At 64.1% G+C, this 54,606-nt stretch carries 61 protein-coding genes (2 of these 61 running past the window's edge); 26 read left to right on the forward strand and 35 right to left on the reverse strand.

What is annotated here, in order from left to right; all coding sequences use genetic code 11:
- The 3 genes in view from VPH41_RS09925 to VPH41_RS09935 are tightly spaced (at most 44 nt apart) and all read left to right on the forward strand, a layout consistent with a single transcriptional unit that may run on beyond the window.
- Positions 1–372 carry the 3' portion of a HoxN/HupN/NixA family nickel/cobalt transporter gene (locus VPH41_RS09925; protein WP_328569855.1) on the forward strand. Its footprint begins 108 nt before the window's first position, so only the last 372 of its 480 coding nucleotides appear in the window; its start codon lies off the left edge, out of view; it ends in the stop codon at positions 370–372.
- Entirely contained in the window at positions 366–665 is a 300-nt protein-coding gene (locus VPH41_RS09930; protein WP_328569856.1) for a hypothetical protein, read from the forward strand. The genes VPH41_RS09925 and VPH41_RS09930 overlap by 7 nt, the downstream gene beginning before the upstream one ends.
- A gap of 44 nt (positions 666–709) precedes the next feature.
- Entirely contained in the window at positions 710–1,228 is a 519-nt protein-coding gene (locus VPH41_RS09935; protein WP_328569857.1) for a GNAT family N-acetyltransferase, read from the forward strand.
- Between the two features lie 24 nt (positions 1,229–1,252).
- Here the strand turns inward: VPH41_RS09935 and VPH41_RS09940 are convergent, their stop codons facing one another.
- The 9 genes from VPH41_RS09940 to VPH41_RS09980 form a co-directional block, all read right to left on the reverse strand.
- Entirely contained in the window at positions 1,253–1,678 is a 426-nt protein-coding gene (locus VPH41_RS09940) for a Fur family transcriptional regulator (protein ID WP_034787417.1), read from the reverse strand.
- A gap of 103 nt (positions 1,679–1,781) precedes the next feature.
- A complete protein-coding gene (locus VPH41_RS09945; RefSeq protein ID WP_328569858.1) occupies positions 1,782–3,134 on the reverse strand; it encodes an alpha/beta hydrolase in 1,353 nt (450 codons plus the stop codon).
- Between the two features lie 108 nt (positions 3,135–3,242).
- Complete coding sequence (locus tag VPH41_RS09950) at positions 3,243–4,121, reverse strand: peptidase (RefSeq protein WP_092604876.1); 879 nt, start codon at positions 4,119–4,121, stop codon at positions 3,243–3,245.
- Between the two features lie 91 nt (positions 4,122–4,212).
- Positions 4,213–5,022, reverse strand: coding sequence for a transglutaminase family protein (locus VPH41_RS09955; RefSeq protein WP_328569859.1), 810 nt, complete (start codon positions 5,020–5,022; stop codon positions 4,213–4,215).
- On the reverse strand, positions 5,022–5,966 hold the full coding sequence (locus tag VPH41_RS09960) for an alpha-E domain-containing protein (RefSeq protein WP_152281014.1): 945 nt from the start codon (positions 5,964–5,966) through the stop codon (positions 5,022–5,024). The genes VPH41_RS09955 and VPH41_RS09960 overlap by 1 nt, the downstream gene beginning before the upstream one ends.
- Positions 5,960–7,414 carry a circularly permuted type 2 ATP-grasp protein gene (locus tag VPH41_RS09965; protein WP_328569860.1) on the reverse strand — a complete coding sequence of 485 codons (1,455 nt, stop codon included), beginning with the start codon at positions 7,412–7,414 and terminating at the stop codon, positions 5,960–5,962. Before VPH41_RS09965 ends, VPH41_RS09960 begins: the two co-directional genes overlap by 7 nt.
- 128 nt (positions 7,415–7,542) lie before the next feature.
- A complete protein-coding gene (locus tag VPH41_RS09970; protein WP_328569861.1) occupies positions 7,543–8,700 on the reverse strand; it encodes a sensor histidine kinase in 1,158 nt (385 codons plus the stop codon).
- 68 nt (positions 8,701–8,768) lie between these two features.
- The gene (locus VPH41_RS09975) at positions 8,769–9,650 is read right to left on the reverse strand and encodes a hypothetical protein (RefSeq protein ID WP_328569862.1); all 882 of its coding nucleotides are present in this window, start codon (positions 9,648–9,650) and stop codon (positions 8,769–8,771) included.
- Between the two features lie 80 nt (positions 9,651–9,730).
- A complete protein-coding gene (locus VPH41_RS09980; protein WP_328569863.1) occupies positions 9,731–11,920 on the reverse strand; it encodes a TonB-dependent receptor in 2,190 nt (729 codons plus the stop codon).
- A 232-nt stretch (positions 11,921–12,152) separates the two neighbouring features.
- Here VPH41_RS09980 and VPH41_RS09985 point away from each other — a divergent pair, with 232 nt between their 5' ends.
- The 4 genes from VPH41_RS09985 to VPH41_RS10000 all read left to right on the forward strand — a co-directional run bounded on the left by VPH41_RS09985 (position 12,153) and on the right by VPH41_RS10000 (position 15,532).
- Positions 12,153–12,821, forward strand: coding sequence for a hypothetical protein (locus VPH41_RS09985; protein ID WP_328569864.1), 669 nt, complete (start codon positions 12,153–12,155; stop codon positions 12,819–12,821).
- A gap of 125 nt (positions 12,822–12,946) precedes the next feature.
- Complete coding sequence (locus VPH41_RS09990) at positions 12,947–13,897, forward strand: 2-hydroxyacid dehydrogenase (protein WP_328569865.1); 951 nt, start codon at positions 12,947–12,949, stop codon at positions 13,895–13,897.
- A gap of 127 nt (positions 13,898–14,024) precedes the next feature.
- Complete coding sequence (locus VPH41_RS09995) at positions 14,025–14,282, forward strand: hypothetical protein (protein WP_328569866.1); 258 nt, start codon at positions 14,025–14,027, stop codon at positions 14,280–14,282.
- Positions 14,283–14,347: 65 nt separating this feature from the next.
- Positions 14,348–15,532, forward strand: a complete 1,185-nt coding sequence (locus VPH41_RS10000; protein ID WP_442906265.1) for a low temperature requirement protein A — start codon at positions 14,348–14,350, stop codon at positions 15,530–15,532.
- 13 nt (positions 15,533–15,545) lie between these two features.
- Here VPH41_RS10000 and VPH41_RS10005 read toward each other — a convergent pair whose 3' ends face one another.
- A complete protein-coding gene (locus VPH41_RS10005) occupies positions 15,546–16,076 on the reverse strand; it encodes a GNAT family N-acetyltransferase (RefSeq protein WP_328569868.1) in 531 nt (176 codons plus the stop codon).
- A 103-nt stretch (positions 16,077–16,179) separates the two neighbouring features.
- On the opposite strand from VPH41_RS10005, the gene VPH41_RS10010 reads away from it, so the two are divergent.
- Complete coding sequence (locus VPH41_RS10010) at positions 16,180–16,749, forward strand: helix-turn-helix domain-containing protein (protein WP_328569869.1); 570 nt, start codon at positions 16,180–16,182, stop codon at positions 16,747–16,749.
- 2 nt (positions 16,750–16,751) lie between these two features.
- Here the strand turns inward: VPH41_RS10010 and VPH41_RS10015 are convergent, their stop codons facing one another.
- On the reverse strand, positions 16,752–17,648 hold the full coding sequence (locus VPH41_RS10015; RefSeq protein WP_328569870.1) for a LysR family transcriptional regulator: 897 nt from the start codon (positions 17,646–17,648) through the stop codon (positions 16,752–16,754).
- Between the two features lie 63 nt (positions 17,649–17,711).
- On the opposite strand from VPH41_RS10015, the gene VPH41_RS10020 reads away from it, so the two are divergent.
- From VPH41_RS10020 to VPH41_RS10030, 3 genes are all read left to right on the forward strand, one after another.
- Positions 17,712–19,229, forward strand: a complete 1,518-nt coding sequence (locus tag VPH41_RS10020) for an MFS transporter (RefSeq protein ID WP_328569871.1) — start codon at positions 17,712–17,714, stop codon at positions 19,227–19,229.
- 219 nt (positions 19,230–19,448) lie between these two features.
- The gene (locus VPH41_RS10025) at positions 19,449–21,017 is read left to right on the forward strand and encodes an EAL domain-containing protein (protein ID WP_328569872.1); all 1,569 of its coding nucleotides are present in this window, start codon (positions 19,449–19,451) and stop codon (positions 21,015–21,017) included.
- Between the two features lie 4 nt (positions 21,018–21,021).
- A complete protein-coding gene (locus VPH41_RS10030) occupies positions 21,022–21,375 on the forward strand; it encodes a hypothetical protein (RefSeq protein ID WP_328569873.1) in 354 nt (117 codons plus the stop codon).
- A 3-nt stretch (positions 21,376–21,378) separates the two neighbouring features.
- On the opposite strand, the gene VPH41_RS10035 is transcribed toward VPH41_RS10030, so the two are convergent.
- Together VPH41_RS10035 and VPH41_RS10040 are read right to left on the reverse strand one after the other, a co-directional pair.
- Positions 21,379–22,731, reverse strand: a complete 1,353-nt coding sequence (locus tag VPH41_RS10035; RefSeq protein ID WP_328569874.1) for a serine hydrolase — start codon at positions 22,729–22,731, stop codon at positions 21,379–21,381.
- A 137-nt stretch (positions 22,732–22,868) separates the two neighbouring features.
- Positions 22,869–23,777, reverse strand: coding sequence for a VirK/YbjX family protein (locus VPH41_RS10040; protein ID WP_328569875.1), 909 nt, complete (start codon positions 23,775–23,777; stop codon positions 22,869–22,871).
- Between the two features lie 189 nt (positions 23,778–23,966).
- On the opposite strand from VPH41_RS10040, the gene VPH41_RS10045 reads away from it, so the two are divergent.
- The 5 genes from VPH41_RS10045 to VPH41_RS10065 all read left to right on the forward strand — a co-directional run bounded on the left by VPH41_RS10045 (position 23,967) and on the right by VPH41_RS10065 (position 26,663).
- Positions 23,967–24,563 (forward strand): hypothetical protein, encoded by a 597-nt coding sequence (locus VPH41_RS10045; RefSeq protein WP_328569876.1) that lies wholly within the window; start codon positions 23,967–23,969, stop codon positions 24,561–24,563.
- 39 nt (positions 24,564–24,602) lie between these two features.
- Positions 24,603–25,037: a DUF1801 domain-containing protein gene (locus VPH41_RS10050; protein ID WP_328569877.1), complete on the forward strand. Its 435-nt coding sequence runs from the start codon at positions 24,603–24,605 to the stop codon at positions 25,035–25,037.
- Positions 25,034–25,594, forward strand: coding sequence for a hypothetical protein (locus tag VPH41_RS10055; protein WP_328569878.1), 561 nt, complete (start codon positions 25,034–25,036; stop codon positions 25,592–25,594). Before VPH41_RS10050 ends, VPH41_RS10055 begins: the two co-directional genes overlap by 4 nt.
- A gap of 89 nt (positions 25,595–25,683) precedes the next feature.
- Positions 25,684–26,133 (forward strand): GNAT family N-acetyltransferase, encoded by a 450-nt coding sequence (locus VPH41_RS10060; protein WP_328569879.1) that lies wholly within the window; start codon positions 25,684–25,686, stop codon positions 26,131–26,133.
- On the forward strand, positions 26,130–26,663 hold the full coding sequence (locus VPH41_RS10065; protein WP_328569880.1) for a DUF3592 domain-containing protein: 534 nt from the start codon (positions 26,130–26,132) through the stop codon (positions 26,661–26,663). Before VPH41_RS10060 ends, VPH41_RS10065 begins: the two co-directional genes overlap by 4 nt.
- A 158-nt stretch (positions 26,664–26,821) precedes the next feature.
- Here VPH41_RS10065 and VPH41_RS10070 read toward each other — a convergent pair whose 3' ends face one another.
- Positions 26,822–27,844, reverse strand: coding sequence for a DNA-binding protein (locus VPH41_RS10070; RefSeq protein ID WP_328569881.1), 1,023 nt, complete (start codon positions 27,842–27,844; stop codon positions 26,822–26,824).
- A 221-nt stretch (positions 27,845–28,065) separates the two neighbouring features.
- On the opposite strand from VPH41_RS10070, the gene VPH41_RS10075 reads away from it, so the two are divergent.
- Positions 28,066–29,085: a site-specific integrase gene (locus VPH41_RS10075; RefSeq protein ID WP_328569882.1), complete on the forward strand. Its 1,020-nt coding sequence runs from the start codon at positions 28,066–28,068 to the stop codon at positions 29,083–29,085.
- 170 nt (positions 29,086–29,255) lie between these two features.
- Here the strand turns inward: VPH41_RS10075 and VPH41_RS10080 are convergent, their stop codons facing one another.
- The 6 genes from VPH41_RS10080 to VPH41_RS10105 form a co-directional block, all read right to left on the reverse strand.
- Positions 29,256–29,732 (reverse strand): hypothetical protein, encoded by a 477-nt coding sequence (locus VPH41_RS10080; RefSeq protein WP_328569883.1) that lies wholly within the window; start codon positions 29,730–29,732, stop codon positions 29,256–29,258.
- A gap of 496 nt (positions 29,733–30,228) precedes the next feature.
- Positions 30,229–30,654: a GNAT family N-acetyltransferase gene (locus VPH41_RS10085; protein ID WP_328569884.1), complete on the reverse strand. Its 426-nt coding sequence runs from the start codon at positions 30,652–30,654 to the stop codon at positions 30,229–30,231.
- Positions 30,651–31,109: a PaaI family thioesterase gene (locus VPH41_RS10090; protein WP_099668007.1), complete on the reverse strand. Its 459-nt coding sequence runs from the start codon at positions 31,107–31,109 to the stop codon at positions 30,651–30,653. The genes VPH41_RS10085 and VPH41_RS10090 overlap by 4 nt, the downstream gene beginning before the upstream one ends.
- Positions 31,110–31,136: 27 nt before the next feature.
- Positions 31,137–31,628, reverse strand: coding sequence for a MarR family winged helix-turn-helix transcriptional regulator (locus tag VPH41_RS10095; RefSeq protein ID WP_328569885.1), 492 nt, complete (start codon positions 31,626–31,628; stop codon positions 31,137–31,139).
- A gap of 150 nt (positions 31,629–31,778) precedes the next feature.
- Positions 31,779–32,219 (reverse strand): Imm50 family immunity protein, encoded by a 441-nt coding sequence (locus VPH41_RS10100; RefSeq protein WP_328569886.1) that lies wholly within the window; start codon positions 32,217–32,219, stop codon positions 31,779–31,781.
- A 137-nt stretch (positions 32,220–32,356) separates the two neighbouring features.
- Complete coding sequence (locus VPH41_RS10105; protein WP_328569887.1) at positions 32,357–33,553, reverse strand: citrate synthase family protein; 1,197 nt, start codon at positions 33,551–33,553, stop codon at positions 32,357–32,359.
- Positions 33,554–33,629: 76 nt separating this feature from the next.
- Here VPH41_RS10105 and VPH41_RS10110 point away from each other — a divergent pair, with 76 nt between their 5' ends.
- Positions 33,630–34,172, forward strand: coding sequence for a GNAT family N-acetyltransferase (locus tag VPH41_RS10110; protein WP_328569888.1), 543 nt, complete (start codon positions 33,630–33,632; stop codon positions 34,170–34,172).
- 22 nt (positions 34,173–34,194) lie between these two features.
- Positions 34,195–35,247 (forward strand): NAD(P)/FAD-dependent oxidoreductase, encoded by a 1,053-nt coding sequence (locus tag VPH41_RS10115; protein WP_328569889.1) that lies wholly within the window; start codon positions 34,195–34,197, stop codon positions 35,245–35,247.
- 31 nt (positions 35,248–35,278) lie between these two features.
- Here VPH41_RS10115 and VPH41_RS10120 read toward each other — a convergent pair whose 3' ends face one another.
- From VPH41_RS10120 to VPH41_RS10130, 5 genes are all read right to left on the reverse strand, one after another.
- Positions 35,279–35,701, reverse strand: coding sequence for a hypothetical protein (locus tag VPH41_RS10120; protein ID WP_328569890.1), 423 nt, complete (start codon positions 35,699–35,701; stop codon positions 35,279–35,281).
- 40 nt (positions 35,702–35,741) lie between these two features.
- A complete protein-coding gene (locus tag VPH41_RS10125; RefSeq protein WP_328569891.1) occupies positions 35,742–36,359 on the reverse strand; it encodes a hypothetical protein in 618 nt (205 codons plus the stop codon).
- 37 nt (positions 36,360–36,396) lie between these two features.
- Complete coding sequence (locus tag VPH41_RS28455; RefSeq protein ID WP_442906249.1) at positions 36,397–36,507, reverse strand: hypothetical protein; 111 nt, start codon at positions 36,505–36,507, stop codon at positions 36,397–36,399.
- On the reverse strand, positions 36,459–36,692 hold the full coding sequence (locus VPH41_RS28460) for an NTF2 fold immunity protein (protein ID WP_442906250.1): 234 nt from the start codon (positions 36,690–36,692) through the stop codon (positions 36,459–36,461). Before VPH41_RS28460 ends, VPH41_RS28455 begins: the two co-directional genes overlap by 49 nt.
- A 216-nt stretch (positions 36,693–36,908) precedes the next feature.
- Positions 36,909–37,790, reverse strand: coding sequence for a LysR family transcriptional regulator (locus VPH41_RS10130; RefSeq protein WP_251348762.1), 882 nt, complete (start codon positions 37,788–37,790; stop codon positions 36,909–36,911).
- Between the two features lie 97 nt (positions 37,791–37,887).
- Here VPH41_RS10130 and VPH41_RS10135 point away from each other — a divergent pair, with 97 nt between their 5' ends.
- Both VPH41_RS10135 and VPH41_RS10140 read left to right on the forward strand, forming a co-directional pair.
- A complete protein-coding gene (locus VPH41_RS10135; RefSeq protein WP_328569892.1) occupies positions 37,888–38,472 on the forward strand; it encodes a GNAT family N-acetyltransferase in 585 nt (194 codons plus the stop codon).
- A 128-nt stretch (positions 38,473–38,600) separates the two neighbouring features.
- Entirely contained in the window at positions 38,601–40,079 is a 1,479-nt protein-coding gene (locus VPH41_RS10140; RefSeq protein ID WP_328570509.1) for an MFS transporter, read from the forward strand.
- Positions 40,080–40,164: 85 nt separating this feature from the next.
- Here VPH41_RS10140 and VPH41_RS10145 read toward each other — a convergent pair whose 3' ends face one another.
- The 3 genes from VPH41_RS10145 to VPH41_RS10155 form a co-directional block, all read right to left on the reverse strand.
- On the reverse strand, positions 40,165–40,968 hold the full coding sequence (locus VPH41_RS10145) for an alpha/beta fold hydrolase (RefSeq protein ID WP_328569893.1): 804 nt from the start codon (positions 40,966–40,968) through the stop codon (positions 40,165–40,167).
- A gap of 103 nt (positions 40,969–41,071) precedes the next feature.
- Entirely contained in the window at positions 41,072–41,824 is a 753-nt protein-coding gene (locus VPH41_RS10150) for a LytR/AlgR family response regulator transcription factor (RefSeq protein ID WP_328569894.1), read from the reverse strand.
- Entirely contained in the window at positions 41,821–42,981 is a 1,161-nt protein-coding gene (locus VPH41_RS10155; RefSeq protein ID WP_328569895.1) for a sensor histidine kinase, read from the reverse strand. Before VPH41_RS10155 ends, VPH41_RS10150 begins: the two co-directional genes overlap by 4 nt.
- Before the next feature lie 148 nt (positions 42,982–43,129).
- Between VPH41_RS10155 and VPH41_RS10160 the strand changes: the two genes are divergently transcribed.
- Positions 43,130–44,146, forward strand: coding sequence for a formylglycine-generating enzyme family protein (locus VPH41_RS10160; RefSeq protein ID WP_328569896.1), 1,017 nt, complete (start codon positions 43,130–43,132; stop codon positions 44,144–44,146).
- Between the two features lie 31 nt (positions 44,147–44,177).
- Here VPH41_RS10160 and VPH41_RS10165 read toward each other — a convergent pair whose 3' ends face one another.
- The 3 genes from VPH41_RS10165 to VPH41_RS10175 all read right to left on the reverse strand — a co-directional run bounded on the left by VPH41_RS10165 (position 44,178) and on the right by VPH41_RS10175 (position 45,929).
- Entirely contained in the window at positions 44,178–44,561 is a 384-nt protein-coding gene (locus VPH41_RS10165) for a cupredoxin domain-containing protein (RefSeq protein ID WP_328569897.1), read from the reverse strand.
- A 3-nt stretch (positions 44,562–44,564) separates the two neighbouring features.
- Positions 44,565–45,458: a metallophosphoesterase family protein gene (locus VPH41_RS10170; RefSeq protein ID WP_328570510.1), complete on the reverse strand. Its 894-nt coding sequence runs from the start codon at positions 45,456–45,458 to the stop codon at positions 44,565–44,567.
- Between the two features lie 63 nt (positions 45,459–45,521).
- The gene (locus VPH41_RS10175; RefSeq protein WP_328569898.1) at positions 45,522–45,929 is read right to left on the reverse strand and encodes a c-type cytochrome; all 408 of its coding nucleotides are present in this window, start codon (positions 45,927–45,929) and stop codon (positions 45,522–45,524) included.
- A gap of 201 nt (positions 45,930–46,130) precedes the next feature.
- Here VPH41_RS10175 and VPH41_RS10180 point away from each other — a divergent pair, with 201 nt between their 5' ends.
- Both VPH41_RS10180 and VPH41_RS10185 read left to right on the forward strand, forming a co-directional pair.
- A complete protein-coding gene (locus VPH41_RS10180; RefSeq protein ID WP_328569899.1) occupies positions 46,131–46,658 on the forward strand; it encodes a sigma-70 family RNA polymerase sigma factor in 528 nt (175 codons plus the stop codon).
- A complete protein-coding gene (locus tag VPH41_RS10185) occupies positions 46,648–47,463 on the forward strand; it encodes an anti-sigma factor family protein (protein WP_328569900.1) in 816 nt (271 codons plus the stop codon). Before VPH41_RS10180 ends, VPH41_RS10185 begins: the two co-directional genes overlap by 11 nt.
- Positions 47,464–47,482: 19 nt before the next feature.
- Here the strand turns inward: VPH41_RS10185 and VPH41_RS10190 are convergent, their stop codons facing one another.
- The 3 genes from VPH41_RS10190 to VPH41_RS10200 all read right to left on the reverse strand — a co-directional run bounded on the left by VPH41_RS10190 (position 47,483) and on the right by VPH41_RS10200 (position 52,389).
- Positions 47,483–48,532: an alpha/beta fold hydrolase gene (locus VPH41_RS10190; RefSeq protein WP_328569901.1), complete on the reverse strand. Its 1,050-nt coding sequence runs from the start codon at positions 48,530–48,532 to the stop codon at positions 47,483–47,485.
- A 10-nt stretch (positions 48,533–48,542) separates the two neighbouring features.
- A complete protein-coding gene (locus VPH41_RS10195) occupies positions 48,543–50,012 on the reverse strand; it encodes an alpha/beta fold hydrolase (protein ID WP_328569902.1) in 1,470 nt (489 codons plus the stop codon).
- 85 nt (positions 50,013–50,097) lie between these two features.
- Positions 50,098–52,389 carry a heavy metal translocating P-type ATPase gene (locus tag VPH41_RS10200; protein WP_328569903.1) on the reverse strand — a complete coding sequence of 764 codons (2,292 nt, stop codon included), beginning with the start codon at positions 52,387–52,389 and terminating at the stop codon, positions 50,098–50,100.
- Positions 52,390–52,488: 99 nt separating this feature from the next.
- On the opposite strand from VPH41_RS10200, the gene cadR reads away from it, so the two are divergent.
- Both cadR and VPH41_RS10210 read left to right on the forward strand, forming a co-directional pair.
- Positions 52,489–52,920 carry a Cd(II)/Pb(II)-responsive transcriptional regulator gene (cadR, locus tag VPH41_RS10205; protein WP_152255756.1) on the forward strand — a complete coding sequence of 144 codons (432 nt, stop codon included), beginning with the start codon at positions 52,489–52,491 and terminating at the stop codon, positions 52,918–52,920.
- A gap of 10 nt (positions 52,921–52,930) precedes the next feature.
- Entirely contained in the window at positions 52,931–54,022 is a 1,092-nt protein-coding gene (locus VPH41_RS10210; protein WP_328569904.1) for a hypothetical protein, read from the forward strand.
- Here the strand turns inward: VPH41_RS10210 and VPH41_RS10215 are convergent.
- Positions 54,019–54,606 carry the final stretch of a methyl-accepting chemotaxis protein gene (locus VPH41_RS10215; protein ID WP_328569905.1) on the reverse strand. It continues 963 nt past the right edge of the window, so the window shows 588 of its 1,551 coding nt (coding positions 964–1,551); its start codon lies beyond the right edge, outside the window — the gene reads right to left on this strand; it ends in the stop codon at positions 54,019–54,021. The genes VPH41_RS10210 and VPH41_RS10215 overlap by 4 nt on opposite strands.

Here is a 54,606-nt window from a genome sequence, read left to right on the forward strand (position 1 = left end):
AGCCAGGCCGCCCATCCGCGCTGGACGCCGTGGATGGGCGCGTTGTTTGCGCTGGGACATGGCATCTGCGTGCTGGCCATCGTGGCCGTAGCCGCCCTGGCGTCGGCGCAATTCACACCGTCCGAAGCCGTGTTCGGCTGGCTGGAATGGCTGCCCATCGCCTTGCTGCTGCTGATTGCGGCCCTGAATGCGCGCAGCTTGCTGGCCGGCGCGCAGCTGGCCGAAGTGCGCGGCCGGCTGCTGCCGCGCTGGCTGCGGGGCGCTTCCGGGCCGCTGGGCGCCATCCTCGTCGGCATGCTGTTCGCGCTGGTGTTCGACACGGCCCTGCAGGCGGCCGCCTGGCGCTGGGCGGCATGGGGCCGGCCATGCTGACGGGGCTGGTGTTTGCCGTGGGCATGGGCGTGACCGATACCTTCGATGGCTGGGTCACGGCGAAAGTCATGCGCACCGGCAAAATCGAGATCGTGCGCGCATTCCGCCGCCGCCTGGGCTGGCCCATCGTCGCCATCTGCGTGGCCATGGCCGCCTGCATGGCTGCGGGCAAGCTGGACCCCGCGTGGTCGCTGCCGGAAAGCTGGATGGCGGCGCTCGGTGCGGCCATGGTGCTGCTGATGGCGGCCCTGTACGGCTGGACCTTGCTGGGCTTGCGCCGCGTGCGTGCCTGAGACGGGGGCGTGGGTATAATGGAAAAAAACTGCCGGATTCCACCATGCCCCCAGCCGATATCGTCATCCGCCTGCTGACGCCAGCAGATACTGCCGCCTTTTGCGCGCTGCGCCTGCGCGCCATTCTTGATTCGCCCAGTTCGTTTTCCTCATCGCGCGAGGATGAACTGGCGCGCACCCCGGAAGAACACGCGCAGCGCATCGCCGGCGGCGTCCTGCAGCGGGCGTTTGGCGCTTTCGACGGCGAACGTCTCGTGGGGTTTGCGGGGCTGCGGCGCGAACCGCTGCGCCAGCTGTGGCACAAGGCCTTGCTGTGGGGCGTGTTCGTCGATGTGGCGCAGCGGGGCAAGGGCGTGGCGCGGCGCCTCGTCAACGCCTGCATCGAACAGGCCGAGGCGGACCCTGCCGTCATGCAGGTGCACTTGAGCGTGAATGCGGAAAACAATGCTGCCTTGCGCCTGTATGAATCGCTGGGATTTATCGCGTATGGCACGGAACCGCGTTCGATGCGCGTCGGCGAGCTGTTCTATGACGAGCATCACCTGGCCTTGCTGCTCAAGTGACGTCGTCAGGCGATGTCTATTAAATTACTTGCAGCGCGGGCACAGGCCCTTGATCAGGTAATCGACTTCGCCGCCGCTGAAGCCTTCCGGCAAGAGCACGGGCGGCGGCAGCTTGACTTCATTGAAACAGGTGACGTTTGCGCATTTGGTGCACTGGAAGTGCGCGTGCTCGTGCGCCTGGTGGCCCGCGCCCGCGCTGAAGCGCCACACCTGGTCGGCACCCGCGATGCGGTGCACCAGTTCATTTTCCGTCAGCCATTCCAGCACCCGGTACAGGGTGACGGAATCGATATCGCTGTCCTGCGACAGCGCCTGCTGGATTTCATGGTGGGTCAGCGAACGGCTTTGCGCCATTAAAAAGTCGAGCACCTTCACGCGCGTCTTGGTGACGCGGGCGTTGGTGTTGCGGATCAGCGATTCGGCTTGCGGTGTAGAAGATGATGTCAACATGATAGGCCTGCTTGCGGGGGATCGGCTGGCGGCGTCATCGCCGTGCCCGTTGCCACCCTATGGGCCGTATCTTAGCATGCGGGCCGCACCGCATGAAATGGCGTCATGGTTTGAACGTCCAATAGCGGCCGGCCACCGTATCGACGAGGTCGAGAAAGCGCTGGTCGGCGCGCGCCTGGTTGCGTATCAGGTAGAACATGTCGGACAGGGCGGAGCGCTGGTCCGCGAAGTACGAATGCTTCATGAAGCTCGTGTCCACGCCCGTGGCGTCGATGGTTTCCACGCCTGCCACGATCAGCATGCCGGCGCCGCTGTCGCCCGCGCGCGGGTAGCCGTGCACGGCTTTCGACGCGGCCAGGGCCAGGTCTTGCGACGAGGCATACAGGGTCACGGGATTGCGCGCGCCGGCCAGTTTCGGCGCGATATCGTGCCGGAAGACGGCGGCGTCGATGTCGGGCGCGGACAGGATGAGCTCCGTGATCTTTTGCGCCAGCTGCGGCTGCGCGGCCAGCAAGTCGGCCACGGCCCGCGTCAGCCCGCGGCTGCCCATGCTGTGGCCCACCAGGTACACTTGCGCCGCGTCCGTGCTGGCGAGAAAGTCGGCCAGGAAGGCCGTGATGTGGGGCGTGCTCCACTCGATATTGTTTTCATCGATGGTGTAGGCGGCGATGTCGCCGCGCGACGGCCAGCTGTAGAACGCGGGCGCGCCGTCGAAGCCCAGGTCGTAGGCCATCTGTCCCGTGCGCCGCGCCGCATCCTCGAAACTCACGTTGTAGCCGTGCACGAAGACAAATGCGCTCTTGCCGGCCGAGGCGCGGACCTGGGTTCTTAATGCTGCAAAGAAATTATCGTGATCCTGCACCTCGGCGTCGAGCAGCACCACGTGCTTGGCCGGGTCGTCGCGAAATTCCAGGCGCCACAGCGATGGCGATTCCAGCTGGCCCATGCGGTGGTCGCGGGGGATGCTGATGTCGCAGCTGCCATAGCTGAGCGGCCCGTCGCCGTTGCCATTGCCGCCCGTGATGCTGCGTTCGCCGCTGAAGCGCTGGGCCGCCGGCTTGCCCACGTTGCGCTGGCGGTCGGTGGCGAAATACACTTTCACCACGGCATAATTCGACACGACGGTGCCTTTATCGGCTGGCGCGGGCACGGCTTCCACATCGGGTAGCGGGGCGACTGGCCGCTGCAGCGCGTCGAGCAAGCCTTGCGCGGCAAACAGGGTTTCCATGTCGTCCGGCACGTTTGCCGCGGCCAGGGCGGCCGACAGGGCCAGCTGCCGCTGGGGATCGGCGGGCGCCGCTTCCAGCGCGGCGATGGCGGCCAGGATGGCGGCGGCGCCGTCGAACTTCGCGATGGCCAGCTTGAGCCGTTGAAAATGGCTGGCGACGGCTTGCGGCGCATGGCCGGGCGCGCCGTGTTCGATGGCTGCCACGACGGCGGAAGTGATCAAGTCCATGCGCCACCTGCCTTTCAGGTCAATCTGGATTGAATGTCAACCCATATTGCCATAAAAGCACGCGGAAAGCGACTTGTCCAGCATCCCGTGCTGCGGGCCTGTCAACGGTCAATGCTGCTTGTCGTCGCTGAACTGCTGTGCCAAGGATTGCAGGGGCGCCACTGTCAGGCCGCCGCGGCTCACGTGTTCGGGGATGGCCACGCGCACGGGCTTGCTGTGCATGTTGGCGGACGACAACACGTTCGTGGTCGTTTCCGGCGCCGCATTCCACACGGGATCGACGATGCCTTCGAACACATGTTTCAATTGCTCGCCCCACGTGTCGCGGATCATGCGGAAATACTGGTTTTTTTCATCGATGGTGACGAAGCGCGTGACGGCCAGGCTGCCCGTCTCGTAGACGAGCAAATCGAGCGGCAAGCCGACGGAAATATTCGAGCGCAGGGTGGAATCCATGGAGATCAGTGCGCACTTGGCCGCTTCGTCCAGGCGCGTGAACGGGTTGATGACCCTATCGATGATGGGCTTGCCGTATTTGGCTTCGCCGATCTGGAAATACGTGTTTTCATCGTGCGATTCGATGAAATTGCCGGCCGAATACACCTGGAACAAACGGCAGCGCTCGGCGCCTATCTGGCCCCCTAAGATGATGCTGACGTTGAAATCGATGCCGCAGTCGGCCAGCGCCTTCGCTTCGCGCAAGTGCACGGTGCGCACGGCTTCGCCCACGATGCGGGCCGCGTCGTACATGCTGGCCACGTTCCAGATGCTGCGGCCGTCCGCGTCCACGTGTTCGGACACGATCTGGCGGATCGCCTGCGAGATCGACAAATTGCCTGCCGTCATCAGGACCAGCATGCGGTCGCCCGGGTTTTCGAACACGCTCATCTTGCGGAAGGTGCCCACCTGGTCCACGCCGGCGTTGGTGCGGGAGTCGGACAGGAAGACCAGGCCTTCGTTCAGGCGCATGCCTATGCAATAAGTCATCGTCGTAAATCAAGTCAAAAGGGGTAGCATTCTACACCAGCCGGACCGCGCCACCTGCTGTCAAGGCCCGGCCAGCCTCATTCCTGCCCGTTTACACGGGCACGATCTGCACGTCGACACGTAAGGTTTCCGTGCCGCCGCCCTGGCGCACGCCGCGCACGGGAGCGGCCGAGTCGTAGTCGCGCCCGATGGCCAGGCGGCAATACGCATCCGTCATCAGCCGCGCGTGCGTGACGTCGATGCTGACCCAGCCCGCGAAATCCGCGTCTTCCGCCCACGCGTCGACCCAGGCGTGGCTGGCCGCGTGGCCCGTCGTGCCCGGATCGATATAGCCGGACACGTAGCGGGCGGGGATGCCCCAGGCGTGGCAGCAGGCCAGGAACAGATGCGCGTGGTCCTGGCACACGCCACGCCCCAGAGCCAGGGCGTCGCCGGCCGTGGTGGTGACCATGGTGGCGCCGCTTTCATACGCCACCTGGCCCACGATGTGCTCGGCCAGGCGCAGCAAATGGCCCGTGCCCGCCGTCACCCGGCGGTCCGGCAGGCTGGCGGCCGTCAGCGCGAGAATGGCGGGATTGGCCTGGGTCAGCGGTGTCGGCATGGTAAACAACAGCGGCGACAGGGTATCGACCAGGTTCAGCCGTCCCTTGTGCGGGTAGATGGTTTCCACCACGCCGTGCGCCACCAGGCTCAGCGATTGATGGCTGCCATTGATCGTCAGCATGTGCGACAGGTTGCCGTAGGCATCCGTGTAGACGTGGCACTGGCCTGGCGTGGCGATGTGCCAGGACAGGGCCCGCTGCTGCGGCTCGATACGCGGCGTCAGGTGCAGCTGCTGGATGGTGTAGGCCAGCGGCGCACTATAGGCGTAATGGGTTTCGTGGCGGATGGTGAGCTGCATCAGGCCGCCAGGGGAACGAGGAAGTCGCGGCTGACCCGGTTGCCCAGGTCGTAGATATTTTCCAGAAATTCCGTCAAGGTATGGTGCAAGCCCGCCTTCATGATGTCGTCGATATGGCCGAATTTCAGCTCCGCATGCAGTTTGCCGGCAAACCGCTCCGTATCGGCCGACACGTCGTTGCGGATATGTTTTAAATTTTCCACCACGTCATCCATGCAGGCGAGCAGGGACCGTGGCATGTCGCCGCGCAGCATCAGCAATTCCGCCACCCGTGCCGGCGTGATCACGTCGCGGTAGACCTTGCGGTAGATTTCGAAGCCGGAAACGGAGCGCAGCAGGGCCGCCCAGTAGTAAAAGTCGCGCTGGGCCACGTCTTTCGACGTGTCGCGCGCGCCGTGGAACTTCACGTCGAGGATGCGCGCCGTATTGTCGGCCCGTTCCAGGAAGGTTCCCAGGCGGATGAAGTGGATGGCTTCATCCTTGAGCATGGTGCCCAGCGTGACCCCGCGCGACAGGTGCGAGCGGTACTTGACCCATTCGAAGAACTGGCTGGGGTCCGTTTCCAGCAGATTGCTTTTCAGGCGTTTCTGCATGTCGAGCCAGGTGGCGTTCTGGATTTCCCACACTTCCGTCGTCAGGGTGCCCCGCACGGCGCGGGCGTTTTCGCGCGCGCCCGTCAGGCAGGCGAGGATGGAAGACGGGTTGTTGGGGTCGCGCACCATGAAGTCGAGCACGTCGCGCGTGTGGAAGCGGCCGTATTTGTGGTCGTACGCGCTTTGCAGCTCGGAAATGCCCAGGGTGGCGCGCCAGCCCTGTTCCGCGTCCTGCTCGGACTGGGGCAGCATGGACGTTTGCATGTTGACGTCCAGCATGCGCGCCGTGTTTTCCGCCCGCTCCGTGTAGCGGGCCATCCAGAATAAATGATCGGCAGTGCGGCTCAGCATGTTTTCTCTCCTGCAAAAGCGGATGTGGCTTCCAGTACCCAGGTATCCTTGGTGCCGCCCCCTTGCGAGGAATTGACCACCAGCGAGCCTTCCCCGAGGGCCACGCGGGTCAGGCCACCGGGCACCATGGAAATCGTCTTGCCGGACAGCACAAACGGACGCAGGTCGATGTGGCGCGGCGCAATGCCGGCTTCCACATACGTGGGGCAGGCGGACAGGGCGAGTGTCGGCTGGGCGATGTAGCCGCCCGGATTGGCCAGCAGGCGCTGGCGGAAGTCCTCGATCTGCGCCAGGCTGGACGCGGGCCCCACCAGCATGCCATAGCCGCCCGCGCCATGCACTTCCTTGACGACCAGTTTGGGCAGATTTGCCAGCACGTAGGACAGGTCGGCCGGTTTGCGGCACTGGTACGTGGGCACGTTGTTCAATATCGGTTCCTGCGACAAATAAAACTTGATCATGTCGGGCACGAACGGGTAGATGGACTTGTCGTCGGCCACGCCCGTGCCGATGGCGTTCGCCAGCGTCACCCGGCCCGCGCGGTAGACGGACAGCAGGCCCGGCACGCCCAGGGACGAATCGGAGCGGAAGGCCAGCGGGTCGAGGAAATCGTCGTCGACCCTGCGGTAGATCACGTCCACGCGCTTGGGTCCCCGCGTGGTGCGCATGTACACGGAGTTGTCGTTGACGAACAGATCCTTGCCTTCCACCAGTTCCACGCCCATCTGCTGGGCCAGGAACGCATGTTCGAAGTAGGCGGAGTTGTACATGCCGGGCGTCATGACAACGACGGTCGGATCATCCACGCCCATGGGGGCGACGGAGCGCAGGTTGTCGAGTAGCATGTCCGGGTAGTGATCGACGGGGGCGATGCGGTTGCGGGCGAACAGTTCCGGGAACAGGCGCATCATCATCTTGCGGTCTTCCAGCATGTAGGACACGCCGGACGGTACCCGTAAATTATCTTCCAGCACATAGAATTCGCCCTGGCCCGCGCGCACGATGTCGACGCCCGCGATGTGGGCGTAAATGTCGGAAGCGACGGCAATGCCCTGCATTTCCGGGCGGTACTGGGCATTCTTGTAGATTTGCTCGGCGGGAATGATGCCCGCCTTGATGATGTTTTGCTCATGATAAATATCATGGATGAACATGTTCAAGGCTTGCACCCTTTGCACCAGGCCCGTCTGCATCTGCGCCCATTCGGCGGCGGGGATGATGCGAGGGATGGTGTCGAACGGTATCAGGCGTTCCGTGCCGGCATCGTCGCCATACACGGCAAACGTGATGCCGACCCGGCGGAACGTCAGGTCGGCTTCGGCCCGCTTGCGGGCGATGGTCTCGGGCGATTGCTGTTCCAGCCAGTTGCTGAATTCACGATAGTGTTCACGTATCTTGCTGTCCGTACCCACGTCATTTGCAGTCATTTCATTGAAAAAATTTGCCATGTTGTGATTTCCCTTGAGCCGTGTCTGGGTATAGCTCAGCAGGAAACGTGCCAACAGGGCGGGCGCGAACTGGTATAAATATGACCACTTTTGTGGCGTCGCGCCATCCTTCGCACCGATTTGGTGCGCTAGCAGTCATTGTTGGGGACGCCAGCGGGCTCGACGAAGGGCCGGCAATCGACGGGCACGTCGAAGATGAAGCTGGTGCCCGTTTCGGGCGCGCTGTCGACGGCGATGCTGCCGCCATGGCTTTCCGCCACGTTCTGCACGAAGGGCAGGCCGATGCCCCAGCCGGGCGCGGGGTTGTCGTTTTCGCGGCGCAGGTAGTCGAAGATGCGTTCGGCCTGTTCCGGCGCGATGGCGTGGCCGCTATTGTGGACGGTGATGATCAGGCGTTCGTGGGTCGCTTCCACGTGCACGCCGATGGGGGCGTCGTCGCCGTACTTGAGGGCATTGCCCAGCAGGTTTTCCAGCGCGCGCCGCAGCGAGTTCTCGCACCACCAGCCGGTGACGGATTGCCCTTGGACATGGCATTTGCCGGGACGCTGCAGGTTGACCTGGCCAGCCACGGCCTGCACCAGGGGCAGCACGTCGAACCGGCTCAGCGCCAATGGCAACCGCTGGCCCTGGTGGTAGCTGAGGCTATCGAGCAATTCCTCGATCATGCTGTCGAGCCGTTTGCTGTGCTCGGCAATCTTGTGCGCGAGCGCCACCACCCGTTCCGGCTCCGCCGGCCGCAGCAGCAGCTGAGCGCTGGTGCTGATGACGGCCAGCGGGTTGCGCATGTCGTGCGACAGGCCGGCCGCGATGCGGCGCCGGAAGCCTTCGTGCATGCTGGTAAATTCGCGTATCGATTCGCGGATGCCCGAATCGATCGATTCGTTGATCACCTGCCAATCCTTGCTGCGCAGGCTAATGCCGGATTCATGCGCGACGGCGGCAAAGCAGTCGCGGAAGATCTGGTATTCCTGGATCACCTGTTCCGGCCCGTAATTGGTCATGCGCGCCCGTTCATTGCCATGCACGGCAGGCACGTTGCTGTTGCTGGCCGCGTTTTCGCGCGGGTGGCCCGGCGTGAGGGCTTCGGCCAGGTTGTCGAAAAAGGCCGGCAAGGTATTGATGAGTATGGGCGTGAGCAGCTGGTCCGCGCCCCGCACGCTGGCGCGCACGCGCTGTTCCCATTCAGTGAGGACGGCGTCGCGCATGGCAAAGATGCGCTGTGCGCGCTGCAGCGGATGGCGTCTGCTTGCCTGGCGGCCCGTGTGCTGATCAGTGGCAATATTCACCGGAACTCCCTGACAGGAATGGCTATGCGCTTAATAGTATGCGCCAAATCAGCGGCCAGGGAAACGCCTTATTGCCCAGTATCGGCCTGCCGCAAGGCCGCATGCAGGCGGAAAAGCGCCGCTGACCACTCGCTCAGGGAAAAGTTCTGTGGGTCATCATGACCATTCGCAAAGCCCGTATCGAGCACGGCGTGGAAGGCGGGGATCAGCCACGTGCCCCTGCGCACGCTGGCGGCGATATACAGCAGGGCCAGGCGCTCGTATTGCGCGGGCGTGAAGCCGGGATCGGGCGCCAGCCCGTCGTTGCCCTTGCCGCCGCCGGGCACGGAGTTGCGCGGCTGCACCAGTTCCACGTGCAGGAACAGCCCCGTCAGCGACGGCTTGTCCTTTTCCAGCTTGCTGGCGTAGCCTGGCGTGCCGAAGTCGCGCACTTGCAGGGAGCCGCCCAGTCGGTTCACGTAGACATGGCCTTTCGGCCCGCTACCGAGCGCAGGGTTACGTATATTGAAATCGTTGAAATCCCAGCCGGCATCGTTGATGTGGGCTGGAATGGCGTCGAGCAGGAAATTCGGATAGCTGGTGTCGTGGATGACGAAATACCGGGCCATGGGCGCCGCCAGCCGGCCCACGGCCCGCGACAGGGGTGCATCGACGGCGCCGCCCACGTCCGCTTCGCTGACCGATTGCTGCGCCAGCCAGGCGCGCAGGCGGGCCGGGGCGATATCCGTGCGCTGGCCGATGTGGGCGGCAAGGAATTCGGGCAGCGGCGCGGTCTCGCCCAGGCGCGCATACAGCTTCACGGGGCGCAGCAGGCACGTGGCTTGCGCCCGCGCATCTCCCTTGAAGCCGCTTTTCCAGGCCACGTAGGGGCAGGCGGTTTGCTGTTGGGCAAAGGCGGTGCCGGCGGTGGCGAAGAGAAGCAGGGAGAGGAGGGCGGGGCGCAGTGTCATGCGCGCATTGTCGCCGATGCCGCGCCCGATGGACAGGGGCGCACGCAGCGGTGCGCCCCTGCCGGGGTGGGGAAGGTTGCCTAGAAGTCGACCGAGGCGGAAACGACAACCGTGCGCGGGGCGCCCAGCACCAGGTAGCCGGAGTTGGAAGCGCCGCCGGCCGAAGCCCAGTAATTCTTGTCCGTCACGTTGTCGAGGCGGGCGCGCAAGGTCACGGCGCGGTCGGCGATACTGGTCGTGTAGCGGGCGCCCAGGTCCAGGCGGGTCCATGACGGCAGTTTCTGCTGGTTGTCCGCGTCGAGGTACTGGGTCGAGGTGTACAGCGCGCGGCCCGTCAGCGCCAGGCCACGCACGCCCGGCACATCCCATTCCACGCCGGCATTGAGCTGGCTGCGCGGCACGCCGATGGCGTCCTTGCCGTTATTTTCCTTCTTGAGCACGTTGACCTGTTCCGCATCGAGGAAGGTCAGGCCGCCCAGCAGGCGCAAGCCGCGCACGGGGCTGCCGAAGACGGACAGTTCCAGGCCTCGGTTGCGCTGTTCGCCAAACACGCCGAAGGTACCGTTGTCCACGTAGGCCAGCGGCTGCTTGGTGGTGAACAGGGCGGCGCTCATGCCGATGCGGCCACCGTCATACTTGACGCCGATTTCCTTCTGCTTGGATTTGTACGGGGCGAAGACCTGGCCGATGTTGTTCGTCACGCCAAAGCCGCCTGCCACGGCGCCTTTTTGCAAGCCCTCGATGTAGTTCGCATACACGGACACTTCCTTGCTGGGGCGGTACACGAGGCCCGCCAGCGGCGTGGTGGTGCTTTCACTGTAGCCGGGATCGGTCTGCTTGCCCGTGTCGTAGTTGTAGCTGTCATCCTTGATGGTCTGGCGGCGCAGGCCCACGGTCAGCAGCACGCTGTCGTTGGCGAAGCCCATGGTGTCGGCCACGGCAAAGCTGGACAGGATGCTGCGCGACGTGACCAGTGGATTGTCCAGCTTGCCGCCCACGTACAGGTTGGCGGCTGGCGGCACGGCGTTGAACGGCGCATAGATGCTGGCGTTGAAATTGCCGCTGATGCCATAGGCATTGCGCGATTGCGCCCAGAAGGTCGACGCCGTGGCGCTCAGGCTGTGGCTGACGCTGCCCGTGACGGCCTTGCCGCGCACGCCGATTTCGCCCGTGCGCACCGTATCGCGGCGTTCGTTGTCGAAACGGTAAGCCGTGCCGGAACCGTCCGCGCGCGCCACCGTGGGTACGGCCAGCACGTTCGATTCATTGCCGCTGCGCGCGCCCAGCGCGGCCCAGGCCACGACATCCTTGGCGATATCGTATTCGCCGCGCAGGGTGCCGAAGGTGTCGCGCTCGTTCGAACGGGTCCAGTCCTGAGCGAAATTGCGGCTGGCGTCGGGTGCGGCCGGAATCGCCACGCCGGCCGCCACATTCACGCTGGGACGAGGGGCCGTCAGTTTGTGGTCCTGGTAGCCGGCGTCGGCCGACAGGCGGAAGTCGCGGCCGCGGTAGTCGGCGCCGATGGAAAATACGCTCAGTTCGCGCTTTTCATGCTTGACGGCCGTATCGCCGTCGCGGCGGGCCGCATTGATGCGGATGCCCGTGTTGTTGTCGGGGCCGAAACGGCGCGCGATATCGGTGGCTACATACGCCTGGCCGCCGCTTTCCACGCCCACGGTCACTTGCGTCAGCGGCGCATTCGGCGCCCGCTTGGGCAGCAGGTTGATGGCGCCGCCGATGCCGCCGCCGCCCGGCGCCGCGCCGTTGATGAAGGTATTGGCGCCACGGAATACTTCCACGCGTTCCAGCAATTCCGATGCGACGAACTGGCGCGGCAGCAAGCCGTACAGGCCGTTATACGCGAGGTCGTCCGAATTCACGGGAAAACCGCGGATCATGTACATTTCCTGGAAATTGCCGAAACCGCGCGTGACGCGCACGCCCGGGTCGTTCTGCAGCACGTCGCCCACGCCTTGCGCCTGCTGGTCCTGGATCAGCGCCTGCGTGTAGTTGAGGCTATTGAAAGGCGTGGCCATGATGTCCACATTGCCCAGCAAACCCAGACGCCCGCCGCGCGCCACCTGGCCGCCCGCATAGGCTTTCGACAAGCCTTCCGCCGACGCATCGGCCGATGCATTCACGACCACCGTGGGCATGGTTTGCGCATCGCCGGCCGGCGCCGTGAAGGTGGCCTGGGCGTGGACGGTGCTGCTGGCCAGCAGGAAGGCGGCCAGGGCAAAAGGGGTAGGGGCGAGGCGGAAGGTACGCATGGTGTTGTTTGGATAGTAATGAGAATGATTATCATTATATTCCAGTGGCGCGCAGCGCGTGGAAAAGCGTGAGAATGTGGCAAAAAAGTCGCCATTTGTACAACACCTGGCCCGGCAGGCACTGGATTCTGGCGGAAAAAGGCGCGTCACACGATACCTTGTGGATTTATTAATGCCTATGACCAAGTTTCGTTAAAATGGGCCATCGCGCCCGGCGCCCCCAGGAAACCGCATGTCATTGCACCGCCACTTACAGTCCGCCTTCCAGCGCATGCAGCGCGGCTTGAGCCTGAAAAGCGCGGCCGTCGCGCTGATCCTGGCCATGCATGCACTGGGCCTGTATTTCCTGCTGCTGCCGGCGCGGCAGCTCAAGCAATACACGGAAGTGGCGTTCCTCACGCTGATGCCGGCCCGGCCGCTGCCGCAGACGCCGCCGATGCCCTTGCCGATGCCCATGCCTGTCCCCATGCCGCGCGCGCGCACCAGTGCGCCGCCCGCCGTTCCCGAGCTGCCTGCCGTGGCGGCGCAAGCGATCGCCGTTCCCGAGGAAGCAGCCCCCGCGCCATCGGCAGCGCCGTCCGCGACGGACTTGCGCACGCGCGCGCGGCTGGCGGCGGGCGCCGCCGACAAGGCCCTGCGTGGCGAACTGAAGCAGGAGCAGCCGTGGCTGGCCGCAGCCGAGCTCAAAAGCGAAACCGCGTTCCAGAAGCTGGTCGCGTCCGCCTACCGTGGCGGGCCCGTCATCCGCGTGGAAGAATACCTGTCGGCCGACGGCCGGCCGGTGACGCGCATCGTCAGCGCCGGCGGCGCCACCTGCTATGGCATGGATGCCAACCCGGGCGCGGGCGCCGACCCGTCCAGGACGGGCGGCAAGGTAAAACGCGTGCCTTGCCCGGGATAACGTTTCCGCGCAGCACACAGCGCAGTACACAGTTTTCACGGCAATTACGGGGCGCTCAGCCCCGGCGGGGTCCCAAATATGCTAAGTTGCGTCTGCAAATCTTGTCGACACGACCCAGGACGCCCATGCTACCCGAACTCCTCATCCTCGCTCCCAGCCCCTCGGCTGCCGTCAACGCGCAGCTGGAACAGCACTACACCTGCCATCACGCGTGGCAGGTGCCGGCCGACGAGCGCCATGCCTGGCTGGCGGAACGGGCGCCGGCCATCCGCGCCGTCGTCACGACGGGCGCGCTGGGCCTGAACGCGGCCGACATGGCCTTGCTGCCCGCGCTGGAAATCATCGCCGTCAATGGCGTGGGCCTCGACGGCCTGGCGCTCGACGAGGCGCGTGCGCGCGGCATCGCCGTCACCACCACGCCGAACGTGCTCACCGACGACGTGGCCGACGTGGCGCTGGGCCTGCTGCTGGCCAGCGCCCGCCACATCGTGGCGCTCGACCGTTTCGTGCGCGACGGCGGCTGGGAACGCCGCGAAGCCATCGCTCCCGCGTCCAGCCTGCGCGGCAAGACGGCCGGCTTCTTCGGTTTCGGCCAGATCGGGCAAGCCATCGCCCTGCGCCTGGCCGCGTTTGGCGTCAAGGTGCGCTACTTCCAGCCCCGCGCCATTGCCGGCACCGACGTGCCGCGCGCGGAATCGCTGCTGGCCCTGGCGCAGGACAGCGATTACCTGTTCGTCTGCGCGCCGGGCACGCCCGCCACGCGCAAGATCGTCGACCGCACGGTGCTCGACGCGCTGGGTCCCCAGGGCACCTTGATCAATATCGCCCGCGGCGCCCTGATCGATGAAGACGCGCTGATCGCCGCCTTGCAGGACGGCCACCTGGGCGCGGCCGGCCTCGACGTGTTTGCGGACGAACCCCGCGTACCAAACGCCTTGCGCGCCTTGCCGAACGTGGTGCTGACGCCGCACGTGGGCAGCCTGACCGTGGAAACGCGTCATGCGATGGGGCAGTTGGTCGTGGACAATCTGCGCGCCCACTTTGCCGGCCTGCCTTTGCCCACGCCCGTGGTTTAAGCCCGGTTTATCGCCAATGTGCGGCCAGGCGCATGCCACCTTCAGCGAATCGTCTCTGGCGCCAGCAAAATGCGTTAGCATCCTATAAATAGCATTTTTATACGATAGTCTGGCGAAAGGAATGGCGATGCATACGATACTGGTGATGGGCGCGGGCTTCGCGCTGCTGGCACTGTGCCTGCTGGTGGGGTGGGGCAGGGGCGCGATGGCGCATGCGGCACTGGCTTTCATTCCCTTGTGGCTGCTGGGCGCCGGCGTCAACATGGCGGTGGGCGTGCTGACGGCCGGCTATTCCGTCGCCGAGGAACTACCGATTTTTGCAGTAATTTTTGCCGTGCCAGCCTTGCTGGCCGGTTTTTTGTGGTGGCGTTTACAACGCGCCTGAGCCGCCAGCCCATGGGCAGCACCGCCAGCACGGCCAGGATTGATGATGAAAGAGTAGCTATGGAATTGACAAAATCGCTGTTGCGCAAGCGCGGCGGACAGGACAGCGGCAAGGTGGGCATGATCGAGCTGTTCTTCGACCTTGTATTCGTGTTTGCCGTGACGCAACTATCGCACGGCTTGCTGGCGCACTTGAGCGCCCTGGGCTGGCTGCAGACGGGCTTGTTGCTGATGGCCGTCTGGTGGGTATGGATCTTTACTTCGTGGATCACCAACTGGCTCGATCCCGAACGCATCCCCGTGCGCATCAGCCTGTTTGCCCTGATGCTGGGCGGCCTGATCATGTCCGCCTCGATACCGGAAGCGTTCGGCACGCGGGGCCTGGGCTTTGCGGGCGCCTACGTGGCCATGCAGGTGGGCCGCCCCCTGTTCGCCTGGTGGGCCGTGCGCCACGAAGAACTGGCGCGCCGCCGCAATTTCCAGCGCATCACTGTGTGGGCCGTGTTGTCCGGCATCTTCTGGATTGCCGGCGGCATCGCGTCGCCCGAACAGCGCCTCTTCTGGTGGGGCGGGGCCCTGGCGATCGACCTGGCCGGCCCGTGGATGCGCTTTGGCGTGCCGGGCATGGGCAGTTCGTCGACGGCCGACTGGGATGTCGACGGCGGCCACATGGCCGAACGCTGCGCGCTGTTCGTCATCATCGCCCTGGGCGAATCGTTGCTGGTGACGGGCGCCACGTTCGCGGGGCTGGAATGGACACCCGGAAACTGGCTGGGCTTTTTGTCGGCGCTGGTGGGCAGCATCGCCATGTGGTGGATCTATTTCGACACGGGCGCCGAGGCGGGCCACCACCGCATCGCCCACTCGAAAGACCCGGGCAGCATCGCCCGCAAGGCGTACACGTATATCCACGTGCTGATCGTGGGCGGGGTGATCGTCAGCGCCGTGGCCGACGAACTGGCCCTCGTGCATCCGGATGAGGCGAGCTTCGCCGGCATCAGCGCCTTGCTGGGCGGCCCGATCCTGTATCTGCTGGGTAATGCGCTGTTCAAATGGGTCAGCAACGACCGCGCCACGCCGCCGCTGTCGCACCTGCTGGGCATTCTGATCATCCTGGCGCTGATCCCGATGGCGTATGGCCGCCTGTATGCACCGCTGACCCTGGCCTGCATCACCAGCTGCGTGCTGGTCCTCGTGGCCGTGTGGGAACACATGGCGCTGCGCCGCCCGCCGGCCGACATCGACCCTTGATGCCCGCGTAAGCTTATCTGGACGGCGCAATGCCGTCCGGATCGCTGCGCGCGTCCAGCGTCAGCTGCAGAAACGCCAGGTCCAGCCAGGCGCCGAACTTCGTGCCCACCTGGGGCAGCAATCCCACCTCCACGAATCCCAGTTTTTTATGCAGGGCGATCGAGCCGCCATTTTTTGCCTCGATGCCGGCCACCATCACGTGCTTGCCGATGCCGCGCGCGCGCGCGATCAATTCCACCATCAGGGCCAGCCCGATGCCTGCGCCGCGGCAATCCGGGTGCACATACACGGAATGCTCGACTGTATGGCGGAAGCCCTCGAAGGCGCGCCAGTCGCCGAACGAGGCGTAGCCGGCCACGCTGCCCGCCTCATCGATGGCGACGAGCACGGGATAGCCGGCCTTTTCGCGGTCAGCCAGCCAGGCGGCGCGGTTGGCCACGTCGACCGTCCGTTCATTCCAGATGGCCAAGGTGTTGCTGACGGCATCGTTGTAGATGGCCGTGATTCCTTCGAGGTCGCCCGTCCGGGCATCGCGTATCTGCATGTTGATCTCCTTGCTGGGCGTCTACTATAATGGACAAATCATAGATTGCCGCCCACGCCTTGTCCAATAAAATCCGAATGGAAGCCGGAATGAAATCCAATATATGTCCACTAAACCAGACGAACTGAACCAGCGCATCGGCGCCAGGGTGCGCCTCGAGCGCGAGGGGCTGGGCTGGTCGCTGACGGAGCTGGCGGCCCGTTCGGGCGTGTCGCGCGCGATGGTGCACAAGGTGGAGCGCGGCGATTGCAGCCCCACGGCCACCTTGCTGGCGCGGCTGTCGGGCGCCTTCGGCCTGAGCATGTCCGAACTGATCGCCCGCGCCGAAATGCGCGAAGGGCGTTTGCTGCGCAAGGCGGACCAGCCCGTGTGGACAGACCCGCAGAGCGGCTATGTGCGGCGGCACGTGTCGCCCGCTTCCGACATGCTGCTCGACCTCGTGCATATCAGCTTGCCGCCGGGCGCCGTGGTGGCGATGCCGGCCGCCGCCTATGTGGCGCGGCGCCAGCTGATCTGGTCGCTCAGCGGCAGCCTCGTCTTCATCGAAGGCGATACCCGCCACGTGCTGGACGAGGGCGACTGCCTGGAGCTGGGGCCGCCGGCCGACTGCGTGTTCAGGAATGAAACCTCGACCGATTGCACCTACGCCGTGGCGGTACTGAAGAGCGCTTGAGCTTAGGCCAGCGCCGCCGCGCGCAGCTGGGCAATGAAGGCGCGCGCGGCGGGTGCCTGTTCGTGGCGGCGGAAGGCCACGGCGATTTCCGAGCTGATCTGCGGGCCTTCCAGCTCGCGGAAGCAAACACCGGGCAATTGCACGCTGGCCATCACGGAGTGGGGCACGATGGCGCAACCCACGCCCAGCGACACTTCCGTCAGCACGGCCAGCAGGCTGCCCGGACGCGACACCACCTGCGCCGCAAAGCCGCCGCGCCGGCTCGCTTCCAGGGTTCCCAATTCCTGTTCCGGCACGATGAACGCCTGCTGCGCCAGCGCGGCGGGCCCGATCACGTGCAGGCGCACGAGCGGGCTGTCCGCCTGCACGGCCAGCACGAAGCGGTCGCGCAGCAGGATGACACTGTCCAGTCCGTCCGGCAGGTGCAGGGGCGGGCGCACGAACGCCAGGTCCACGCGGCCCTGGTCCAGCAAGCCGGGCAGGGTATCCATCGCATATTCGCGCGCGCCGATATGGATGCCGGGGTGGCTGGCGCGAAAGCGGGCAAACTGGTCCTGCAGCACGCCTGAGTATGCGGCCGAAGCCACGTAGCCGATTTCCAGCCGTCCCAGTTCGCCCCGGCCCGCCCGCCGCGCCACTTCCTGCGCCTGCGCCAGCTGGGCCAGCGCGCGCGTGGCCTCGATGACGAACAGCTCGCCGGCCGCCGTCAGGGCCACGGCGCGCTTGCTGCGCTGGAACAGCCGCGTGCCGAGCAAGCTTTCCGTTTCCTGCACCTGCTTGGTCAGCGCGGGCGGCGAAATGCCCAGTTCCGCGGCCGCCCGGGCAAAGTGCAGGCTGTGCGCGACGGCCAGCACGCAGCGGAAATGCCGCAATTCCATCGCTTTGTCTGTATTCACCATGGGTAAATTATAAGGCGATCATCTTATAACAGGAAATAATACAAGCCTGCTTAAAATACAGGCATGAAAAATACCAACTGGACCTTATATACGTGCTCGGGCGTGTGCGCGCTGATCATGCTCGACACCAACGTGGTGGCCGTCTCGCTGCCGTCGATCGCCCGCTCGCTCAACGCCAGCTTTGTCGACGTGGAATGGGTGGTCAGCGCCTACATGCTGGCGTTCGCCTCATTCCTGCTGCCGGCCGGCAGCATCGCCGACCGTCTGGGAAGGCGCAGGGTCATGCTGTGCGGCCTGGCCGTGTTCGCGCTGGCGTCCTTGCTGTGCGGCCTGGCGTGGACGCCGTTCGTGCTCAACGTGGCGCGCGCCGTCAAGGGCCTGGGCGCGGCGCTGCTGCTGACTTCCGCGCTGGCCGTCATCGGCCACACGTTTCATGCGGAAAAGGAGAGGGCGCGCGCCTGGTCCGTGTGGGGCGCGGCCATGGGGGTGGCCATGACGGTGGCGCCCCTCTTGGGCGGCCTGATCACGAGCGTCATCAACTGGCGCTGGATTTTCTACCTGAACCTGCCCGTCGTGGCCATCTTGATGTGGCTGGTGCACAAACACGTGGATGAATCAAAAGATGCGTCGAACGCCAGTTTCGATCCGCTGGGCGCGCTGCTGTTTTCGGCCGGCCTGTTCTGCATCATCTGGGGCCTGATCGACGCCAGCGTGGCGGGCTGGTCCAGCCGCGCCACCACGCTGCGCTTTCTGGCCGGCGCCGCGCTGCTGGCCGTGTTCGTGCTGGCGGAACGGCGCCAGCGGGCGCCCATGGTCGATTTGTCCCTGTTCGGTCGCCGCGTGTTTGTCGGGGCCGTGCTGGGCATGTTCGGCTACGCCATCGCCGCGCAAGTGATGATGACGTTTTTACCCCTGTACCTGCAGAACGCCTTCGGCTTTTCCGCCGTGCTGGCCGGCTGCGCCATGTTGCCGTTTGCCGTCGCCATGGTCGTGCTGTCGCGTCTGGCGCCGCGCGCCATGCGCCATCTGGACGACCGCGGCATCCTCGTGACGGGCTTGCTGATCGTTGCCGTGGGCAATGTGGCCACGGCCCTGGCCGTCGCCAGTTTGCAGTACGGTTTGGTGGCGGCCGGCATGGTCGTCACGGGCGCGGGGGCGGGATTGCTCAATGGCACCACGCAAAAGGCCATTCTCGCCTGCATCCCCCGCGAACGCACGGGCATGGGGTCCGGCATCAGCACCACCACGCGCTTTGTCGGCATCGTGCTGGCCGTGGGCGCGCTGGGCGCCGTGCTGGCCATGCGCACGGCCGCCTCGTTCGAAAAACTGGCGTGGCTGCACGGCTTGAAGGCTTCGCCCGAAATGATAGGGCGCATCGTGGCCGGCAACGCGGCCGACGCGTTCGGCCAGCTGCCGCCCGCCATGCAGGCCGTGGCGCAGGAAGCGGCGCGCCATGCCTTCATCGACGGCTTTGCCAGCGTGCTGTACCTGGCTGGCGGCCTGGCGGCCGTTGTGGCGGCGCTGGTGTTCGTGCTGGCCAGGCCAGTATTGTCCGCTGCGCCGGCAGCAGGAAAAGTGTAACTGTTCAGCAAGATTCACGTGCGCCGCTTGCACTTGTAATATGATGCCATCAGGAAATACATGGCATTCATATAACACGACCAATCAAGAGCGCCGAACAGAAGCGTAGCGAGCGGCAGCGAGTTGTGGCTGAGAAGCGGAGCTGTGCTTGAGCACAGTGAGCATCGGAGGCCGCAAATCGCGACGCGCAGTAGCTTATGTTCGGTGCGGGAGGAGCGCATGCGCAGAAAACGCATCATCATCACCAGCGTGCTGGTGGCCGTCATCGGCGTGGCCGCTCCCCTGAGCCTGGCCTTTTACCTGTCGTCCGTGCGGGCCGAGCAGGGCGAACAGGAACGCCTGCGCCTGCTGGCCGGCTACGCGCTCGAGCGCGCCCACCGTTCGATCGCCTCGGCCGGGGCCGCCCTGCGCAGCGCCGATGCGCTGGACCTGGCGCCGTGTTCGGAAGCGCATATCCAGCAGCTGCGCCGCATCACCATCACCACGCGCAGCATCGACGATATCGGCTATGTGGAAAACGGCTTTCTCAAATGCACGTCCACGGGCATCGAGGAGGCGCGCATCGCCATCACGCCGCCCGATTTCAACCTGGACAATGGCCTGGGTCTCGATTTCGACCTGCGCCCCGTCGCCAGCGGCGGCAAGCGCATGGTGGGATTGTCCTACCGCGCCTATAAAGTGCTGATCGATCCCGTGCGCTTTTCCGACGTCATCGTCGATAGCGACATCCAGATGGCCGTGGCCATCGGCAAGCGGGGCGTGCTCGACACCTTGCACCATCCGGACCCCGCGCAGGTGCAGGCCTTGCTCGCCGGCCATCCGGCGGCGGACGGCGTCACGCCGGACGGCAGCATCCATGCCATCCTGTACCGCGACGGCTTGACGGCCGTGATGATCGAGCCGCGCAGCAAGCTGAACGACAGGCTGCGGCGCGAACAGCTGCTGCTCTTGCCGCTGGGCCTGCTGATGGCCGCCTTCATCGTCGGCATCGTCATCTGGCTGTCGCGCCGCCGCCTGTCGCTGATGGGCGAGCTGCGCATCGCCATCGACCGGCGCGAATTCTTTGTCCATTATCAGCCCATCATCGCGCTCGACACGGGGGTGTGCGTGGGTGCCGAAGCGCTGATACGCTGGCGTCGTCCCGACGGCAGCATGATACGGCCCGACCTGTTCATCCCTGTGGCCGAGGAGGGCGGCCTGATCTTGCCCATCACGGACCAGGTGATCGATTGCGTCATCGCCGACATGCGCAGCGCGCTGCTGGCCGACCGCGACCTGCACATCGCCATCAACCTGTGCGCCAGCGATATCGAAACGGGCCGCGTGCTCGACGTGCTCGAACGGGCGCTGGACGGCACGGGCATCGAGGCGCAGCAGATCTGGCTGGAAGCGACGGAGCGTGGCTTCATCAACGTGGAAGCGGCGCGCGCCACCATCGAAAAGGCCCGCGCGCGGGGCCACGCGGTGGCTATCGACGATTTCGGCACGGGATACTCAAGCCTGTCGAGCCTGCAAAACCTGCCGCTCGACGCCTTGAAAATCGACAAATCGTTCGTCGACACCATCGGCACGGACGCCGCCACCAGCAGCGTCACGCCGCACATCATCGCCATGGCCCGCACCTTGAACATGCTGATCGTGGCCGAAGGCATCGAAACGCAGCAGCAAGCTGATTATCTGCGCGAACGCAAGGTGGAATTCGGCCAGGGCTGGCTGTTTGCCAAGGCGCTGCCGGCCCTGGACTTCCTGGCCTTTTACCAGACGCGCCGCGCGCCGTCCGCATCATGAAATCATGAAACACGCGCGCTTTCCTTATCCCTTGCAGCCGCTGCGCGTACCGGGCGGCTGGCACATCACCGTCAACACCCTGTTCGAGGTGGAGCCGGGTCCGGACACCATGCAATGGTTCAGCAGCGCATTGCTGCTGTGGGGCCATTGCCGCGACAGCGGTTACGGCTTCAACTCGCACTTCGAACCGGAAGACGACCCGCAGGGCGAGTTCGTGCTGGAAATGGGCAGGGTGGCATACGACCGCCACGGCAAGGTCGTCAAGGACAGCGAGGTGTTCCTGGGCGAGTTCCGCACGCGCAGCAAGGCGGCGTTTGCTGCACGGGTCGAGCAATTCATGCAAGACCCGGCAGTCTGAACGCTACGGCTTGCGCGGCAAGACCGTGTCCTGACCGCTTTGCTTGAGCACGGCGCTGGCGATCTTGCCCGCCGCATCGCGCGTAAACGCCAGTTCCGCATCGATGGCGCGGAAGAAGAATTGGTCTTTCGCGCTGGCAAACAAGGGGGCGGATCCCATGCCTGTCCCGGCCGCTTCCAGGCCCTGCTTGCCCAGGCTCACCGTCAAGGTGAAATCCTTGTCCAATGGATACTCGCCAACGTATTCGGCGAGCGCGGCGCGCGGCACTTCGATGGCCGCTTGCGGCTTTTTCAGCGGCGGCAGGGGCGTGCCGGGCAGCAAGGTGGATAAGCCCAGCGCATCGACGTCGCGCGCCGTATTCGTCAACACCACCACGCCCCGCTTGCCGTCCGTCGTGAACGCCGCATAGCTGCTGTAGCCGCCCGTCTGGCCGCTGTGCCAGGCGTAGGCCCGGCCCTGTCGCTGTTCCAGCAGCCAGGACAGGCCGATTTTCGTGTCGTCGCCGGACGCCACCGGACGCTGCGGCTGGATCGCCAGCGCATACGGACGCAGCGGCTTGAACATGTACGCTTGCAGGTAGGCGACCATGTCGCGCGCGCTGGAATAGACGCCACCGGCCGGCGCCACCACATTCAAATCCCAGGCGGGCGTGGGTTCGCCCGACAGCAGATGGCCGGGCGCCAGGCGCGCCAGCATGCCGTGCGTGGGCTGGTTCGAGGTGGAACGCATGCCGAGCGGCACGGCGATGCGCTTTTGCAGCAGCGCTTCATAGCTGGTGCCGGCCTGTGCGGCCAGGGCCGTACCCAGCACGGCGTAGCCGATATTCGAGTAGTCAAAGGCCGTGCCTGGCGCGCGCGGCAGGTGGTAGGCGGCAAGAAACTGCCGCTGCTTCGCTTCCGTGTAATCGGCATACGGGTTGGCCGGGTCCCTGGGCGCGAAGTTGTCGGGCAGGCGCGGCAGCGAGGAATAATGCGTGGCCAGGTCGAGCAGGCTGATCGTTTTTCCATCGAAGGCAGGCACGGTATAGCCCGGCAACAAGGCCGCCACGGGCTCGTCGAGCTTGACCTTGCCTTCGACGACGGCGTTGGCCAGCAGCAAAGCCGTCATGGTCTTGGTGACGGAACCGATCTGGTAAACGGTGTCGGCGCCAGGCTTGGCGCTTTTGCCTGTCCGGCTGCTGCCGAAGCCATACACGGCGCTGTCCTTGCCTTCGATCACGGCGATGACGATGCTGGCGTGCAGGCCCGTGCGGGTGAGTTCTTCTGCGCGCTGGCGCACGGCGTCGTCCAGCACGGGAGAGGCCAGTGCGGCGGTGCCGGCGAGGCAAAGGGGGAGGAGGGCGAAAGTGGGTGTCATGGGTAACCTTGTCCAGAGTGGATCGAAGGCACGCCGGCGCATGGGGAAGGTGGCTGGCATGCATGGTGAAGGATACGGGCCCAACATGAAGGTTGCCTGAGTTTTATGTTTGCCGGTATGGCAAGGCTTGCGATTGCTCAATGTTCAGCTATCGGCGCTTCCAGCAGGCACGCCAGCTGCGCACGCATGTCGCTGGTCATGCATTGCAATAATTCGCCGCGCCGGCGCGCATCGGCGCGCTTCTTTGACGGCACTGCGGCCAGGTCGGGCGCCCGGTAGGCGGCGCAGGGCAAGTGATAATTCCCGTTGGGCATGCGCAAGGCATGCAATTCCTGCCACGCCAGGTCGTAATCGGCGGCAATATGGCGGCGCCGGCGCGCATTCAAGGCGATGCGGTTGTCATTGCTGATCAAAAACAGGTTGTTACAGGCGAAAAAATCGCCGAAATCGCGCAAGGCCGCGACCATCAGGTTTTTTGGCCGGCAACCGTGCAAGGCCCGCGTGGCCGTCTTCACGGCCTGGGCACCCGCTTCCGAGCGCAAGCCTTGCAGCGCGCCCAGCTGCAAGGACACGCCGTCGGCGCGCGGCAGGAACAGGAAGCTGGCCAGATACAGGGGCTGGCCGTCGCACGTGAGGCGCAGGCACAGCTCGCCTTCGCGGTAGCTGTCGTGGATGGCCGTCAGCTGCAGGCGGTACAGCGCGCCGTCCTTGCCTTCGAACGCGGCCAGCACCAGGGGCTGGCGCGCGGCCCGCTCGACCAGGGTCCGCGCGCCCGCCTGCCACAGGAAACGGTAGTGTCCTTCCAGCAAGGCCAAACGATCCTCGCAGCCCAGCTGGCGCGAGGCGTAAGGGCGGTATATCTTGAAGCGCAGGCAGGGATGCAGCTGCGCCAGCGTGTTCAATCCTGGCATGCTGCCCAGGAACGCTTGCCAGCGCGTGCGCTGGCGGGGAAAGAAGAGGGCCCCCAGCGCCGCTTTCAAGCGGTGGCCGCTGGCGGGGTGCGGCACGGCGGCGCCGTGGTGCAGGGATAAAGCGATGTCATTCATGATTCAGCCGGAAAATGGCAGGCGCTGCACAATGAGAGCCTTGCCAATTTGAATGCTACGCGAGCCAGGTGAATTTCATATTAAGAAGCCATGCAGGCGGGTATTTAGAGGATGGTAACTAAACATTTGCCTTCTGGCAATATGGACGGTTATGCTCGCGGCAACTTCACTCGACGCCTGCCGCCATTCATGCATCACCGCCATTTGCTTGCCATTCCCCTGCTCGTCGCCGCGCTGTGCGCCCAGGCGCAAGAGCGTACGGGCGACCCCTTGGGGCCGTTGGCGCAATGCATCAACCGCAGCCAGTTCCAGTTCAGGCAGCAGGACCGCTTGCCTGCGCATGCGACGACGCGCAGCGTCAAGCTGGCGACGGGCGAGGCGCAGGTATCGACGACCGATGGCTACCGGCTGATGTTGTTCCGCAAGAGCAGCTTGCCCTTGGTGAACCTGAAAATCGAACGCAGCGCCGCAGGCCGCTTTGCCGCCGACCGCGACGCCATCGTGGCGCAAATGGGAGAAATGGCCGCCAAAGGCAAGCTGCCGCTGGAAACGGACGCGCGCGATGGCGTGGAAGTGCTAGGATTGAATAACGCCAGTATCGCGCACGCGCCGGGCATCCTCGGTCTGTACTCGCTGCTGCACGCTGCCAGTGGCACGGTGGCCACCGCCTACATACTGAACCAGCCTGGCGATCCGCTCGACTTTGCGACGGACGCGCAATACCATGCACTGCGCACACAATTGATTGCCTCGCTTGTACGCTGCATGGCCGATCCCGCACCGTAAGGCAGGCGCACACGGGCACCAGGAAAGGAGATCACCGCCATGAAAAAAGCAGAACCAGACACGCAGTCCGACGACGGCGCGGTGAGCGTCGAGTCCGCCACTGCCCTGATCGACGCGAAAATCGCCGCGCTGGCGGACTGGCGCGGGAAAACGCTGGCCACGGTGCGCGCGCTGATACGCCAGGCAGACCCGGACGTGGTGGAAGAAGTCAAATGGCGCGGCGTGCCCGTGTGGTCGCATGCGGGCATGATTTGCACGGGCGAAACCTATAAACTGGCCGTCAAGCTGACCTTCGCCAAGGGCGCCGCCTTGCCCGATCCGGACGGCCTGTTCAACTCGAGCCTGGACGGCAACACGCGCCGGGCCATCGACCTCCACGAGGGCGAGCATCTCGATACTGCCGCGTTCAAGGCGCTGATACGCGCCGCCGTGGCCCTGAACACGGCGCCCAAGGCAAAGCGGACGAGCACGTGAGACATTATCTGTATCTGTGGCACGACCCGGCCGAGCGCATGCTGGTCGCTTCCGGCATCGAATTCAAGGATTTTATTCCCGTCCTGGTCGAGGCGGGCGGCATCGTGCTGCGCAAGGGAAGCGCCGGGACGCCCAGGAAGCCTGCCGCTTGCCAGGCGCTGGCGCAGCAGCAATTGCCGGCCCTGGCGCAAGAAGACCTGTACGCCTGCGGCAGCCATGCCTGGGCCGACTGGCGGGGCGCGGCGCTGCCGTCCTTGGACGGGGACGTGGCGGCAGCGCTCGCCTACCGCGCCGCGCCGTCGCAGCGCACGCAGCTGGCCGCCTTGCAAAACCGCTTCCTCGCCTTTGCCCACGACGACGGCTGGTACCTGAAACTATTTTATGCGGCATGGGACGATGCGGCGGCTTTCCTTGCCGGCGCCATCCCGCCAGCGCTGGGCACGCTCGATCTGGCTGCGCTGGCTCAGGGGGACGACGGTTACTGGCTGCAAGACAGCGCTGTCCACGTGGAACTGAAAACCCACGATATCGACAGCGTGCTGAACCGCCGTTTGTGACCGTATAATGGCATTCCGATAACTGATACGCACCTGCCCATGCTTCGTCCTCATTTCGCCACGGCATCGCCTCACTTGCGCGCCGCCGCATGATGCCAGCCACGGTCCGGCCATTTGCGCAGGCGGACACGCCTTGCTGCACCGCCATCCTGGCGCTGGCGGGGCGCGACACCTTCGGCCCTGTCGCCAACGCCGCGGCGTTCACGGCAGCAACGCAAGGCGAAGCAATCCTCGTTGCCGAGCGTGACGGCATCGTCATCGGCTTTGCGGCCGTGCATACGGAGGACGCGCCCGACTATTTCCTGCATCATTTGTACGTGCACCCGGCGCACAGCGGACAGGGCATCGGCGCGCAGCTGCTGGCGGCCGTGGTGGCGCGCTTCGGTCCCCACCTGAGCCTGAAGACGCAGCTGGGCAATACGGGCGCCCGGCGTTTCTATGCGCGCGCGGGCTGGGTCGAAGACGCCGGCGACGGCGGCGTGGACATCCTCGGCGCGTGGATCAGGGTGCGCTACCGTGCCGCACCGCCTGTGCAATGAAAGACCCTGGCGCAATCGACCCCGCCCTGGCGAGGATGATGGGCTGGTTCCTGATCCTGCTCGCCCTTCCCACCGCGTATTTTTCCTTCTGGCGCGCCTATGACAAGCTCGCGTCTCCCGCCTGGCCCGTGACCAGCGCCGAAATCGTGCGCAGCAGCATGTATCAGCGCACGGGCAAGTCGCAGGACTGGTGCGTCAAACTCAGCTACCGCTACAGCGTCGATGGCAAGGCCTACCGCAGTTCGCGCATCGGCGTCTCGCGGATCGGCAACGCCGGCTGCCACCGCGACCAGGCCGTCACTGCCTGGCGCCTGGCCAGCATGCCGCCAGGCGCACACATCCGCGTGCATTACCGGCCGCGCGACCCCGGCGATACGGCCGTGTTCCTCGCCAGCCTCGATTTCCTCGATTATTTCGGCCTTGCCTTGGGAGTGCTGCTGTTCGTGCTGGGCGTATCGGAAGCGCGCAAGCAGGCGCCGCCAGCGAAGTCTGCCTTGCCGGACGTGGCATCCATGGCTGCGCGGTCGTAGTCTTGCTCAAGCGGCGCGCCGTCCGGCGTCAGCGTGAAATGCTGCGCATATTCGTCGCCGTCGGCCGTCATGGGGCAGGCGAAATCATGGAGCAAGCCTTGACGGTGGGCGATGCCCGTCGTGGGGGCGCGCAGATACCCCAGGCCATCAGCACGGGTTCAAATACGGCGTTGCTCCTTGCTCCCGGTTAGCAGCCCCAGCCTGGCCGCCATGCCGGCATTCTCGCGCAGCAAGCCGTCGCGCTCCTGCGCCAAGGCGTCCATTTTCTGCTGCGATAGTTGTCCGTTTTCCGCCAGCATGTCGAGCTGGCGGTCTTGCGCGGCCAGCGCCACCTTGGCGTCGTTCAGTGCCAGCAGAGCCGTCTCCAGCTTGGCCAGCAGGGCGTCGGCCGACGCTGCCGCCTGCAGATACTGAAATTCGAACTGGTCGCGCTCGGGGCGCACGGTAGCGAGGGCTTCGCGGTCCGCTGCGGCCTGGGCCGCCAGCGCCGTTTGCTCCGCCTGCAGCTGCGCCAGGCGCATGTCCTGCTGCACCAGCGTCGCTTGCTGGCCTTGCAAGCGCTGCTGCAGCTGCGCATTGTCCTGTTCCAGCCGGCTGATCCGTTGCTGCGACTGGGCCCGTTCCTCGCTGCGCTGGGCGGCCGCCGCTTCCTGGTAGTGGTCGAACTGCGAGCGCACCTGCGCCAGCTGGCGGTTCAGGGCGGCGATTTCCTCGCCCCGGTCGGCCAGGCGCTGCGTCAGGCCCGCATTGTCGCTGTGCAGGGTGGCCAGGGTGACGGCGCGGAAATGGTGCTCTTCCTTCAGTTGCGCCAGCGCATGCTGCGTGGCGCGCAATTCCTGGGTGAGGGCGGCGCGTGCCTCCGTCAGTTTCAACCGCTCATTTTCCGTTTTCTTCAGTTGGGCCAAAGCCGCATCGCGTTCGGCGCGGTGTTGCTGCATGCCCGTTTCCAGCTGCTGTGCCACGTCGCGCTGCTGCTTGTCGTACACGCCGCGCATCGCTTCCATCAACTCGGCCGGCAAGCCGGATTCCGTCTTCACGGCGCCCGCGCCCTGGAATTCTTCTTTCCAGCGCTTGAGCAGGGGCGCGATGGTGCTCTTGCTGCCCGTGCTGCCCAGCGCTTCGCGCACGCTGTCGACCGTGGGATTGCGCCCATCGGCAGCGACGATTTGGGCTGCTTTCATAACATCAGAGTACAGAATGCCGGTGCGGGCCATAAAATCACCTATGAGCGAAATTTAGTAACGTATTACATGATACGTAATATCGCATAATATTACGATATAAATTTTGAGGATTTTTGAAAAATATAAACTGCGATAAGATCGCTTATCGCGTATTATGGGGGTGGTTTGCATGGTATTCTGCGATTCTCCCAGTACACAACCGCGATTTCGCTGCCGCCATGCCCGATTTGCCCCTCCCGAAACGCCGTGTCGCCGTGCCGAAAACCGGCGCCATCACCGTTGCACCGTTACACGGTGCCCTGATCGATGCCGAGCTGGCCGCGCGCCACCAGTCGTTTCTCGCTGCTGCTACCTCGGACAACACGCGCCGCACCTACCGTTCCGCCATCCGCCACTTCCAGGCGTGGGGCGGGGCGCTGCCCGCCGACGAGTCCACCGTCACCCGCTACCTGATGGCGTACGCGGACAGCCTGAACGCCCGCACCCTGGCCCTGCGCCTGACGGCCCTGTCGCAATGGCATGTGTACCAGGGCTTTGCGGACCCCGCGTCCACGCCCACCGTGCGCAAGACCCTGGCCGGCATCGCCCGCCTGCACGGCAAGCCGAAAAAGAAGGCCAAGGCCCTGCCTTTGGAAGATTTGGAAACGATCGTCACCAGCCTGGCCGCGCTGGGCAGCATCAAGGCCTTGCGCGATAGCGCCTTGCTGCAGCTGGGATTTTTTGGCGGTTTCCGCCGCAGCGAACTGGCGGGATTGATGCTGGAAGACGTGAGCTGGGAGCCGCAGGGCATGGTGATCACCTTGCCCCGCTCGAAAACGGATCAGCTGGGGGAGGGCATCGTCAAGGCGATTCCGTTCGGCGACGGCGTCTGTTGCCCCGCCACGGCCTTGCGCGCCTGGCTGGCCGCGGCGCACATCCGCACGGGGCCGCTATTGCGCCCCGTCAATCAGTGGGGCCATGTGAGCGCCAGGGCGCTGCACGCGAGCAGCATCAATACCATACTGGAAAGCTGCGCCCGGCTGGCGGCGCTCGATTACGTGCCGGAATTGTCGAGTCACAGCCTGCGCCGCGGCATGGCCACCAGCGCGCACCGGGCCGGCGCCGATTTCCAGGCCATCAAGCGCCAGGGCGGCTGGCGCCACGACGGCACCGTGCATGGCTATATAGAAGAGGCGGGGCGTTTTGAAGAGAATGCGGCGGGAAGTTTATTGAAAGGGAAGAAAAAGGCGGCGGCCTGAGAGCGCGCAGCACCTTGCTGGTACCCGTCTGGCAGCGAACGGGAGTGATGGGGCATGGCTTTGTGCATTTGGCTGGACGCGCAGCCGCCATTGAGAGACATCTTCATCGACTGTCCGCCAGCTTATGTTTGCATGCGAGTTCTCTTGACGATTTTTTAGAAGGCGCAAACTTAGCTCCAATGCAGAAAACCTGGGTGTTCCAAATCGATGAGCCATGCGTGAATGGCGCGAATGCCCGCTTCGCGAGGCAATACCAACTCGCTTGATGGCGTGTAAAGAGATCCGTCATCATCTTTGAACGAGATGACGTCGTTAATCGGTATTAGGCCAGTGAGATTGCTGGCATTGTGATCGCGATGCTCGCCTATTCGGGCAACGGCATACGCTTCGGAACACCACAAACAAAAATCGCCGAGGCTGACATTGTCTCGCCAGACAGAAGCTTCCACCAAACAATCAGAGTCAGTCGGAACGCCAAGCCAGGTAACGGCTGCCGTTCCTGTGTCAAATGTCCCCATCACCGAGGTCGGCTCTGGTGTGTATCGTATGATCGTTAGTGCGTAACGTTGCCCACTTGAGCCTTGCTTCAATGCGGTTTCTTTTTTGAAATTGAAAATCGTACGTTTGAAAAAAGAGTTCAGTGTCATTGTGCTATTTTGAGTATTGCCGAGAGGCCTGAAAGCCTTGGGAGGAAATATTTCTTGATGAATTGCAAATGAGGTTCAGGCGACTCTCATTGTCAGTTCAAAGGCGCTTCCGCATTTGCCGGGATGCCAACCCTGCGTCAATGCTTGCCGAATAGCATATTCCACGACTGATGGCGTAATCGCGCGCGCTTCCATGCCCAGCCAATTATCCGGACGTGTTACGTGTGTTCTCACTACCAGCGTGCTTCGGCCATCGCTTGCAGCGTCAACTGCAAAAGACAAACCAGTGCTTGCCAGTGCTTGTATATATGTCGGTTGCCGTCTGACCGACCATCGGTAAAACGTAGAGTCAACAACAATTTGACGACTTCCCTTTTTTACGATGGACATGACATTACCTATGGTTCAGTGACAGCGCCCAGCCAGAATAGCGCAGTGTATGGCGCTGTTACTTCTTTGGCAAGCAAGAAACAAACTAGTGTCTCTACCGCGCATGCTAAAACAGCGGCTTGACGAAATGAATGCGCTCCCTGGCTGGGTCGCCAAAGTGCTCCACGGCTCTTATTTGATAGCCATTGCGGATCAGCAAGCGCAGCATGGCCGGATAGCGGTTCATCGATTTCACGGTGACGGCCACATAGCCTTGCTCGCGTGCCCAGCCTTCCTGACGCTCCAGCAGGCGCTGCGCCAGGCCTGTCTTGCGGTGCGCGGGCAGCACGCCGCCGAGCCAGCTGTACAAAGAGCCATCCTCGGCGGCATATCCCAGCTTGCAGCCGACGGGCTGGCCGTCCACTTCCGCGATCAGCACCAGCGCGCCGGCCGGCAGGCGCTCCTGCAACTGCGCCAGGCTGCGCCGCTGGTCGAATTCGGGTATCGCCTGCAGCACCTGCCAGGCTTCCTCGATGTTGCCAATACGGATCATGCGGCCGCTTGTTCCCGCTGGGCCGGGCGGATGATCATGCAGGTGGCGGTCGCGTGCGCGTACACCTTACCGGCTTCGTCGCGGATCGTGCCTTCGGAAATGACCAGGTTGCGTCCCGCATTGATGACTTTGCCTTCGGCATACACCGTCACGTTGAAGGGCAGGGGGCGGCACATCTTGATGTTCAGGTCTGTCGTGCCGTAGCTTTCGCCGGCAGGCAAGACCGTGTGCGTGGCGCAGCCCGTGACCGTGTCCAGCACGGTGGCGGCAAAACCGCCGTGCACACCGCCCATGGGGTTGGTGTGGTTTTCATTTGCCGTCGCCGTGAAGATGACCCTGCCATGCTCGATCGTGTGAGCGTCCATGGGCATGGTCTTGGAAATGCCGGGCCGGGGAAACAGGCCTTGCGCGAAAGCTTGCATCAGTTGCAAGCCGGTCATGTCATTGGGGTGCATGGTAACTCCTGTGGGATGAAGGTGAGATTAAACGTCTTGCTGGAAACGCAGGCGCGAGGCGTGCAGCAGGAAGCGGGCGACGACGGCCAGTTCCTCCTCGCTGAAACCTTGCTTCAGTTGTTCATTCAGGCTGTCGAGCAGGGGCAGGGCAGCGGCCAGCACCTCGCCACCCTTGGGCGACATGTGCAGCGTGCCCGCGCGCGCGTCAAACGCCGACTGGCCGCGCACGATCAAGCCGTTTTCTTCCATGCGCGCCACCAGGCCCGTGACGGCCGAGTTTTTCAATTGCAGCGCCCGCCCCAGATCCTTCAGTTGGCAACCTTCCTCGCCCTTCAGGGCAAACAGGGCGACAACTTGCGTGCCTGAAAACCCCAGTTCGCTGGTGAAGACGGCATCGGCCGAACGGAACAGATTCTGGCGCGCCAGGTTGAGCAGATTGAACAGCCGCGGCGAACGCTCGCCCAGCGGGCAGGCTGCGGCATCGGGGAGGTCGGATTGGGAGGAGGTATTGGTACGCATGCGGAGTATACTACTACGTATGCGTAATAAATCAAGCATCGCTTCTCAAACGCGTGCGGGAGGAGAGTGGATATATTGCTGGGCATGCACCTCATGCAGGCCGATACTGGTGACGCGACGGAGCTTATCTGGCAGTGCCGGATAGCCGAGCTAACCGCAGCTAGCCACAATTGGCGTTACCGAAATGACGCTGGCGCGCAATGCCTTGAATCCGCCAGAAAGGCCGTAGCAGTGGTTTACCTCGATAATAAGAGTGGGTGCATTTTCACCTGGGTTTTCTGATAAATTGAAGTCCAGCCCCGAGATAACGTTTTGTGTGTTCAATCCGTCCAGCTCCAAGTCGCTAACATGTTCAAACAGGAAGTGAACTAAGGAGTCATTTTCCAGTCGATACAGATACTCATTAGTGGCAGGGCCAACCATATTCCAGCCGCGTATAAACAATTCCACACTGGCATAGTATTTTCCGTTCGGTAGTTGACGTGTCCGGTCAAGTAGCATCTTATGCACCTCGCCATCATGAAAACCAGGCCAACGACCGAAAGCGGCAAGTACTAGCTCATGGTTTTCGATAAATTCATAAGCTTCCATATACTTATATCGCCGTATGCATTGAATGAAGGTTTCGTGTCGACAGCGTTACGTATAGTAACAAATTACCAAGTCGAAAAGGGCACAGATGCTGACATTAAAAGCAGCATTTTGAACGTCCGGCAACCGCCAGGTTTCTAGGTGCGCTGGTGGCGCCCGATATAGCGGGCGCGGGGCCGTATCAGGGCTCCACTGGCCGCCTGTTCGGCCGCATGAGCGATCCAGCCGGCCGAGCGGGCCAGGGCAAACACGCTCATGCCCGCGCCCTCGGGCCAGCCGAACGCCAGTTCCATGGCGGCCAGCGCCAGGTCGGCGTTCGGTTTTACTTTGAGTAAGTCGCTTGCCGTGGTGCACGCGGCCAGGATGGCGCCCAGCTGCGGGTAGCCCTGCGACATCGCAGACAGGATTCCCAGCAGATACGCGGCGCGCGGGTCACCGTTTGGATACAGGGGGTGGCCAAAGCCGGCGAATTCCGGCGCGATGGCCGTGTAAAAAGTGGCGATGGCGGTCCTGGCATCGGGCGCGGCCAGCGCGGCCGTCAACATGCGCCGGGCCGCCGCGCTGCCGCCGCCGTGCTTGTCACCGGACAAGGCCGCCAAGCCCGCGCCCAGCGCGGCAGGCAGGCTGGCGCCCGTCGAAGCGACGCAGCGCACGGCAAAGGTCGACGCGTTCAACTCATGGTCGGCCAGCAGTACGAGCGTGGCGCGCAGCAATTGCGCTTGCTCCGCGTCCGCTTGCCACGCCTGGGCCAGGTGCTGGTGCAGGGGCAAGGCGGATGGTGCCGTCTGCAGCAGCGCGGCGGCCAGGATGCGCATCAGCGCGGGGCCCGACTGCAGCGGGTGGGGCATGTCCGCTGTCGTCAGCATGGCCATGGCAAGCATGGCGCGTGCCAGCTGCGGCGCGTCGGGCGCGCTGGGCAGCCCTGGCGGCAAGGCAGGCGCGTCTTGCTGAAAATATGCGCTCGCATTGTCGTCCCACAGCAGGCCGGCGGCCGTTTCCAGGGTCGCGTGCCGCGCCAGCACCGTTGCATCGCAGCCGCGGTACAGCAGCCGGCCATCGAGAATGTGGGAGATCTGCGTCTCCAGCACGGGCAAGCCCCAGTGCATGGCGGCCACGGCCGTCTGGCCGCCCCGCTTGGCGTCATTCTTGCGTGCCGCCAGGCGCAGCACGTCTTCCTGCGGATAGCGCTTGCGGCGCGACTCTCCATTGCTGACGGAAGCCAGCAGGCCCCGGCTCACATAGGAATACAGGGTGGGCAGGCTGACGCCCAGCAGGCGCGCCGCGTCGAGAGCGGACAGGTCGTTGTTCATGGCGGCCATTGTAGCGTTTGTCACTTTATATTGATTGATGGAATCAAGATTGACGGCCCGGGTGGCGCCTCACTAGACTCATGCCTTTCCAGGAGTCTCCATGAACACACACACGATACGCACCTTGCGCCCCGACGACGCCGCGCCACTGCTGGCCTTCGAGCAAGCCAACCGGGCCTGGTTCGAGCACCATATCGACCCGCGCCCGGACGCTTTTTACAGCATCGACGGCATCCACGCGCACGTCACGCAATTCCTGGACGAGCACGCACAGGGGCGCATGCACCCATGCGTCATCGTGGACGAACGCGGTGAATTGATCGGGCGCGCCAACCTCAAGGACATCGACCGGCAGCAGGGCACGGCCGAAGTCGGCTACCGCATCGGCGAACGGCAGGCGGGCAAGGGCCTGGCGACGGCCGCGCTACAGTACCTGATCGCCCTGGCGCAAGAGGAATGGCAGTTGCAAAGCCTGTGCGCCTACGCCATCGATGGCAACGGGGCTTCGATCCGCGTGCTGGAACGCTGCCGTTTCGCGCAGGGTACGGCCGTGCCCGATATTGCCATCGTGAAAGGCAACGTCGTCGATGGTCATGCGTATGCGCTGGATTTGCGGGCGGCTGGGGTAGACTCTGTCCTATGATAAATATGCAAAGTTGCCAGATATGAATCAGGAATCCTCAAAACGTATCGTCGTCATCGGCGCCGGCATCGTCGGCGCCTCACTCGCGTATCACCTGGCCAGCAAGGGCGCGCAAGTCACCGTCGTCGAGGCGGGCGGCATCGCTTCCGGCGTGACGGGCACCTCGTTTGCCTGGATTAACGCATCCTGCGCGGGGATCGACCCCATTGCGGCCCTGCGCGGCGGCGCCATCGCCGCCTGGCGCCAGCTGGAAACGCAGGTACCGGGATTGACGGTGCGCTGGGATGGCGCCTTGTCGTACGGCACGCAGGACGGGCGGATGTCCCCCTCGTGCATGGTGATAGACCGGACCCGGATCGCCCAGCTTGAACCACGCCTGAAGCAGCCGCCGGAACAAGCGCTGTACGAGCCGGAGCAGGGCGCCCTCAATGCCGTTTCCGCGACCCACGCCTTGCTGGCAGCAGCCCGGGCGCTCGGTGCGACCGTCCGCACGCACACGCCCGTGCGGGGTTTTGCCGTCCACAACGCGACGGTGACGGGCGTGGAAACGGCCGCCGGCGTCATCGAGGCGGACACGGTCGTGCTGGCAGCGGGGACGGGCACTGCCGCGCTGGCCGCGCAACTGGGCGCCAGCCTGCCCATCCACGCGTCACCCGCCATCTTCCTGCGCTACCAGGCGCTGCCCGGCCTCGTGCGCGGCATCATTTCCAGCCACGCAATGGAAGTGCGGCAAACCGACGACGGCACCATGCTGGCGGCGGAAGATTATGTGGACGACGCGCCGGAAAACCAGCCCGCCGCCATGGCGCAACGCACGGCCAGCGCGATCCGGCGTGAACTGGAAGGTGCCGATACGATCACGCCGGAATTTGCCTGTGTGGGCCTGCGCCCCATGCCCTTTGATGGCGTGCCCGTCATCGGCTATTTGCCGCAGGTGGACGGCGCGTACGTGTGCGCCATGCATCCGGGCGTCGTGCTGGCAGGTGTCGTGGGGCAGCGGGTCAGCGGGGAAATCGTCGACGGCCAGCCAGCGTCAGCCCTCGAGGCTTGCCGGCCCGCGCGTTTCCTGGCGTAATTGACGTAAAGGCCCGGCGCCGCGCCGACTCCTACGGCACAGGCGCGACAAACACGGGCAGGATGAACGGCCGCGGCTCTTGCGCATCGCCTTCCTCCGACGGGGCCTGCATGAAATCCTCGTTGCGCCAGTCCCCGTTCACCACGCGCTCGGCAATCAGCGCCAGATCCTGCGTTTCGCGCACCTCGCTGCGGAACGGCAGCCGCCCATGCGAGCGCGATACCAGGCTGAACCGCAACTGGCGGCATTGTGCATCGTGCCAGCAATAGAACAGCATCTGCTCGCCAACGAGCGCGCTGCTGCGTGCCGCGATCACCTGGCCGATGAATTCAACGATATCAGTGGCTTCTATGTGCGGTGTTTCATTGTCCGTGGGCGAAAAACTCCACATGTTCTCCATCGCCTCGCGGTTGATGTCGTCGGCATCAATGAACACCTCATCGTCTTGCGCCATTTCCAGCCATGCATGGACTGTCCTGCAATTCATCATGTCGTCATGCATCCCATGTTTTAAAAGCCGTCCATACCGAGCGCCATGCGCCATGCGGAAGTTTGGCCTGCATGGAAAGTGACAGTCCGCCGTCGCCCATACGATCGCCTGGCTTCCATTGTTTATTCTTCAGACTAAGTGCCCGTGCTCTTCCCATGTCGACAGTTTTCATGTCTTTGATGTCATAGCCGATTTCCAAAACGGGATGCAGCACTTCTTCATTAGCTGTCAAATATAAAGTATCGACATGGACCTTGGGTTTGTCAAAACGTTCGTAAAGCCTTGTTGCAGCGGATTTGAAACCCTGGCCAATGGCGATGCTGATAGTCGTTGGACCATTGCAGCCCAGAAGCGCGGCAAGCGCCCAATAATCATGATCAGCAGTGACAAGCCTGGCCAAACAGCGTTCTATCCATGCCGATTCATCAGTTCTGAATTCTTTCCAGTATGGAGAAAACGAATTTTGCAGGTAGCCAACTTCGTGCAGCGCCCCGACCAGGTTAATCTGCTTGTCCACGCAGCCAATATCGTGCAACAGATGGGCTGCGGCTGCGGCGACCGCATACTCGCCTTTGGCCATGGCCTTATCTTCGAGTTTTTTCAGTTTGGTGTTAATACTCATTCTTTTCCTGGTGCGGACGATACCGCGCTCGTTATGGTTACTGGTGACTACCGGAAGCGGGAACTGCGGTATGGCTCGCGTTCACGCAAATCACTGAATTTAAGAATATTTCGGCGGGCGCGTATTCAGGTGGGTCACTGCAGAGCAATGATATCTGGCGGCCCTGCTTTCTTTTCTTTTTTCTGTAAAAAATAAAAAAATGGCATCAATATGCCGTTTCATTTTTTCTTTGAGAGGAATCAGTCCTTCCTCTCGCACCTCGCGGTAGTAATGAAGCTCCCAGGCATTCATTGTCAGAATAAAATTATTGAATGAATTTTCAATATTAACCAATCATGTCCCTTGACTTGAAAATACGGCCAGTCTCAACAAAGACGCCACCGTTTGTCATTTCATGCAGCTGTTTTCAGTCATTCAAGTACAGCCCATTCCGGATTGTGCCATACCTCGGCATTTAACTCCGGTTCCTTGTCGCACCGGATCAGCACCCAGGAACTGGCTTCTATTTATCATAAAAGCCTCAACATTCCTGCACTGACTTGCATGCACTCACCCCCTCGGCCCATCCAATAGCAACTCTGCCAGCCTGGTCGTCAGCCACAAACTCGTCTCGCTCAGCTTCTTCCCATGTATCGATAAGCGCCGAACCGGCAGGCGCGACAAGGCCAGTGCAGGGCAGGGCACTTCCTGCAAATACCCTTTGTAGTTGTCGTAATTGGCGATGTTCAGGGGCAGGATCGCCCAGCCCAGCTCGTCCGCGACCATTTCCGCGATGCTGTAAAAACTGTCGGAAAACCAGACGGCGGGGCTGAACGCGTGTTCGCGGTTGAGCTCGGAATCCATGATCAGCTGGCGGTAGCGGGTCAGCTCGTTGCGGCTCACTTCCTGGCCGTGCGCCATGGCGTGGCCCTTGGCCACGAACACGCCTTGCGCCACGCTGCCGATGTGCTGCTGTTCCAGCACGGGAGAAATCGGGCCGCGGTCGAAGTGGAAGGCCACGTCGGCTTGCTGCTGCTCCACGTATTGCGCCACTTCCGACGCCGTGGCGTTGAGCATCACCAGTTCCAGCGCCGGGTAGCGCGCCGCCAGTTCCTTCACCAGGGTGCTGATGGCCAGGTAGGGCAGGGCTTCGTCCAGCGCCAGGGTCAGCTGCGCTTCCGGCGCCTCGCTCAAGAGCTGCGCCCGCAGCTGCAGCCGCTCGGCCTGGCGCAGCAGTTCGCATGCTTCCAGGTGCATCACCTTGCCCGCTTCCGTCAGCACGGCGCTGCGGCGCGAGCGGTCGAACAGTTCCACGCCGAATTCCGCTTCCAGCAAGCCGATCGAGGTGCTGACCACCGATTGCGCCCGGCCCAGCCGGCGCGCGGCGCCCGAGAAAGAACCGGCCGCGACGGCCGCTTCGAAGTAGCGCATTTGTTCCAAAGTCCATTGCATGGCATACACCTATCTGTTTTACAGATGGATTTTAACTTGAATGCCATTCAGGGGCGACATAAAATGCATTTACATTTTCAACAACACGAGATCCGCCATGAAAAACGCTCAAGCCAGTACCCCCGCCATCAGCTTCAGCTGGTGCCACGACGCCACCGCCGAAGATGCGCTGTGCAAGCTCTACCTCGACAACGTCAGCGCCGACTACATCTCCCATTCGGAGCTGCAGGGCGAACGCGCCGATGCGCCCGGCAACTGGCGCGCGGACTTGCCTGAGGTCATCCGCAGCGAAATCCGCGCCGCCTTGTCGCATGACTGGGAGCATGGTGATTCGACCCTGCTGGCGGTGGCTACCTCGGGCGACGCCATCGTCGGCATGGCCTTCGTTTCCATCGACACGCGCCAGCGCGCCTCGAAATCGTTTGCCGCGCTGGACGACCTGGTCTTGCTGCCATCCGTGCGCGGTAGCGGTATCGGCAGCCTGCTGGTGGAATGGGTAGCCAGCGAATTGCGCAGCCACGGCATCGCCCGCCTGTTTCTCGAATGCGGCGTGCACAACCTGACGGCGCAGGCCTTCTTCAAGGGGCGCGGCTTCAAGCAAGTGTCCGTCGTCATGCTGCGCGAACTCGACGTGCCGGAAGTAACGGCTGCCGTGGATGACAAGGATGGCGACCGTGGCTGACGCCCGCCGCCCCCGACCAGCCCAGGCCCGCAGCAGCCTGGAACGCAAATACTTGCGCAGCACTAAATTTATCCATACCGATAGTTGTTAAAAGTTACACTAAAATCCATGAGTTATTTATGCATCCAATGAAAAAATGGCTGACGCTAGCCATCGTCTCCAGCGCCCTGTTCCTGATCGTGGTCGACATGACCGTGCTCTACACCGCCTTGCCCGCGCTGACGCGCGACCTGCAAGCTTCCGCTTCCGAAAAACTGTGGATCATCAACGTCTACGCGCTGGTCGTCTCCGGCTTGCTGCCCGGCCTCGGCACCCTCGGTGACCGCCTGGGCCACAAACCCGTTTTCCTCGCCGGCCTGGCCGTGTTCGGCATCGCCTCGCTGTGCGCCGCGTTTTCGCCCGCGCCGGAATGGCTGATCTTTGCCCGCGTGCTGCTGGCCCTGGGCGCCGCGCTGATGATGCCGGCCACCTTGTCCATCATCCGCCTGACATTTACCGATAACCGCGAGCGTTCGTTCGCCATCGGCGTGTGGGCAGCCATCGCCTCGGGCGGCGCCGCATTTGGCCCCGTGCTCGGTGGTTTCCTGATGGAACATTACTGGTGGGGCTCCGTCTTCCTGATCAACGTGCCCATCGTGCTGCTGACCCTGGTGCTGGCCACCGTCGTCCTGCCGAAACGGGCCGGTAACCGCGACAAGCCGTGGGATCTGAAAGGCTCGCTGCAAATCATGATGGGCCTGCTTGGTGGCGTGTATGCGATCAAGGAACTGGGCAAGCCGCAGCCGTCGTATGCGATCGCCGCGTTTGCCTTTGCCGTGGGCGCCGTCTTCATGCTGGCCTTCGTGCGCCGCCAGAAGCGCCAGGCCAAGCCGCTGATCGACTTCGCCCTGTTCCGCGAACTGCCGTTTTCCAGCGCCGTGGCCGCCGCCATGGTGGCTTCCGCCGCCCTGATCGGCATGGAACTGGCGCTGAGCCAGCATATGCAGCTGGTGCGTGAACTGTCGCCGCTGGAAGCGGGCTTGCTGCTGTTGCCGCTGCCGCTGGCGTCCGTCTTTGCGGGACCGCTGACGGGTTTCATGCTGCCGCGCGCCGACAAGGCCATGGTCTTGTGGGGTTCCTTGCTGCTGTCCGGCATCGGCATGGCGTCTTACCTGCTGCTGCATGACGCCACCGTCCCGGCGCAAGTGGCCAGCCTGGTGATCCTGGGTCTGGGCCTGGGCGCCGTCATGACGGCCGCGTCCAGCGCCGTGATGCTGAACGTGGCGCCGCAACAAGCGGGCATGGCCGCCTCGATCGAGGAAGTGTCGTATGAACTGGGCGCCGTGATCGGCGTGACCGTGCTGGGCACCATCTTGTCGGCCGTCTACAGCGCTACCCTGGTGATCCCGGAAAGCGCGGGCCTGTTGCCGAATGCCCATGACACGCTCGACGCGGCGCTGCTGGCCGCAGAACAGTTGCCGGCCGAACTGGGCCTGCAAGTGTCGGAACTGGCCCGCTCGGCCTTCGACAAGGCGTTCATTGTCGTGCTGGCCACGGCGTCCGCCATCCTGATGGCCGCCGCCGCCACCATCCGCCACCTGCATCTGCGGGCACGCCGCGCCGCCTGATGCATGGGCCACGCGCCCGGCAATACCGCACTGAAGACTGGCCCGCCGCGCAAACGGCGGGCCAGTCGCGTTTTCAGCCCGGAAATCAATCTCCCGAAGCAACTTTCTCGGTCGCCAGCGGCAGTACCTGCCGGATCGCGGCCACGACGACGTCCGGCGACGTCAGCGCCATCTGGTGGCTGGAGTCCGCCACCATGTTGACGGCCTGCGGATACAGCGCCTTGACGGCGTCGCGGCTTGCCTGGTCCATCCTGAACGCACCAAAATCTACGGCGATCGCCGTGCTGGAGACGGGCCGGTTCTCCAGGCGCACCATGGGTTTGCCGGCGTCCGGCAGGTTCAGCACCATCTCGCCCGTCCCGTCGATGTGCTCGATTTCGCGCCAGACCGTGCGGGAAAAGGCCAGCTGGCCCGCGATGCGCGTGAGCCACGGAAACTCCTGTACCGGCCTGACCATGCGCGGATACAGGGCGTCGACCAGCACCAGCGCCTTGACTTCTTGCGGATAGGCGCGCGCGTACAGCTGCAGGTACAGGCCGCCCAGCGAATGGCCGACCAGCACGTAGGGCGGCGCCAGGCCCTTGAAGCGCAGCGCGGCACGCAACTCCTCGACGATGGTGCGCCCGTCGCGCGGCGTGGTGGCCGCCTCGCTGTTGCCATAGCCAGGCCTGTTGTAGGCAAACACGCTTGCCTGCTGCGCCAGCCGCTCCGGCACCGTGCCCCATTTATCGATCGTGGCGCGCGAGCCGTTCTCGAACACCACCACGTCGCGCGAGGTGGCGTGGCGCAGGGTCAGCGACTCCAGCTGGCGCCCGCCGACGCTGTCGATGGCGGGGGCGGGCAGGGCGGTGGCGGCGGCGCAGAGGGAAAGCAGGAACTGGATGAGCATGGACGTCTCCGGCAAGGAAAACGCCAGCATGGCCGATGGCCAGGTTCGCCGCACTGGCCGCACGACGAATCGACAGCCGGCGCGACGGCTGGCGAGCCAGCCGCTACATGGCCTTGAACAGGTGCACGAAGGCGCGGCTCACGGGCAGCTCGCCCGCGTGGCCGCGCATGCGCAGGAACAATCGGCTCGCTTCGTCGCGGCGCGTGCCGTCCAGCCAGGCCAGGTTGATCAGGGTGGACCGGTGCACCTGCCAGAATTGTTCCGGATCAAGCTGGGCGGCCAGGTCGATGATGGGCGTGCGGATCAGGAATTCGCCGTCCACGCTGGCCACCACCGTGTACTTGTCGTCGGCATGAAAAAAGCGCACCAGGGCCACGTCGAGGTGGTGCGCGCGCTCGCCCTGGGACGCAAGGATGTAGCGCAGCCTGGGACGGGCAGGGACGGGCGCGGGCGCCAACTGCAGCATGGCCTGCGCCATGGCCGCGCTGGCGGGCGGCTGGGGCGGCGCGGAGCGCAAACGCGCCACGGTGCGGGCCAGCCGTTCGGCGGTGACGGGCTTGAGCACGTAATCGAGGGCCGCATGCTCGAATGCCTGCAGGGCGAATGCATCGTAGGCCGTGACGAAGACCACGCGCGTCGCCCCCTCGATGCCTTGCGCTACCTCCAGTCCCGTCAAGCCCGGCATCTGGATGTCGAGGAAGGCGATATCGGGTTCCAGTTCGGCGATCCGGGCGGCGGCATCGATGCCGTTGCGCGCCAGGTGGATGACTTGCAAGTCCGGCCACAGGGCCAGCAGCTGGTCGCGCAGATACAGCGCCAGATGCGGCTCGTCGTCCGCGATCAGGGCGCGCATCATGCCGCCGCCTGCATGACGGGGGCGCCGGCGCCGCGCTGGAAAGGCAGCTCCAGCACGGCTTCGGTACCAGGCCCGCCTTCGCGCTCACGCAGGCTCAGGCTGGCGTTGGCGCCGAACTGGGCTTGCAGGCGCGAGCGCAGATTGGCCAGCGCCATGCCGCTGCCCGGGCGCGTCGGCTTGCCGGGCGCCGCCAGGCCTGCGCCGTCGTCCAGCACGCGCACTTCCAGGCGGCCCGCGCGCACCACGGCCTGCACGACGATGCTGCCACCGTCCAGCGTGGGCGCCAGTCCGTGCTCGATGGCGTTTTCCACCAGCGGCTGCAGCATCAGCGCGGGCATGCGGGCCAGGCGCGCTTCCGCGCTGGCGTCGATGCGGAAGCGCAGGCGCTCCTCCATGCGAATCTGCAGCAAAGAAAGATACTGGTGCGCCATGTCCAGTTCCGCGTCCACGGTGCTGTCGCCCTGGCGCAGCTGCGCCAGGCTGGCGCGCAGGTAGCCGGAAAACGTTTCCAGCATGCGCTTGGCGCGGGGCGGGTCGTAGTCCATCAGGCTCTGGATATTGGCCAGGGTGTTGAACAGCAGGTGCGGCTCGATCTGGCCCTGCAGCAGGCGCAGGCGCGCATCCGTCACCTCGGTTTGCAGCTGCTGCTGGCGCAGGCGCGAACGCCACCAGGCCCAGTTGGCGGCCATGATGAACAGGATGAAGACGGCAAACTTGGTCAGCGCAGCAGGCAGGGAGACGAACATGCCCCACAGTTTGAAGCCAACGAGGATGGGGACGATGGTAAAGCCGATGCTCATGCCCAGGATGATGGCAGCGAGGGCCAGCGCGCCCAGCGCCATGCCCGCGCGCAGGTCCCGCACGTCCGACATGCGCTCGACGAGCGCCGCCGGCAGCCAGCGCCCGGCCAGGCGCAGCACGCCGAACAGGGTATGCACGATGCACAGGCAGATGCCGATGTTCGGCAGCAGCGAGGCCCACCACCAGCGCGGCCGGTCGACTTGCCCGAAGATGGCGACGATGGCCATGAGGCCCAGTGCCAGGGCGACGCCGATCAGCGAAATGAGCAGCAGGCGAGTCAATAGGGGGACGGCATTTCGGGGGCGCAGCTCCCATAGCGAGCGCCAGCCCTGCAGCAAGCTTGTTTTTTGCATCATGGGCATAGTGTAGCTGCCCCTTGCCTGATTGACCAGAACATGGCTTGCCGTTCGTCGGCCCTGCTGTCGATTCGTCGCATGGGCAGGGCAAGGGACTGGCCCGGCTGGCAATCTGTGCTTCCCCCCCCCACCCATGACCAGGAAGCCCATGAACCACCTGAAACACGGCCTGCTTTGCCTCGCCAGCGCGCTCCTTGGCAGCGTCCAGGCCGCACCGGCGATACCGCAGCCGCCCATTCTCCCGCCCATGGCCAGCATTCCCGCCGGCGTGTTCATCATGGGCAGCACGGAACCGCCCATCGGCGACGGCAGCCACAATCCGGCCGAGGGACCGCCCCGCGCCGTGCGCGTGGCAGCCTTCCGCCTGGCGAAATACGAGACGACGGTGGCGCAGTTCCGGCAATTCGTGGCCGCCACCGGCTACCGGACGGCCGGCGAATGCTGGGAATTCGACCGCAACGACGGCATTGCGCTCAAGGAAACGGGCTGGAATGCGCCCGCGCATGCGCCGACGGACTACCACCCCGTCATGTGTGTCAGCTGGAACGATGCCCATGCCTACGTGCAATGGCTGTCGCAGCAGACGAGCCGGGCCTTCCGCCTGCCCAGCGAGGCGGAATGGGAATACGCGGCGCGCGCGGGCACGACCACGAAATACCCGTCCGGCGATGCGCCAGATCAATTATGTGCCTACGCCAACATGAAGGACCTGCGCTTCAAGAGTGCCGCCCGGCGCGACTTCGGCCTCGACATGCTCGTCACCGATTGCGACGACGGCGCCGAGTACACGGCCGTCGTGGGCATGTATGCGCCCAACGGCCATGGTTTACATGACATGATGGGCAATGTGGCCGAGTGGGTGGCCGATTGCCAGCACCCCGATTACCGGGGCGCACCCGCCGATGGCACGACCTGGAGCCAGGGCTGCGAGGCGGAGGGCGATTACTTCATCACGCGGGGCGGCAGTTATTCTGCCTCGCGCCAGGTGCTGCGCAGCGCCGCGCGCGGGCATGGCGGACGCGGCAACGCCAGCAGCCTGGGCGAAGGCTTCCGCATCGCCGAGGACGTGGGCAGCTGCACAGCCAGCACCTGTGCCGACGGCGACGACGCCTTCGTCGCGTCGCTGGCAGCGGCGCAGCAAGCGGCGCGCCGCCCAAGGAACTGACGGGCGCCCCGCGCTGCGCGTGCAGGCAGGCCTAGTCCGTGACGATGATCTTCCCACTCATCTCCTCATGGCCACTGCCGCAAAAATTGTCGCACAGGAAGGCGTATTCGCCAGCCTTGTCCGGTGTCAGCCGCACTTGCGTGACCTGGCCCGGCGTCAGGTCGGCGCGGATTTTCATGTCCGGGATGAAAAAACCATGGATGAAATCGATGGCCGTGAATGCCAGCACGACCGGCTCGCCTTTCTTCAAACTGATCTCGTTCGGCGTGTAGATGAATTTCTTCGCCTCGATGGCGATGACCTTTTCCTTTGCGATAATTTTCTTCAGGCCCTGGGCGTCGATGGCGGCCACCGTCAGCAGCGCGCCGATCCCGCAGGCCAGCCTTGCACATAGCTGTCTTCTTGCACGGTCCATGGTTCAGCTCCTTGTCACGGGAAATTCCGTGAGCTTGTAGTCCTTGTTCGCTTCCGCCTCCACCTCGCGCAAGCCCAGGCCCTTGTTCGGCGCGGCCGGGTCCCACGGCAAGGGCGTGCGCTTTTCCTGCGATCCCGGTGCCGGCAAGGGAAAGATCAGCGACTTGGCGGCGTGGTGCGCGATCTGGCCCGTCATGTGGTGGTGTTCCTGGTGGATATGGCCATAGAACACCGTCACATTGCTGTAGGGCGCCAGCAGCGCAAGCGCCTTGTCGCCGTCGCGCGTGGCCCAGTCCCATTTGGGCACGAGGTCGAACAGGGGCCGGTGGGTGAAGACGACGATGCGGGCATCGTTTGCCTGCTGGTCGAGGTCGTTTTTGAGCCATGCCAGCTGGGTGTCGCCGATGCGCGCGCCGGGGTCGGACACGTTATCGAGGGCAATGAAATGTACGCCCTTGTGCTCGAACGCATAGTTGGACGGGCCGAAGTTTTCCTTGTAGGCGGCGCCGTTGTCGAGCGAAGCGTCGTGCTCGCCGGGGATGAAGCGCACGTTTTTCACTATTAAACCCGCCGCAATGTCCTTGAACTGGGCCATGCGCTGGCGGCGTTCCTTCGGGTCGTCCGTCGTATGCGTGAGGTCGCCCGTAAAGATGATGAAATCGGGCTGTACCTCGAGCGCATTCACTGTGGCGACGGCCTTCCTGAAAGTGTTGAGGGCATCGGGATTGGCGGCACCGCTGAATCCCCAGTGCACGTCGGACAACTGGACGAAATAGAAATCCTCGTAGGCGGCGGCCTTGCTGCCGGCCGCTGCCGCCGGCGCATGCCCGTACAGTCCGGACATGAACACGGCGCCGCCGCCGATGGCGGTCAGTTTCATGAAACTTCTGCGGTCCATCATGATCTTTCTCCTTATTTCTTGAATGCCTGGCTTGGCCAGCAGGCGTTGGCGGCACGGCAGCTATTTGGTGGCGGCGGCCGGCGGCGGGCCAGCCCGTCCGGCTTCCTTCTGCAAGTACGCGATCAGGTCGGCGCGGTCCTGCGCGGACGGCACCATGTAGCCCATTTTCTGGCCGGGAATCAGTTTTTCCGGATTCGACAGCCACTGGTCCAGCGTTTTTCCGTTCCACACGATGGCGGACGATTTCACGGCGGGCGAGTAGTTGTAGTCGGCAGCGGTGCCGGCTTTCCTGCCGAACACGCCCTTGTGCGCAGGTCCCACGCCGTTGTAGTCGATCGAGTGGCAGGACATGCACATGCTCTTGTAGAGCACCTGGCCGCGCATGGCATCGCCGCCGGCCGTGGCGGCGCCGCTGGAAACCATCAGCATGGCCGCGGCCAGGCCAGGGATGAAGTACGGGTATGGCATGTCGAGCTCCTTTCGCTGGGCAGTTGCGTGGCGCCGGCCCGCTGCAATCGGGGCCTGCACATGCTATAACTGCGAAGGCGCAGCAAATATTCCCGCCTGTGCCGGTTTTTTTTTACGCAAAAAAGCCGTCATTTCGGGAATAAACGGCAGGCAAACCGAGTCTCAGGAGTTGAGACGCCAGACAGGCGGATGGGTGTTGATTTGAATGACATCGATAAAACCAGGTTCTTTGAAAAAATGGCCTTGCCTCATCTGGACTCTGCCTACAAGCTGGCACGATGGCTCACGCGCAATGATCAGGATGCCCAGGATCTGGTACAGACAGCCTTCCTGCGCGCCTACCGCTTCATGGATGGCTACCATGGCGATGGCGCACGCGCCTGGCTGCTGACGATCGTGCGCAACACTTATTACACGTCCCTGCGCGATGGTCGCGCGGAACACGATGACATCGGCTTTGACGAGGAAGTCCATGGATACGATGAGGAAGGATGCGGCAATCCTGAAGAGATCCTGGCGCGGTCCGACGCGAAGGACGCGATCGACCATGCCCTGCAGGCATTGCCGCGGCCTTTCAGGGAAGTGCTGGTCCTGAAGGAGATCGACGATCTGTCCTATAAAGAGATTGCGGACATCGTCGGCATCCCGATCGGCACGGTGATGTCGCGCCTGGCGCGCGGACGCAAGCTGCTGCTGGCGTGCCTGAAACAAGCTACCGGTGAGAACTGAAATGGAGTGCACGGAATCCCACAGCAAGCTGTCAGCCTATGCCGATGGCGAACTCGATGCCCCGGCCATGGCGCAACTGGCGCAGCATCTGGCCCTGTGCCCGGAGTGCGCCAGGGCCAGCGAACAGCTGTTTGCCCTGCGCGCGGCGGTGAAACAGCACGCCGTCGGCCAGGCCGCACCCGCTTTCCTGCAGCAGCGCCTGCGCCAGGCGCTGCAGGACGAAATGAAGGAGACAAAGCAGGCAAAGAAAACTGCGCGCGCCCGCAAATGGGGAAAATTACCGTGGGCATGGATCAATTTTGGCGTGGCCAGCGCCAGCACGGCGGCCCTGGCCGTCACTTTGGCGCTGTACCTGTCCGTGCCATCGGATGCAGAACGGCTCGACCAGGAGATCGTTGCCAGTCATTTCCGTTCGCTGATGCCCAGTCACCTGGCCGACGTGGCGTCATCGGACCAGCACACGGTCAAGCCATGGTTCAGCGGCAAGCTCGATTTTTCTCCGCCCGTGGTTGACCTGGCGCAAGAAGGTTTTCCCTTGATCGGCGGGCGCCTCGACTACATCAAGCAGCGTCCCGTCGCCGCTCTCGCGTATCGCCGGCATCAGCATGTGCTGAACCTGTATGTCTGGCCCGACGGGGCACAGCGCGATGCGCCGCCACGCCTGACTGTCAGGCAAGGCTATCATTTGCTGCGCTGGAGCCGGTCCGGCATGCATTATCAGCTCATCTCGGACCTGAATGTGGCGGAACTGACGGATTTCCAGCGCCAGCTCACGGTGCAGATCGACAAGGAAAGTTTGCCGTGAATGCGCCGCGCCGCGCGCTTTATTTCAGCAGCGGCGCCACCTGGTCGCGCAAGACCGTCCATTGTGCGTCGAGCACGGCCTGGTTGGGGTCGTGTCCGGCCCGTTTCACCACGGTAAAACCTTTGCCCGGCGCCGTGATGCTGTCGAAGTAGCTGCGCGCGATGGCGGGCGAGGTCAGCAGGTCCGCTTCGCCCATGAGGAAAAACACGGGCAATGTAAAGCGCGTGCCCAGCGCGGGCAGGTCGACCTGGGCGAACATGCCGTCGCCCTGCATGCCGATGAACTGGAGGTACGAATAGTCGTCGGCCGCCTCGGCGTCGGCCAGCGCCTGCGGCGTGGCGTAGAACGGTGCCGGCTGCCACCAGTGCCTGGGCGGCGCATCCGTTGCCAATCCTTCATATTTGCGGTCGAAGCGGCGCAGGATGCCGAAGTTGCGCGGATCGCGCCAGGGCGGCGCGCCGAGCGCCGTCAGCTTGTCCACCGTGGCGGTATCGCCGGCCGCTTGCGCCAGCGCAAGCACTTCCCGGTACATGCCGGCCTCGTTGGCCCGCGCATTGACCACCTGCGCCGTGCCGATATACGCGTGAAACAGTTCCGGCTGTGCCTTGGCCATGTGCACACCCAGGATGGAGCCCCAGGAACTGCCCATCAGGATGACCTTCTGCTGGCCCAGATGCTGGCCGATATAGCGGGCCACGGCGATGCCGTCGTCGCGCATCTGCTCCACGGTCAATGGCACATCGTCCGCCGGCCGCTGCTTCGCATACGTCATGCCCGCACCGCGCTGGTCCCACTGCACCAGCGTGTAGTGGCGTTCCCAGCCGGCATAGATGGCATCCGCGTAGGGACTGAGCGCATTGCCGGGGCCGCCGTGGATGAACAGGATCACGGGATTGCCGCAGGCGGCGCCCGTGACCGTGATCCATTGCTCGATGCCATTGATGGGCACATAGCCTTGCTCGCGGACGGTTTGTGCGGGCGAGGCGCAGATGGACTGCGTGGCGGGCGCCGCCGCATGGGCCGCACCGAAACACGATAACAGCAGCAATGCCGGGCCTGTAATGCGCATATGGTCCTTTTCAGATAGAAGGAGAGAACTGCAGCGTGCAATCCTGCGCCCGCTTGCCGGCAATAAAGCGGGTGCTGGCCTGTTCAAAACAGGCGGGCGCCGTCCACAGGATGAAATGCGGGGCGTTGTGCACGGTGGCCAGCGCCACCTTGCCAGCCTTGTTCTGCGTCAAAGCCTGCACTTGTGCCTGCGCGCCTGCATACGGCGTCTTCGGGTCCAGCGTGCCTTGCAATACCAGGGCAGGCGGCACTTTCGCGGGCAAGGCGCCAAAGTATCCATCGCGCGCGTAGGTGGGCAAGCCGCCGCCCAGCAGGATGCGGGGCAGGGGACTGGTAAACAGCAAACTGGCCTCGTCGCGGTCGATATCGGTCGCCGTCCAGCCGGGGCGCAGCGAGGGCTGCAGATTGTTTTCCGAATTGCTGATGATATTGACCAATGGAATCGACAGCGGGGACTGGGGATAGCTGCCCAGGCTGGCCGCCGCCTGGCTCAGGGTGGCGCGCACGGCCGTCAACTCGTCATCCTTGCCCTGGTCCAGCTCGTGCAGCAGGTAGGGGATGCGGTCGCGCGCGGCCGGCACGTCGAGCATGCCCCCCATAAAGTGTTTCAGGTTCTTGCCGGGGATTTTCGCCAGCAAGGCAGGGTCCGCTTGCACCTTGTCCAGCACGCGCCGGTACACGCTGGCGGCCGGCTCGCCCAGTGCCGCGTGGCAAGCCGCATCTGCATCGCAGCGGGCCAGCACCTGCAGGCCGACCGCGTTCACCACGTGCGAGCGCTGGCTCAAGTCCCAGCGCGCATCCGTCTGCGGCGGCACCAGCGAATCGAAAATGACGCCCTTGACGGGCAGCGGCCCCAGCTGCAAGGTGCGCAAGACCAGCTGCGTGCCATACGACACACTGTATACATACACAGGTGGTTTGTTCTTGCCCTGTTCGCCGTCTATCAAGGCTTTCAAGTCGCGCGCGGCCGTGGTGATGGAAAACTGCGTCACGTACTCTGGCATCAGGTTGATGCCGGCAAAGCAGCTGCCCCATTCGGCACCGGCCAGGGCGCGGCCGCCGGGGCTTTGTTCGGACTCTTCCACCTTGCACAGGCGCGACGAGTGGCCCGTGCCGCGGTGGTCGGGGATCAGTAATTCAAAACCGGGAAAGCTGCGGCGCAGGGTGGGCAGCAGGCTGTAGAACGAGGCCCCCGATTCGCCGGGGCCGCCCGCCACCAGCCACAAGCTGCCCTTGGCGGCTTTGCCGGCAGGCACGTCGGCGGCAATCTTGCGCACGAAGACGTGCATGGCATCGCTGTCGCCCACGGCGCGGCCCTGGGCATCGTAGCTGCCCGGCACGTTCAAGCCCGAGCACAGGCTGCCGGGAACGGCCGTATCGGAGCAGGGGGTAAACAACAGGGGTTCGGCATGCAGGCCGGCACTGGCAAGAAGGGCGGCAAGCGAGGCGGCCAGCAGGGTCAAGCGGGGCAGAAAGGTCATCGGCTACTTTGGCGGCGGTGGGGAACAGCCGCCAAAGTAGCGTTTTTTACACCAATTGTCCAGATTGAAATATTTCTATAGGAACTTAATTGGGCTTGCTGCCGCGCAGCAGCCTGAGGCCGTTCGCCACCACCAGCAGGCTGGCGCCCACGTCCGCAAACACGGCCATCCACAGGGTGGCCATGCCGGCCAGCGCCAGGCCGAAGAACACGGCCTTGATGCCGATGGCAAAGCTGATGTTTTGCACGAGGATGCTGCGCGTGCGCTGGCTCAGGCTGATGAACTCGGGCAATTTTCCCAGCTCATCGTCCATCAGGGCCACATCCGCCGTTTCGATGGCCGTGTCGCTGCCGGCCGCACCCATGGCAAAGCCGATGTCCGCCTGGGCCAGGGCCGGCGCGTCGTTGACGCCGTCACCCAGCATGGCGACCACGCCGAACTGCTGCTGCAGGGCCTTGATTTCGTCCAGTTTGTTTTCCGGCAGCAATTCCGCCTTGACCAGGCCCACGCCCACCTCGGCGGCGATGCGCTGCGCCGTCAGCAAGTTATCTCCCGTCAGCATCACGGTGGTCACGCCCAACGCATTCAGGCGGGCAATGGCAGACGCCGCCGTCGGGCGCAGCACGTCGGCCACGGCGATCACGCCCAGCGCGCCCGCCGAGGTGGCCAGCACCATGGCCGTGTAGGCTTGCTGCTCCAGCCGCGCCAGGATGGCTTGCAATTCCGGCGTCAGCGCATTCAATTCCGCCATCAGGCGGGCATTGCCCAGGTAATACGTCTGTCCATCGATGCTGCCGCGCACGCCGCGCCCATGCAGGGCGGCAAACTGGGTCACCGGCAAGTGGCTGCTGGCGGGCGGGCCCGCCTTGACGATGGCGGCGGCCAGCGGATGGGCCGAATTGGCGTCCAGGCTGGCGGCCAGCAGCAGGATGGTATCGCGGTCGCTGCCTTCCAGGGCCACCACGTCCGTGACGGCCGGCTTACCCATGGTCAAGGTGCCCGTCTTGTCGACAGCGATGGCCTTGATGCGGTAGCCCGTTTCCAGGAATTGCCCGCCTTTCACCAGGATGCCGCGCCGCGCGGCCGCCGTCAGGCCGCTGACCACCGTGACCGGTGTGGAAATGACGAGCGCGCACGGGCAGGCTATCACCAGCATCACCAGCGCCTTATATACCCAGGCCATGAACGGGGCGCCGAAAAGCAGGGGCGGCAGCACGGCCACGAGGATGGCGAACACGACGACGGCCGGCGTGTAGTAGCGGGCGAAGTTGTCGACAAAGCGCTGCGTGGGCGCCTGCTTGCCCTGGGTTTCCTCGATCACCTTGACGATTTTCGCCAGGGTGCTGTTGCCGCTGTTGGCCGTCACGGTGACGTCGAGCAAGCCCCGCTCATTGATGGTACCCGCATACACGACGTCGCCCACGGCCTTGTCCACCGGCATGCTTTCACCCGTGATCGGCGCCTGGTTGACGGACGACTCGCCGCTTTGCACGATGCCGTCGAGGGCGATGCGTTCGCCCGGTTTGACACGCATCACCGTGCCGATGGCTACCGTGGAAACGCTCACTGGCCCCCAGGCGCCGCTGGCGTCGGCAACGGTTGCCGTATCGGGCGCCAGTTGCATCAGGCTTTGCACGGCATTGCGCGCGCGGTTCAGGGACAGGCCTTCGATCAGCTCGGCAATGGCGAACAGGAAGATGACCATGGCCGCTTCCGGCCACTGGCCAATGGCGATGGCGCCGAACACCGCCAGGCTCATCAGGAAATTGATATTCAGGGTGAATGTTTTCAGGGCAATCCAGCCCTTTTTCAGGGTCGGCCAGCCGCCCGTAGCGATCGACAGCAGAGCCAGGGCGATGACGAGGGGCGAACTGTCTTCGTGCGTGGTCCACGCCAGCGCTTCGGCACCCGCCGCCGCCAGGCCGGACACGACCAGCAAAGCCTTTTGCAGGCTGCTCAGGCTGCCTTCGGCCGGATCGCGCGCGACGACCGCGTCCGCTTCCATGGGAATGGCCTGCATGCCGATGCCGTGCAGGGCCGCTTCCACCGTGGCCAGCGAGGGCAGGGTGTGGTGCACGTCCAGCACGCGGTTCATCAGGTTGAAATCGAGGCCCACGACGCCGGCCATATTGGCCAGCTTGTTGCGGATCAGCCGTTCTTCCGTGGGGCAATCCATGTTGGCGATGCGGTATTTGGCCGTGCTGGCGCCGTCGATGGGCGCGCTGGGCAGGGCGGGCGCGGACGGGGCGGCAGGCGCGGACGAGCACGCATGCTGGCTGGAACAGCAGCTGGCCGCCTTGGGCGCAGGGCTGGGCTCGTGCACGTGCTCGTGGTCATGCTTGTGGTCCTGCGCGTGGTTATGGCTATCGTGCGGCATCGCATCATCCTTCAGGATTCGTGTATGCTTCCATTAGAAACCCTGTAGCCGCTACAGGGTCAAGCGGAATTTGCAAGTTGGAATGAAAAAGGAGATGCCATGCGTATCGGAGAACTGGCCAAACGGACAGATTGTGACGTGGAAACCGTGCGTTACTATGAAAAGGCGGGCTTGCTGCAGGAACCGGGCCGCAACAGCGCCGGCTACCGCGAATACCGGGAAGAGCACCAGGAACGGCTGCAATTCATCCGCCATTGCCGCTCGCTGCAGATCGGCTTGACGGATATCCGCGCCTTGCTGGAATTTAAGAACAACCCGGCAGAAGGCTGCCAGAGCGTCAATGAATTGCTCGATCACCATATTCTGCGCATCGCCGAGCAGATGGCCAATCTGCAAACCTTGCAGCAGCAACTGGTGACCTTGCGCCACCAGTGCGACCAGCCCAAGCCGTCGCAAGACTGCGCCATCCTGCAAAACCTGTCCGAGGCGGCCAGCGGCCACGACTGCGCTTGCCATACCGAACTGCATTGACGATTGCTTCATGCCGAAACTGTTTTCCAAGAGCACTTTACTGACCTTGTCGTTGTTGTCGCTGCTGTCGCCCCTGAGCCATGCCGCCGATGCGCCTGCTGCAGCCGGCCACTACCTGATCCTGTACGCCGCTCCCGGCGTGCCGCAGGACGATGACCCGTACACCTGGAGCACGGCCGGCGGCAAGCAGCTGGCGCAAGGGGTGACGAAGGCGGACGGGCGCGCCTATCTCAAGGGAGAGGAGGGCGAAGAACACTATGTGCTGAAAACCGTCAGCATGCGCTGGCAACTGAAGGTAGCCGCCCAGTGCTGGCAGGGCGCGCCCGACGCCTTCCTCGGATGCGTGCAACTGGGCAAAACCACGAGCCGCTATGACGAAGAGCAAGAAATGCTCAAGCTGGCGGAGCAGCAGAAAGAGGTGAGGATGCAGGCCAGGATTGCCGCCTACGCGGTGGCGGCCCGGGCCAACGACGATGAACTGGCCTGGCTGGGCCGGCTGCCGCCGAGCTGGACCCTGGACGGCTACGGCAAGCGCCTGCTGGGCATCGGTGACAAGATCGCCCGGCACATCGCCGACGCAGTCCCGCAGGACGGGCCCGATGCGCGCCAGTTCGTGTGCCGCGCCCCCGCCTATTACGGCCCCGTGCCGGAGCAGGCCTTGGTTGAAGCGTGGATGGCCTTGCCGGGCGACGCGCGCACCTTGCGTACCGGCCCTGCCTGGGATGCGCTGGTGGCGGCCGGCGGAAAAGGCAACTGGATGGCGCGCCTGGAACTGTATTATGCCTTGTCCAACGGCAAGGTCAGCGAATTGAGCCTGCTGGAACAGTACCGCATCGTGCAATTGATGGAATGGCTGCACAAGAACAGGGTCGGCGGCCTGTACAGCTACTTCAGCGCCGCGATCCCGGCAGAGCCGGGCAGCAACCACAATGCCGCCTGGCGCAGGCAAGACCAGGTTTTCCTGTATTCAGCCCTGCTGGGCGATTACCATCAGCAATACCGCATGGGCAATGTCTTGCAGCGGGATGCGGATCCCGCGCTGGTGGCGGCAGGCAAGGCCATGCAAGTCTGCGCCCAGGCCGCCATGCCGCACCGGCGCTAGCGGGATAGCAATGGCGGGCCGCCATCGCCCAGCCGGAAAGCGTCGACCACGCGCAATAGATCGTGCGCCTGGTCCTGCATGCTTTGCGCGGCGGCGGCCGACTGTTCGACGAGGGCGGCATTACGCTGGGTCAATTCATCCATTTGCGTGATGGCATTGTTGACTTCCTCGATACCCTTGCTCTGACGCTCGCTGGCCGCCGTGATGTCGTTCATGATCTCCGTCACTTGCTGGACGGACGCGACGATGTTGCCCATGGTGCGCCCGGCGCTGTCGGCCAGCTCGCTGCCCGTTTCTATCCTGGCCACGGAATCCTCGATCAATTGCTTGATTTCGCGCGCCGCCGTGGCCGAGCGCTGCGCCAGGCCCCGCACTTCCGTGGCGACGACGGCAAAGCCGCGTCCCTGTTCGCCCGCGCGCGCCGCTTCCACGGCCGCGTTCAAGGCCAGGATATTGGTCTGGAACGCAATGCCGTCAATGACGGCAATGATGTCGACGATGCGCCCGGAACTGGCCTTGATCGAGCCCATCGTCTCGACCACCTGGCCCACCACGCGGCCGCCTTCCAGCGCCACGTGCGACGT

It is taken from the genome of Janthinobacterium sp. P210006 (genome assembly GCF_036231885.1).
In the GTDB taxonomy this organism is placed as follows: domain Bacteria; phylum Pseudomonadota; class Gammaproteobacteria; order Burkholderiales; family Burkholderiaceae_D; genus Janthinobacterium; species Janthinobacterium violaceinigrum.

Coding starts and splice junctions, on each gene's coding strand:
- VPH41_RS10090 (WP_099668007.1), bottom strand. CDS start 31,109: ATGCACCCCAATGACATGACCGGCTTGCAACTGATGCAAGCTTTCGCG.
- VPH41_RS09975 (WP_328569862.1), bottom strand. CDS start 9,650: ATGACACTGCGCCCCGCCCTCCTCTCCCTGCTTCTCTTCGCCACCGCC.
- VPH41_RS10030 (WP_328569873.1), top strand. CDS start 21,022: ATGAAACACGCGCGCTTTCCTTATCCCTTGCAGCCGCTGCGCGTACCG.
- VPH41_RS09990 (WP_328569865.1), top strand. CDS start 12,947: ATGCTACCCGAACTCCTCATCCTCGCTCCCAGCCCCTCGGCTGCCGTC.
- VPH41_RS10160 (WP_328569896.1), top strand. CDS start 43,130: ATGAACCACCTGAAACACGGCCTGCTTTGCCTCGCCAGCGCGCTCCTT.
- VPH41_RS09955 (WP_328569859.1), bottom strand. CDS start 5,022: ATGCAGCTCACCATCCGCCACGAAACCCATTACGCCTATAGTGCGCCG.
- VPH41_RS10120 (WP_328569890.1), bottom strand. CDS start 35,701: ATGGCGCAAGACGATGAGGTGTTCATTGATGCCGACGACATCAACCGC.
- VPH41_RS10175 (WP_328569898.1), bottom strand. CDS start 45,929: ATGCCATACCCGTACTTCATCCCTGGCCTGGCCGCGGCCATGCTGATG.
- VPH41_RS09965 (WP_328569860.1), bottom strand. CDS start 7,414: ATGGCAAATTTTTTCAATGAAATGACTGCAAATGACGTGGGTACGGAC.
- VPH41_RS10140 (WP_328570509.1), top strand. CDS start 38,601: ATGAAAAAATGGCTGACGCTAGCCATCGTCTCCAGCGCCCTGTTCCTG.
- VPH41_RS09980 (WP_328569863.1), bottom strand. CDS start 11,920: ATGCGTACCTTCCGCCTCGCCCCTACCCCTTTTGCCCTGGCCGCCTTC.
- VPH41_RS09960 (WP_152281014.1), bottom strand. CDS start 5,966: ATGCTGAGCCGCACTGCCGATCATTTATTCTGGATGGCCCGCTACACG.
- VPH41_RS10035 (WP_328569874.1), bottom strand. CDS start 22,731: ATGACACCCACTTTCGCCCTCCTCCCCCTTTGCCTCGCCGGCACCGCC.
- VPH41_RS10200 (WP_328569903.1), bottom strand. CDS start 52,389: ATGCCGCACGATAGCCATAACCACGCGCAGGACCACAAGCATGACCAC.
- VPH41_RS10080 (WP_328569883.1), bottom strand. CDS start 29,732: ATGACACTGAACTCTTTTTTCAAACGTACGATTTTCAATTTCAAAAAA.
- VPH41_RS10195 (WP_328569902.1), bottom strand. CDS start 50,012: ATGACCTTTCTGCCCCGCTTGACCCTGCTGGCCGCCTCGCTTGCCGCC.
- VPH41_RS10060 (WP_328569879.1), top strand. CDS start 25,684: ATGATGCCAGCCACGGTCCGGCCATTTGCGCAGGCGGACACGCCTTGC.
- VPH41_RS10005 (WP_328569868.1), bottom strand. CDS start 16,076: ATGCAGATACGCGATGCCCGGACGGGCGACCTCGAAGGAATCACGGCC.
- VPH41_RS10065 (WP_328569880.1), top strand. CDS start 26,130: ATGAAAGACCCTGGCGCAATCGACCCCGCCCTGGCGAGGATGATGGGC.
- VPH41_RS10095 (WP_328569885.1), bottom strand. CDS start 31,628: ATGCGTACCAATACCTCCTCCCAATCCGACCTCCCCGATGCCGCAGCC.
- VPH41_RS09995 (WP_328569866.1), top strand. CDS start 14,025: ATGCATACGATACTGGTGATGGGCGCGGGCTTCGCGCTGCTGGCACTG.
- VPH41_RS09935 (WP_328569857.1), top strand. CDS start 710: ATGCCCCCAGCCGATATCGTCATCCGCCTGCTGACGCCAGCAGATACT.
- VPH41_RS10145 (WP_328569893.1), bottom strand. CDS start 40,968: ATGCTCATCCAGTTCCTGCTTTCCCTCTGCGCCGCCGCCACCGCCCTG.
- VPH41_RS10170 (WP_328570510.1), bottom strand. CDS start 45,458: ATGGACCGCAGAAGTTTCATGAAACTGACCGCCATCGGCGGCGGCGCC.
- VPH41_RS10040 (WP_328569875.1), bottom strand. CDS start 23,777: ATGAATGACATCGCTTTATCCCTGCACCACGGCGCCGCCGTGCCGCAC.
- VPH41_RS10125 (WP_328569891.1), bottom strand. CDS start 36,359: ATGAGTATTAACACCAAACTGAAAAAACTCGAAGATAAGGCCATGGCC.
- VPH41_RS10130 (WP_251348762.1), bottom strand. CDS start 37,790: ATGCAATGGACTTTGGAACAAATGCGCTACTTCGAAGCGGCCGTCGCG.
- cadR (WP_152255756.1), top strand. CDS start 52,489: ATGCGTATCGGAGAACTGGCCAAACGGACAGATTGTGACGTGGAAACC.
- VPH41_RS10135 (WP_328569892.1), top strand. CDS start 37,888: ATGAAAAACGCTCAAGCCAGTACCCCCGCCATCAGCTTCAGCTGGTGC.
- VPH41_RS10190 (WP_328569901.1), bottom strand. CDS start 48,532: ATGCGCATTACAGGCCCGGCATTGCTGCTGTTATCGTGTTTCGGTGCG.
- VPH41_RS10045 (WP_328569876.1), top strand. CDS start 23,967: ATGCATCACCGCCATTTGCTTGCCATTCCCCTGCTCGTCGCCGCGCTG.
- VPH41_RS10075 (WP_328569882.1), top strand. CDS start 28,066: ATGCCCGATTTGCCCCTCCCGAAACGCCGTGTCGCCGTGCCGAAAACC.
- VPH41_RS09950 (WP_092604876.1), bottom strand. CDS start 4,121: ATGACTTATTGCATAGGCATGCGCCTGAACGAAGGCCTGGTCTTCCTG.
- VPH41_RS09930 (WP_328569856.1), top strand. CDS start 366: ATGCTGACGGGGCTGGTGTTTGCCGTGGGCATGGGCGTGACCGATACC.
- VPH41_RS10150 (WP_328569894.1), bottom strand. CDS start 41,824: ATGATGCGCGCCCTGATCGCGGACGACGAGCCGCATCTGGCGCTGTAT.
- VPH41_RS09940 (WP_034787417.1), bottom strand. CDS start 1,678: ATGTTGACATCATCTTCTACACCGCAAGCCGAATCGCTGATCCGCAAC.
- VPH41_RS09945 (WP_328569858.1), bottom strand. CDS start 3,134: ATGGACTTGATCACTTCCGCCGTCGTGGCAGCCATCGAACACGGCGCG.
- VPH41_RS10050 (WP_328569877.1), top strand. CDS start 24,603: ATGAAAAAAGCAGAACCAGACACGCAGTCCGACGACGGCGCGGTGAGC.
- VPH41_RS10015 (WP_328569870.1), bottom strand. CDS start 17,648: ATGGTGAATACAGACAAAGCGATGGAATTGCGGCATTTCCGCTGCGTG.
- VPH41_RS10155 (WP_328569895.1), bottom strand. CDS start 42,981: ATGATGCAAAAAACAAGCTTGCTGCAGGGCTGGCGCTCGCTATGGGAG.
- VPH41_RS10110 (WP_328569888.1), top strand. CDS start 33,630: ATGAACACACACACGATACGCACCTTGCGCCCCGACGACGCCGCGCCA.
- VPH41_RS10025 (WP_328569872.1), top strand. CDS start 19,449: ATGCGCAGAAAACGCATCATCATCACCAGCGTGCTGGTGGCCGTCATC.
- VPH41_RS10010 (WP_328569869.1), top strand. CDS start 16,180: ATGTCCACTAAACCAGACGAACTGAACCAGCGCATCGGCGCCAGGGTG.
- VPH41_RS10020 (WP_328569871.1), top strand. CDS start 17,712: ATGAAAAATACCAACTGGACCTTATATACGTGCTCGGGCGTGTGCGCG.
- VPH41_RS10165 (WP_328569897.1), bottom strand. CDS start 44,561: ATGGACCGTGCAAGAAGACAGCTATGTGCAAGGCTGGCCTGCGGGATC.
- VPH41_RS10100 (WP_328569886.1), bottom strand. CDS start 32,219: ATGGAAGCTTATGAATTTATCGAAAACCATGAGCTAGTACTTGCCGCT.
- VPH41_RS10210 (WP_328569904.1), top strand. CDS start 52,931: ATGCCGAAACTGTTTTCCAAGAGCACTTTACTGACCTTGTCGTTGTTG.
- VPH41_RS09985 (WP_328569864.1), top strand. CDS start 12,153: ATGTCATTGCACCGCCACTTACAGTCCGCCTTCCAGCGCATGCAGCGC.
- VPH41_RS10085 (WP_328569884.1), bottom strand. CDS start 30,654: ATGATCCGTATTGGCAACATCGAGGAAGCCTGGCAGGTGCTGCAGGCG.
- VPH41_RS10070 (WP_328569881.1), bottom strand. CDS start 27,844: ATGAAAGCAGCCCAAATCGTCGCTGCCGATGGGCGCAATCCCACGGTC.
- VPH41_RS10115 (WP_328569889.1), top strand. CDS start 34,195: ATGAATCAGGAATCCTCAAAACGTATCGTCGTCATCGGCGCCGGCATC.